This is a genomic window from Streptomyces zhaozhouensis, from assembly GCF_900230195.1.
GTDB lineage: Bacteria > Actinomycetota > Actinomycetes > Streptomycetales > Streptomycetaceae > Streptomyces > Streptomyces zhaozhouensis.
The window spans coordinates 1-57,671 of sequence record NZ_OCNE01000007.1 but is presented as its reverse complement, the minus strand read 5'-3'; the positions used below and the strand labels follow the sequence as shown (position 1 = coordinate 57,671).

General features: G+C 75.3%; 39 protein-coding genes and 2 pseudogenes (1 of these 41 running past the window's edge). 24 read left to right on the top strand and 17 right to left on the bottom strand.

The window, feature by feature from the left end; all coding sequences use genetic code 11:
• The 4 genes in view from CRP51_RS12230 to CRP51_RS12215 are tightly spaced (each overlapping or abutting the next) and all read left to right on the top strand, a layout consistent with a single transcriptional unit that may run on beyond the window.
• Positions 1 to 5,785, top strand: partial view of a non-ribosomal peptide synthetase gene (locus CRP51_RS12230; RefSeq protein ID WP_097231140.1) — the 3' portion only. Its footprint begins 842 nt before the window's first position; 5,785 of the gene's 6,627 nt are visible here — the last part of the coding sequence; the start codon falls outside the window, past its left edge; the stop codon is at positions 5,783 to 5,785.
• Positions 5,782 to 11,277, top strand: a complete 5,496-nt coding sequence (locus CRP51_RS12225; RefSeq protein WP_097231139.1) for a non-ribosomal peptide synthetase — start codon at positions 5,782 to 5,784, stop codon at positions 11,275 to 11,277. The genes CRP51_RS12230 and CRP51_RS12225 overlap by 4 nt, the downstream gene beginning before the upstream one ends.
• Positions 11,274 to 12,416: a saccharopine dehydrogenase NADP-binding domain-containing protein gene (locus tag CRP51_RS12220; protein ID WP_097231138.1), complete on the top strand. Its 1,143-nt coding sequence runs from the start codon at positions 11,274 to 11,276 to the stop codon at positions 12,414 to 12,416. The genes CRP51_RS12225 and CRP51_RS12220 overlap by 4 nt, the downstream gene beginning before the upstream one ends.
• Complete coding sequence (locus tag CRP51_RS12215) at positions 12,413 to 14,326, top strand: Gfo/Idh/MocA family oxidoreductase (RefSeq protein WP_097231137.1); 1,914 nt, start codon at positions 12,413 to 12,415, stop codon at positions 14,324 to 14,326. Before CRP51_RS12220 ends, CRP51_RS12215 begins: the two co-directional genes overlap by 4 nt.
• Here the strand turns inward: CRP51_RS12215 and CRP51_RS12210 are convergent.
• Positions 14,316 to 15,542 carry a cytochrome P450 gene (locus CRP51_RS12210; RefSeq protein WP_097231136.1) on the bottom strand — a complete coding sequence of 409 codons (1,227 nt, stop codon included), beginning with the start codon at positions 15,540 to 15,542 and terminating at the stop codon, positions 14,316 to 14,318. The genes CRP51_RS12215 and CRP51_RS12210 overlap by 11 nt on opposite strands.
• Before the next feature lie 191 nt (positions 15,543 to 15,733).
• On the opposite strand from CRP51_RS12210, the gene CRP51_RS12205 reads away from it, so the two are divergent.
• The gene (locus CRP51_RS12205; RefSeq protein ID WP_097231135.1) at positions 15,734 to 16,525 is read left to right on the top strand and encodes a thioesterase II family protein; all 792 of its coding nucleotides are present in this window, start codon (positions 15,734 to 15,736) and stop codon (positions 16,523 to 16,525) included.
• A 9-nt stretch (positions 16,526 to 16,534) separates the two neighbouring features.
• Positions 16,535 to 17,296 (top strand): class I SAM-dependent methyltransferase, encoded by a 762-nt coding sequence (locus CRP51_RS12200; RefSeq protein WP_245880538.1) that lies wholly within the window; start codon positions 16,535 to 16,537, stop codon positions 17,294 to 17,296.
• 54 nt (positions 17,297 to 17,350) lie between these two features.
• Here CRP51_RS12200 and CRP51_RS12195 read toward each other — a convergent pair whose 3' ends face one another.
• Complete coding sequence (locus tag CRP51_RS12195) at positions 17,351 to 18,196, bottom strand: methyltransferase domain-containing protein (protein WP_097231133.1); 846 nt, start codon at positions 18,194 to 18,196, stop codon at positions 17,351 to 17,353.
• An 890-nt stretch (positions 18,197 to 19,086) separates the two neighbouring features.
• Between CRP51_RS12195 and CRP51_RS29495 the strand changes: the two are divergent.
• Together CRP51_RS29495 and CRP51_RS29490 are read left to right on the top strand one after the other, a co-directional pair.
• Positions 19,087 to 19,374, top strand: a pseudogene (locus tag CRP51_RS29495) (helix-turn-helix transcriptional regulator); the annotation flags it as partial.
• A 34-nt stretch (positions 19,375 to 19,408) separates the two neighbouring features.
• Positions 19,409 to 19,579, top strand: a complete 171-nt coding sequence (locus CRP51_RS29490; protein WP_245880561.1) for a WCX domain-containing protein — start codon at positions 19,409 to 19,411, stop codon at positions 19,577 to 19,579.
• A 43-nt stretch (positions 19,580 to 19,622) separates the two neighbouring features.
• On the opposite strand, the gene CRP51_RS12180 is transcribed toward CRP51_RS29490, so the two are convergent.
• From CRP51_RS12180 to CRP51_RS12170, 3 genes are read right to left on the bottom strand one after another with little or no spacing between them, the layout of a single operon-like run.
• On the bottom strand, positions 19,623 to 20,765 hold the full coding sequence (locus tag CRP51_RS12180) for a caspase family protein (RefSeq protein ID WP_097231131.1): 1,143 nt from the start codon (positions 20,763 to 20,765) through the stop codon (positions 19,623 to 19,625).
• Complete coding sequence (locus CRP51_RS12175; RefSeq protein ID WP_097231130.1) at positions 20,762 to 21,211, bottom strand: effector-associated constant component EACC1; 450 nt, start codon at positions 21,209 to 21,211, stop codon at positions 20,762 to 20,764. Before CRP51_RS12175 ends, CRP51_RS12180 begins: the two co-directional genes overlap by 4 nt.
• On the bottom strand, positions 21,208 to 22,629 hold the full coding sequence (locus CRP51_RS12170) for a serine/threonine-protein kinase (protein ID WP_097231129.1): 1,422 nt from the start codon (positions 22,627 to 22,629) through the stop codon (positions 21,208 to 21,210). The genes CRP51_RS12175 and CRP51_RS12170 overlap by 4 nt, the downstream gene beginning before the upstream one ends.
• A 289-nt stretch (positions 22,630 to 22,918) precedes the next feature.
• Between CRP51_RS12170 and CRP51_RS12165 the strand changes: the two are divergent.
• Together CRP51_RS12165 and CRP51_RS12160 are read left to right on the top strand one after the other, a co-directional pair.
• Positions 22,919 to 23,374, top strand: a pseudogene (locus CRP51_RS12165) (FAD-dependent oxidoreductase); the annotation flags it as partial.
• A 121-nt stretch (positions 23,375 to 23,495) separates the two neighbouring features.
• On the top strand, positions 23,496 to 24,452 hold the full coding sequence (locus CRP51_RS12160) for a sigma-70 family RNA polymerase sigma factor (RefSeq protein WP_439333156.1): 957 nt from the start codon (positions 23,496 to 23,498) through the stop codon (positions 24,450 to 24,452).
• A 72-nt stretch (positions 24,453 to 24,524) separates the two neighbouring features.
• Here the strand turns inward: CRP51_RS12160 and CRP51_RS12155 are convergent, their stop codons facing one another.
• Complete coding sequence (locus CRP51_RS12155) at positions 24,525 to 25,880, bottom strand: NAD(P)-binding domain-containing protein (protein ID WP_097231127.1); 1,356 nt, start codon at positions 25,878 to 25,880, stop codon at positions 24,525 to 24,527.
• 82 nt (positions 25,881 to 25,962) lie between these two features.
• Between CRP51_RS12155 and CRP51_RS12150 the strand changes: the two genes are divergently transcribed.
• The 3 genes from CRP51_RS12150 to CRP51_RS12140 all read left to right on the top strand — a co-directional run bounded on the left by CRP51_RS12150 (position 25,963) and on the right by CRP51_RS12140 (position 28,085).
• The gene (locus tag CRP51_RS12150; RefSeq protein WP_097231126.1) at positions 25,963 to 26,337 is read left to right on the top strand and encodes an ArsR/SmtB family transcription factor; all 375 of its coding nucleotides are present in this window, start codon (positions 25,963 to 25,965) and stop codon (positions 26,335 to 26,337) included.
• Positions 26,338 to 26,467: 130 nt separating this feature from the next.
• Positions 26,468 to 27,670: a flavin-containing monooxygenase gene (locus tag CRP51_RS12145; protein WP_097231125.1), complete on the top strand. Its 1,203-nt coding sequence runs from the start codon at positions 26,468 to 26,470 to the stop codon at positions 27,668 to 27,670.
• Positions 27,609 to 28,085 carry a GNAT family N-acetyltransferase gene (locus CRP51_RS12140; RefSeq protein ID WP_097231124.1) on the top strand — a complete coding sequence of 159 codons (477 nt, stop codon included), beginning with the start codon at positions 27,609 to 27,611 and terminating at the stop codon, positions 28,083 to 28,085. The genes CRP51_RS12145 and CRP51_RS12140 overlap by 62 nt, the downstream gene beginning before the upstream one ends.
• Before the next feature lie 25 nt (positions 28,086 to 28,110).
• Here CRP51_RS12140 and arsB read toward each other — a convergent pair whose 3' ends face one another.
• Both arsB and CRP51_RS12130 read right to left on the bottom strand, forming a co-directional pair.
• The gene (arsB, locus tag CRP51_RS12135; RefSeq protein WP_097231123.1) at positions 28,111 to 29,226 is read right to left on the bottom strand and encodes an ACR3 family arsenite efflux transporter; all 1,116 of its coding nucleotides are present in this window, start codon (positions 29,224 to 29,226) and stop codon (positions 28,111 to 28,113) included.
• The gene (locus tag CRP51_RS12130) at positions 29,223 to 29,537 is read right to left on the bottom strand and encodes an ArsR/SmtB family transcription factor (RefSeq protein WP_097231122.1); all 315 of its coding nucleotides are present in this window, start codon (positions 29,535 to 29,537) and stop codon (positions 29,223 to 29,225) included. Before CRP51_RS12130 ends, arsB begins: the two co-directional genes overlap by 4 nt.
• Positions 29,538 to 29,616: 79 nt before the next feature.
• On the opposite strand from CRP51_RS12130, the gene CRP51_RS12125 reads away from it, so the two are divergent.
• A complete protein-coding gene (locus CRP51_RS12125) occupies positions 29,617 to 30,054 on the top strand; it encodes an arsenate reductase ArsC (protein ID WP_097231121.1) in 438 nt (145 codons plus the stop codon).
• Between the two features lie 197 nt (positions 30,055 to 30,251).
• Positions 30,252 to 31,373, top strand: a complete 1,122-nt coding sequence (locus tag CRP51_RS12120; protein ID WP_097231120.1) for a protein kinase family protein — start codon at positions 30,252 to 30,254, stop codon at positions 31,371 to 31,373.
• Positions 31,374 to 31,410: 37 nt separating this feature from the next.
• Here CRP51_RS12120 and CRP51_RS12115 read toward each other — a convergent pair whose 3' ends face one another.
• On the bottom strand, positions 31,411 to 32,235 hold the full coding sequence (locus CRP51_RS12115; protein ID WP_097231119.1) for a LysR substrate-binding domain-containing protein: 825 nt from the start codon (positions 32,233 to 32,235) through the stop codon (positions 31,411 to 31,413).
• A gap of 59 nt (positions 32,236 to 32,294) precedes the next feature.
• Between CRP51_RS12115 and CRP51_RS12110 the strand changes: the two genes are divergently transcribed.
• Complete coding sequence (locus tag CRP51_RS12110; RefSeq protein ID WP_097231118.1) at positions 32,295 to 32,687, top strand: DUF5997 family protein; 393 nt, start codon at positions 32,295 to 32,297, stop codon at positions 32,685 to 32,687.
• A 51-nt stretch (positions 32,688 to 32,738) separates the two neighbouring features.
• Here CRP51_RS12110 and CRP51_RS12105 read toward each other — a convergent pair whose 3' ends face one another.
• Positions 32,739 to 33,230, bottom strand: coding sequence for a GNAT family N-acetyltransferase (locus tag CRP51_RS12105; RefSeq protein WP_097231117.1), 492 nt, complete (start codon positions 33,228 to 33,230; stop codon positions 32,739 to 32,741).
• Positions 33,231 to 33,644: 414 nt separating this feature from the next.
• Between CRP51_RS12105 and CRP51_RS12100 the strand changes: the two genes are divergently transcribed.
• Positions 33,645 to 34,727, top strand: a complete 1,083-nt coding sequence (locus CRP51_RS12100) for an N-acetylmuramoyl-L-alanine amidase (RefSeq protein WP_097231116.1) — start codon at positions 33,645 to 33,647, stop codon at positions 34,725 to 34,727.
• A gap of 69 nt (positions 34,728 to 34,796) precedes the next feature.
• On the opposite strand, the gene CRP51_RS12095 is transcribed toward CRP51_RS12100, so the two are convergent.
• From CRP51_RS12095 to otnK, 3 genes are all read right to left on the bottom strand, one after another.
• On the bottom strand, positions 34,797 to 36,344 hold the full coding sequence (locus CRP51_RS12095; RefSeq protein ID WP_170970524.1) for a fused MFS/spermidine synthase: 1,548 nt from the start codon (positions 36,342 to 36,344) through the stop codon (positions 34,797 to 34,799).
• A 177-nt stretch (positions 36,345 to 36,521) separates the two neighbouring features.
• Positions 36,522 to 37,196 (bottom strand): class II aldolase/adducin family protein, encoded by a 675-nt coding sequence (locus tag CRP51_RS12090; protein WP_097231115.1) that lies wholly within the window; start codon positions 37,194 to 37,196, stop codon positions 36,522 to 36,524.
• A 43-nt stretch (positions 37,197 to 37,239) separates the two neighbouring features.
• Complete coding sequence (otnK, locus tag CRP51_RS12085) at positions 37,240 to 38,508, bottom strand: 3-oxo-tetronate kinase (RefSeq protein WP_097231114.1); 1,269 nt, start codon at positions 38,506 to 38,508, stop codon at positions 37,240 to 37,242.
• A 233-nt stretch (positions 38,509 to 38,741) separates the two neighbouring features.
• Here otnK and CRP51_RS12080 point away from each other — a divergent pair, with 233 nt between their 5' ends.
• The 4 genes from CRP51_RS12080 to CRP51_RS12065 all read left to right on the top strand — a co-directional run bounded on the left by CRP51_RS12080 (position 38,742) and on the right by CRP51_RS12065 (position 43,221).
• Positions 38,742 to 40,124 carry a homoserine dehydrogenase gene (locus CRP51_RS12080; RefSeq protein ID WP_097231313.1) on the top strand — a complete coding sequence of 461 codons (1,383 nt, stop codon included), beginning with the start codon at positions 38,742 to 38,744 and terminating at the stop codon, positions 40,122 to 40,124.
• A gap of 88 nt (positions 40,125 to 40,212) precedes the next feature.
• Positions 40,213 to 41,583 carry a GntP family permease gene (locus CRP51_RS12075; RefSeq protein ID WP_097231312.1) on the top strand — a complete coding sequence of 457 codons (1,371 nt, stop codon included), beginning with the start codon at positions 40,213 to 40,215 and terminating at the stop codon, positions 41,581 to 41,583.
• Positions 41,584 to 41,668: 85 nt separating this feature from the next.
• The gene (locus CRP51_RS12070; protein ID WP_097231113.1) at positions 41,669 to 42,496 is read left to right on the top strand and encodes a DeoR/GlpR family DNA-binding transcription regulator; all 828 of its coding nucleotides are present in this window, start codon (positions 41,669 to 41,671) and stop codon (positions 42,494 to 42,496) included.
• A 59-nt stretch (positions 42,497 to 42,555) separates the two neighbouring features.
• Positions 42,556 to 43,221: an HXXEE domain-containing protein gene (locus tag CRP51_RS12065; protein ID WP_245880537.1), complete on the top strand. Its 666-nt coding sequence runs from the start codon at positions 42,556 to 42,558 to the stop codon at positions 43,219 to 43,221.
• On the opposite strand, the gene CRP51_RS12060 is transcribed toward CRP51_RS12065, so the two are convergent.
• Positions 43,124 to 44,410: an MFS transporter gene (locus tag CRP51_RS12060; protein WP_170970523.1), complete on the bottom strand. Its 1,287-nt coding sequence runs from the start codon at positions 44,408 to 44,410 to the stop codon at positions 43,124 to 43,126. The two genes, CRP51_RS12065 and CRP51_RS12060, sit on opposite strands and share 98 nt — an antisense overlap.
• 265 nt (positions 44,411 to 44,675) lie before the next feature.
• On the opposite strand from CRP51_RS12060, the gene CRP51_RS12055 reads away from it, so the two are divergent.
• On the top strand, positions 44,676 to 45,101 hold the full coding sequence (locus CRP51_RS12055) for a hypothetical protein (RefSeq protein WP_097231112.1): 426 nt from the start codon (positions 44,676 to 44,678) through the stop codon (positions 45,099 to 45,101).
• Between the two features lie 248 nt (positions 45,102 to 45,349).
• Here CRP51_RS12055 and CRP51_RS12050 read toward each other — a convergent pair whose 3' ends face one another.
• Both CRP51_RS12050 and CRP51_RS12045 read right to left on the bottom strand, forming a co-directional pair.
• A complete protein-coding gene (locus tag CRP51_RS12050) occupies positions 45,350 to 47,614 on the bottom strand; it encodes an APC family permease (RefSeq protein ID WP_097231111.1) in 2,265 nt (754 codons plus the stop codon).
• A 114-nt stretch (positions 47,615 to 47,728) separates the two neighbouring features.
• Positions 47,729 to 48,481 (bottom strand): nucleotidyltransferase domain-containing protein, encoded by a 753-nt coding sequence (locus CRP51_RS12045; RefSeq protein WP_097231110.1) that lies wholly within the window; start codon positions 48,479 to 48,481, stop codon positions 47,729 to 47,731.
• 572 nt (positions 48,482 to 49,053) lie between these two features.
• On the opposite strand from CRP51_RS12045, the gene CRP51_RS12040 reads away from it, so the two are divergent.
• A complete protein-coding gene (locus tag CRP51_RS12040) occupies positions 49,054 to 52,131 on the top strand; it encodes an AfsR/SARP family transcriptional regulator (RefSeq protein ID WP_097231109.1) in 3,078 nt (1,025 codons plus the stop codon).
• A 256-nt stretch (positions 52,132 to 52,387) separates the two neighbouring features.
• Positions 52,388 to 53,563: an acyl-CoA dehydrogenase family protein gene (locus CRP51_RS12035; RefSeq protein WP_097231108.1), complete on the top strand. Its 1,176-nt coding sequence runs from the start codon at positions 52,388 to 52,390 to the stop codon at positions 53,561 to 53,563.
• Positions 53,564 to 53,633: 70 nt separating this feature from the next.
• Here the strand turns inward: CRP51_RS12035 and CRP51_RS12030 are convergent.
• Positions 53,634 to 57,671, bottom strand: a 4,038-nt coding sequence (locus CRP51_RS12030) for a thioester reductase domain-containing protein (RefSeq protein WP_099459301.1), incomplete at its 5' end; no start/stop codon positions are given.

The window sequence follows — 57,671 nt, the reverse complement described above, 5'->3', positions numbered from 1 at the left end:
CTACCTCCGCCGCACCCGTGCGGAGCGGTCCGAGGAGCGGGAGCGGGACCGGGCGTGGTGGAGCGAGCGGCTTCCCGCGTTCAGCGCGCCGCCCGCGCTGCCCACCGTGGTCGACCCGCTGAGTCCGCGGTCCTCGGAGGAACGCTTCCGCCGCACCACGCGCCTGCACCACCGGCTCGACGCGGAGCGCACCGAACGGCTGCGCCTCGCGGCCCGCCGGCACGGCCTGACCCCCACCGCCGTGCTGGCCACGGCCTTCGCCGAGGTGATGGCCGCGTGGAGCGCCGAGCCCCGGTTCTTTCTCAACCTCCCGCTCTTCCACCGTGACGGGGCGGCCCCCGACGCCGAGTCGCTGGTGGGCGACTTCAGCAGCTCGATACTGCTGGAGGTCGACCTGAGCGCCACCCGCCCGTTCGCCGAGCAGGCCGCCGACCTCCAGTCACGGTTGCGCTCCGCCATCGCGCACGGCTCCTACTCCGGCGTCGAGGTGCTGCGGGACCTGACCCGGGCGGGCGGCGGCACGCCGGTTCTCGCCCCGGTCGTCTACACCAGCGCCCTCGGCCTCGGCGAGGTCTACGACAAGGCGGTGCGGGAGACCTTCGGCGAGCCGGCCTGGATCGTCTCCCAGGGGCCCCAGGTCTGGCTCGACGCCCAGGTCACCGAACTCGACGGAGGGATCCTCCTCAACTGGGACGTGCGCGCACACGCCTTCGCCCCCGGCGTGGTCCCCGCGGCCTTCCACGCCTACCGGACGCTTGTCGAGAGTCTCCTCGACGAGGGGTGCGACTGGCGGCTGCCGGTGGCGCTCCCCCTCCCCGACAGCCAGCGCGCGGTGCGCGAGCGGGTCAACGACACGGCCACGCCCCTGGCGGAGAGGCGTCTCCACGAGGGCTTCCACCGGGCCGCCGCCCGGCACCCCGAGCGCGTGGCCCTGGTCGACGAGCGGGGCCGGTCCCGGACGTTCAGCTGCCTGGCCCGCTGGGCGTCGCAGATCTCGGCGCTGCTGGTGGCGCGGGGGGTGGGCGCGGGCGACCGGGTGGTCGTCAGCCTTCCCCGCGGAGCCGCGCAGGTCGCCGCCGTCCTGGGGGTCCTGGGGACGGGCGCCGCCTATGTGCCGCTCGGCGTCGGACAGCCGGGACGGCGGGCGGCGCTGGTCCTGGCCGCCGCCGAGGCGGCGGCCGTGCTGACCGACGAGCGGCACCGGGAGCGGTGGCGCGGCGTGGCGGACGGCTCCGTCGAGGTGCTGCCGATCGAGTCCGCGGACCGCGTGGTCCCCGCGGAACCGGTGCTCGACCAGCCGGTGGACTCCCCCGCCTACGTGCTCTTCACCTCGGGGTCCACCGGGACGCCCAAGGGAGTCGAGGTGTCCCACCGCGCGGCCATGAACACGCTGGAGGCGATCAACTCCCGGTTCGGCGTCGGGCCGGACGATCGCGGTCTGGCGCTGGCCGAGCTGGACTTCGACATGTCGGTCTACGACCTCTTCGGTCCGCTGTCGGCGGGCGGTTCCGTCGTGTTGATCGGCGAGGACGCCGGGCGTGACGCTCCGCACTGGGCGTCGTTGGTGCGCGACCTGGGCGTCACCGTCGTCAACTGCGTCCCCGCCCTGCTGGAGATGCTGCTGACGGCGGCCGAGTCGGGCACCGATCCCGGCACCTCGCTGCGCCTGGTGCTGCTGGGCGGTGACTGGGTGGGGCTCGACCTCCCCGGGCGGCTCCGCGCGCTGGTGCCCGACGCCCGGCTGGTCGCGCTGGGGGGCATGACCGAGGCCGCCGTGCACTCCACGGTCTTCGAGGTGCACGAGGTGGACCCCGCGTGGTCCTCCGTCCCCTGGGGTGTGCCGCTGCCGAACATGAGCGCGCGCGTCGTGGACTCCAGGGGCCGGGACCGCCCGGACTGGGTCCCCGGGGAACTGTGGATCTCCGGAGCCGGCCTCGCCTCCGGATACCGGGCCGACCCCGTGCGCACCGCCGAGCGGTTCGTCGAGCACGCCGGGCGACGCTGGTACCGCACCGGGGACCGGGCACGGTACCGCGACGACGGGGTCCTGGAGTTCCTCGGCCGCACCGACCACCAGATCAAGCTGCGCGGCCACCGCGTCGAACTCGGCGAGGTCGAGGCCGCGGCCACCGCGCACCCGGACGTCCACGCGGCGGTGGCGCTGGTGACCGGCGCGCCCGCCAGGCTGGCGCTCGTCGCCGCCGGGGAGGCCGCGCCGGAAGGGGTGCTGGAGGCGCTGCGCTGTCGCCTGCCCGCCTACATGGTGCCCGGCGGCGTGACCGTCGTGGACGCCCTCCCGCTGACCCGCAACGGCAAGCCGGACCGGGCCGCGGCAGCCGAACTGGCCGCCGGGGAGCGCGTCACGGGGGCCGGCGCGGCGCCCTCGGGGTGGGTGGAGAGCGTCGTCGCCCGCGTGTGGTCCGAGGTGCTGGGCGTGGCGGACATCGGTCGCGCGGACTCGTTCTTCGCGCTGGGCGGCGACTCGCTGCTGGCCACCCGCGTGATCGTCGCCCTGCGCGGGGCCGGGGTCGGCGGGGCCCGGATCGCGCGGCTGTTCGCCCACCCCCGGCTGAAGGACTTCGCCGCCGGCCTGGTGCGCGGCCGCGCCGTGGGCGAGGTGCTGGCCGAGGGCGACCCCGGGCGGCGGCACGAGCCGTTCCCGCCGACAGACGTGCAGCGCGCCTTCTGGATCGGGCGGGACGACCGCCTGCCGCTGGGCGGCGTCGGCACCTACCACTACAGCGAGTTCGACGGCCACGACGTCGACCTGGACCGGATGGAACGGGCCTGGCGGCGACTGGTCGAGCGGCACGAGATGCTGCGCGCCGTCTTCGACGAGGACGGCAGGCAGCGCATCCTCCCCACGGTGCCGCCGGTGCGGATCGCCGTCACCGAGGTCGCCACCGAGGACGCCGCCACCGCGGCGCTCGACCGGCTGCGCGAGGAGTCCTCGCACCGCGTGCTCGACCCCACCCGTTGGCCGCTGTTCGACATCCGAGCGGTGCGCTATCCGCACCGGGGGCGCACCCGCACCCGGCTGGCGGTCGGGCTGGACTACATCGCCCTGGACGGCGCGTCGATCATCCTGCTCTACGGCGAACTCGACACCCTCTACCAGGATCCGGAGGCGCCCCTGCCGCCGATCGACGTGTCCTTCCGGGACTACGTGCTGGAGGTGGTGCCCGACGCGGAGGCGGTCCGGCGCGCACGCGCCTACTGGCTGGAACGGCTGGACGTGCTCCCCCGCGCCCCCCAACTCCCGCTGGCCGCGGACCCCTCGGCCCTGGCCCGTCCGCGCTTCACCCGGCGCGCCCGGCCGCTGTCCGCCGACCGCTGGTCACGGCTGCGCGCGCGGGCGGCCCGGCACCAGCTCACCCCGTCCGTGGTGCTGCTGCTGTGCTACGTCGAGGTGTTGGCGGCCTGGAGCGACCGCGGCGGGGTGACGGTCAACCTCACGCTCTTCAACAGGCTGCCCGTCCACCCCCATATCCACCGCGTCGCGGGGGACTTCACCTCCGTCTCCCTCATCGGCCACCGCCCGGCGCCGGACGAGGACTGGCTGACCGCCGCGCACCGGCTCCAGCGCGTGATGGGCGAGGACCTCGACCACCGCGAGGAGTCCGCGATCTGGCTGATGCAGGAACTCGCGCGGCGCACGGGAACGGTCGAGGCGGCCATGCCCGTGGTCTTCAGCAGCTCCGTCGGGGTCGGGGACCGCGAGGTGAAGGACCTCTCCGACTCCTTCCCCGCCAAGGTCTTCGGCATCTCCCAGACCCCCCAGGTGATGCTGGACAACCAGGTCACCGAGGCGGCCGGCGGCATCGTCGTCAGCTGGGACGCCGTCGAGGAACTGTTCCTGCCCGGCGTGCTCGACGCCATGTTCGACACCTACTGCGGACTCCTCGACCGCCTGGTGGACGAGGAGTGGTCCGGTCCGCTCCCGGTCGCGCCGCCCGCGGAACAGCGCGCCCGGCGTGCGGCCTTCACCGCCCCGCGGGCCGCCGCCCCCGACGAGACGCTGCACGCGGCCGTCTTCCGGCGGGCCGCCGCCGCCCCCGGCCGTACGGCGTTGGTCCTGCCGGACCGCTCCGTGAGCTACGGGGCGCTGGCCGGCCGCGCCCTGCGGTTGGCCGCGGCGCTGGCCTCCCGAGGTGTGCGGGGCGGCGACACCGTCGTGCTGGCCCTGACCACGGCCGAGGACCAGGTGCTCGCCGCGCTCGGCTCGCTGCGGGCCGGCGCGGTGTTCACGGCCCTCGCCCCGGAGGCGGGCGACGGGGAGCGCCGGGCCCACTGCGAGGCCGTCGGCGCCACACTCGTGGTCACCGACCTGCCCTGGCCCGAGGGCCCCTGGAAGGTCGCCACGCTGACCGGGCTTCTGACCACCGGCGACAGTCCTCCGCCCGTCGACACGGAGGACCCCGACGCGCCCGCCCTCCGGGTGCGCGCCGGAGGCGACGGCACACCCCGCCGGTGGGTGACACACAGTCACCGTGCGCTGGTCGACGTGCTCGCCGAGCTGCGTGCGCGCCTCGGCGTCGACCAGGACGACCGAGGGCTGCTGACCCACGGACTCCCCGGCCCGCCGGCCCTGTTCGCCGTCTTCGGCCTGCTGGGCGCGGGCGGCACCCTCGTGGTGCCGGACACCGAGGCGCCCGCCGACCCCGACGTGTGGCGGCGGCTGATCGACCGCCACCGGATCACCGTCTGGAACGGGACCTCCTGGCAGCTCGACGCGCTGCTGGACCGGCTGCCGGACGGGCTCCCGGACGGCCGGGACGGCGCCCCCCTCCGACCGCGCCGGGTGCTGGTCCACGCCGACCGGCCCTCCCTGGCGTTGCCCGCGCGGTTGCGCGAGGAGGCGGGCGCGGACAGCCGCCTCCTCGCCCTCGCCGCCGTCCCCGGCGCCCCGCTCGACGCCGCGCTGCTCGTCACCGAGGACGCCGCCACGCCCGCGTCGGGCCTCCCGCGCGGGGTGCCGCTGGCCGGCCAGCGCCTCCGCGTGGTGGACGCCCTCGGTGGTGACTGTCCCGAATGGGTCACGGGGGAGGTCCACCTCGGCGGCGCGGGGACGCCGTGGGGGGTGCGCGAGGACGCCGACGACCGCCCGCCGGCGCTGGTGACCCACGGCGGGGAACGCTGGTACCGCACGGGGACCCGCGGCCGGTTCCGCCCCGACGGGACGCTGGAGCTGCTGGGCCCCTCCCCGCGCCGCGTCGCCGTGGGCGGACGCCCGGTGGAACTCGACGAGGTCGAGGCCGTGTTGGAGGCACACCCCGCCGTGGCCCACGCGGTCGTGCCGCCCCCCGCGGCGGAGTCCGGGGGACGGCGGCGCGCCCTGGTCGTGCCCCGTGCCCGAGCGGCGGTCGACGCCGCCGCACTGGCCCGGCACGTCGGCGCGACGCTGCCACCCCACGCGGTGCCCACCGACATCGGCGTCACCGACCGCCTCCCGCTGGCCCCGGACGGCCTGCCAGACGCCGCGCGCCTCGTCGCCGCCGCCACCGAGGAGGAGCCGTCGGGCCCGCCCCGCACGGACACCGAGAAGGAGATCGCGGCCCTGTGGGCCGAGGCGCTCGGACACCAGGTCACCGACCGGTACGCCAACTTCTTCGCGGAGGGCGGGGACAGCCTCACCGCGCTGCGCCTGGTCGCCGCCGTCAACGCCGCGCTGGGTGTGGACGTTCCCGTACGCGCCTTCCTCGCCGCCTCCACCCTCGCCGACCTGGCCACCCAGGTCGACAGCCGTCAGCCCACGCCCCTCCAGGAAGAGAGCGGAATCATATGAAGGCCCAGCAGATCGTCTCCGACCTGGAGAAGGACGGCATCCGCCTCTGGGCGGAGGACGGCCAGCTCCGCTTCCGCGCGCCCCGGGGGGTGCTGACCGAGGAACGCCGCGCCCTGCTGCGCGCCCACCGGGACGAGGTGCTGACCCACCTGACCGCGCGGGCGGGCGCGGCCCGCGTCGTCCCCGACCGCGCCGCGGCCCACGCCCCCTTCCCCCTCACCGACATCCAGGCCGCCTATCTCGTGGGGCGTGGCGAGGCGTACGGCTACGGCGGGGTGGCCTGCCACGTCTACCTCGAGATGGCCTACCCGGCGGACACGGACCCCGACCGGCTCAACGACGCGTGGTGGGCCGTCGTCCGCCGCCACGACATGCTGCGTGCCGCCGTGCACCCGGACGGGTCGCAGGAGGTCCTCGCGGAACTCCCCGAACCGCCTCTCGACCGGCGGGACCTGAAGGGCGCCCCGCCCGCCGCGGTGGACGCGCGGCTGGCCGAGGTCCGTGAGGAGCTGGCCACCCGGGTCCCGCCCACCGACCGACCGCCGCTGTTCGCCGTGCGGTTGACCCACTGCGACGACGCCCTGGTGCTCCACCTGTCCATGGACCAGCTCATCGTCGACTACGCCAGCCTGCTGCTGGTGCTCGCGGAGCTGGAGGACGTCTACCACGGCAGGCCGCTGCGGCCGTTGGAGCTCGGCTTCCGGGACTACGTGCTGACGCGCCGCCAGCAGAGCCTGACCTCCGAGTACGACCGCCACCGCGACTACTGGCTGCGCCGGCTTCCCGACCTTCCCGACGCCCCCGAGCTGCCCCTCGCCCCCACCGCCGAACGCCCCGGCCCCTTCACCCGTCTCGAAACGCTCCTTCCCCCCGACCGGGCGCGGGCGTTCACCGACCACGCGGCCGCCCACGGGCTGACCGTCTCGGCCGCTGTCCTCGCCGCCTACGCCGAGGTCGTCGGCCGGTGGAGCGGCAGTCCGCGCTTCACCCTGAACGTGCCCACCTTCACCCGCCTTCCCCTCCACGAACAGGTCGACCAGCTGGTGGGGGACTTCACGGCGGTGGAGCTGCTCGCCGTGGACCTGGGCGAGGAGAGCGGTTTCGCGGAGCGGGCCGGCGCCCTGAGCGCCACGCTGCTGGAGGACCTCTCCCACGGGCTGTTCACCGGCAGCCAGGTGCTCGCCGAGATGAGCCGGGCCGGCCGGTCCGGGCCCCTGCTGATGCCGGTCGTCTTCACCAGCACCCTCGGCTCGGCCACCACCAGGCGGCCGGAGGGCGTGGTGCGCTACGCCAGGACACAGACCCCCCAGGTCTGGCTCGACTGCCAGGTGATGGAGCGCGCCGGCGGGCTCGCGCTCAGCTGGGACGTGCGCCAGGGGGTCCTCGCCGGCACCACGGCCGAGGACATGTTCGAGGCGTTCACCGGGCTGGTGACCACCCTCGCCGACGACCCCGCGGCCTGGCGGTCCCCCGCCCGCGTGGCGCTTCCCGCACGCACCGAGGCGGTCCGCGCGCGGGCCAACGACACGACGGCTCCCGCGCCCCGTGCCCGGCTCCAGGACGGGGTGGTGGACACCGCGCGGCGTCTCCCCGACCGGGTCGCCGTGCGCACGCGCGGGGGGTCCCTGACCTACGGGGAGCTTCTCGCCCGCGCCCAGGGGATCGCCCGCGCCCTCCGCGCGACCGGGGTCGGCCGCGGCGACCTCGTCGCGCTCTCGTTGGAGAAGGGCTGGGAGCAGCCCGCGGCGGCGCTCGGCACCCTGCTGGCCGGCGCCGCCTACCTGCCGCTCGACACCCACCAGCCCAGGCTCCGCCGCGAGGCGATCCTCGCCGACGCCGAGGTCGCCGCGGTGCTCACCCAGTCCTGGCTCGCCGCCGGGCACGAGTGGCCGAAGGACGTGCCGGTGATCCCGGTGGACTCCTGTCCGCCCTCCGCCGAGCCCCTCGACGACGCGGGAACCGACCCCGACGACCTGGCCTACGTGATCTACACCTCCGGCTCCACCGGCGCCCCCAAGGGCGTGATGATCGGCCACGCCGCCGCCCTGAACACCGTCGCCGACATCAACCGCCGCTTCGGGCTCACCCCGGAGGACCGCGTCTTTGCCCTCGCCCAGCTCGGGTTCGACCTGTCCGTCTACGACGTCTTCGGTCCCCTGAGCCTGGGGGCGTCGATGGTCCTGGCCGACCCCGAACGCCGGGGGGACCCCTCCAGTTGGGCCGAGATCGTCCGCGAGGACGGCGTCACCGTCTGGAACTCCGTTCCGGGCCAGCTCCAGATGCTGCACGACTATCTGCGGGCCGACGACCCCCCGCTGCCCTCGCTGCGGCTGGCCCTGCTCTCCGGTGACTGGATCCCGCCCCGGCTGCCCGCCGCCGTGGCCCGTTGGGCCCCCGGGGCCGAGGTCCACAGCCTGGGCGGCGCGACCGAGGCGTCGATCTGGTCCATCCACCACGCGGTGCGTCCCGAGGACGCCGAACGCCCCAGCGTCCCCTACGGCAGACCGCTGACCAACCAGACCTTCCACGTGCTGGACCAGGCGATGCGTCCCCGCCCCGACCTGGTGCCCGGCGAGCTGTACATCGGCGGTGCCGGGCTCGCCCAGGGCTATCTCAAGGACGCCGCGCGGACCGCCGCGCGCTTTCCCACCCACCCGGTCACCGGGGAACGGCTCTACCGCACCGGTGACCTCGGGCGCTACCACCCCGACGGCGTCATCGAGTTCCTCGGGCGCGACGACCAGCAGGTCAAGATCCGCGGGTACCGCGTCGAGCTGGGCGAGATCCAGTCCGTCGTCGAGGGCCTGCCCGCGGTCGGCGCGGCGGCCGTGGTGGTGGCCGGCGGCCGGGGGGACGCCACGACGGGTGGCTCGCGTCCGCTGGCCGCCTTCGTCGAGCCGGCGCGGCACGCGGTGCTCCCGGCCCCGGGGCAGGAGTGGCGCCGGGCCGCCGACCGCGCCATGGACGAGGCGCTCGCCGGGGTGGATGTCGACCGGCTCTCCGCGTTCCGCGCCGCCCTGGCCGACGCCGCGCTCCACTCCACCGCCGAGGCACTCGCGCCCGCCTTCGCCGAGGCGGCGGGCCCGGTCGACGCCGCCGGGGTCTGCACCGCCCTCCAGGTCCCGCCCGCGCGCCGGCGCCTGGTGCGCAGATGGCTGCGCGGGCTCGTCGAGGCGGGGCTGCTCACCCGGACCCCGGACGGCGCGTACCGGGACCTGCGGGCGCCGGGCGAGGACGCCACCGCCGAACGGTGGGAGCGCGCCGAGTCGCTGGAACGCGAGGCGGGGTGGAGCGGCGAGTTGTTCGCCACCGTGCGCGCCAGCGCACGCGCCCTCCCCCGGCTGCTGACGGGCCGTCACGAGTCGTCGGAACTCCCCTTCTCCGGCGCCTCGGACGAGGCGCTGGCCGCCGCCTACCGGGAGAACGCGCCCGCACGCGTGCTGCACCATGTCCTGGCCGCCGGGGTCGCCACGCTCGTCCAGCGCCACACCGGGCCGGAGCCGGCGCGTGTCCTGGAGGTCGGGCTCCGCGGCGGAGGGGCGGTCGGCGCGGTGCTCGCCGCCCTCGGGGAGTCCCCGGCCCCGGTCGACTACCTGGCCACGGACACCTCCGCCCAGCGGCGCGCCGAAGCGGAACGCCGCTTCGCCGACGACCCCCGGGTGCGCACCGCGTCCTTCGACCCCGACGCCGACCCACGCGCCCAGGGGTTCCCGCCCAACTCCGTGGACGTGCTGGTGTGCGTCGGGGTCCTGGACAACCTCGGCGACGTGCCCGCCGCCCTGCGCCGGCTCACCGCCCTGGTGGCGCCGGGGGGCTGGCTCGTCCTGGTGCAGAACACGGACGACGACGACCCGTCGGTGCGCGTCTCCACCGAGTTCCTGCCCGAGCACGCCGGGCCGTTCACCGACCTGCGCGAGGCGGACGAGCGGACGTTCCTCGACTCCGGCCAGTGGGCCGGGCTCCTCACCGCGGACGCGGGCCGGATCGCCGCCGCGTACCCCTCCCCCGGCCCGGTGGCCGAGGCGTTCGGACAGCGGCTGTACTTCGCCCAGCCCAAGCCGGACCGGGCCCCCCTCACCCCGGCGGAGCTGACGCGCCACGCCCAGGAGCGGCTGCCCGAGTACGCGGTGCCCACCCGTTGGCAGATACTCGACGACCTGCCCCGCACCGCCAACGGCAAGGTGGACCGGGCCCTGTTGGAGCACTGGGCCGAGGCCGCCGAGCAGGACCCCGCCGCTCCCGGAGCGCGGCAGCCGCGTGACGACCTGGAACGCGCCCTGGCCGGGCTGTGGTCGGAGCTGCTGGGCCAGGAGGACATCGGCCGCGACGACGACCTCTTCGCGCTCGGCGGCGACTCCCTGCTGGTGGCCCGGATCGTGGGGCGCCTGAGGGAGGGCCTGGCGGGGGTGGAGAACGGCGAGTGGGACCTGGAGTGGGAGGTCGTCCTGCGCCACCTGTTGCGCCGGCCCACCGTCGCCGGGCTCGCGGCCTATCTGCGGGAGGTCGGCGCGGGCGAGGACGGCGACGCGGCGGCGGAGGCCACGCCCGTCGTCTCCCTGCGGGAGGCGCCGGGGCCCGCCACCGTGCTGGTCCACGCCGGTACGGGCACCCTGCTGCCGTACCGCCCGCTGATCACCCGGCTCCGTTCCGCGACCACCGGGGAGAACGCCCTGCTCGGCCTGGAGATACCGGAGCTGGACGCCTTCCTCAACGCGGACGCCACCGGGCTGATCGACCGTCTCGCCGCCCGCTACGCGCGGGCCCTGCTGGACACCGGGCACGACCGGTTCGACATCGTCGGCTACTGCGTCGGCGGCGTCATCGCCACCGAGGTCGCCCGCGTGCTGGGGGACTCGGGCGCCGAGGTGCGCGGCCTCACCGTCATCAGCAGCCACAGCCCGACCTTCCGGATCGACGACGAGCTGCTGTCGGAGTACTCCTTCGGCCTGATGATGGGCATGGACCTGGCGCACGTCGGGTTCCCCGCCGACCAGGACCGGGTGGGCGCGGCCGTGGGAACCGTCCTGGAACGCTCCCCCGACGCCATCTCCGACGGGTCCGTCGCCTCGCTCGACGGCGAGTACGCCGACGTCGGGGAGGCGTTCGCCGCCATGGAGTCGCTGCCCAGGATGGCCCGCGTGAGGCGGATGGTCGAGGCGCTGCCGCCCGAACTCACCGGCACCTACCAGCCCGAGGGCCTGCTGCGCGCCCTGCGCACCTACCAGCAGTCCACGTTCGCACTCAGCCGGCACCGTGCCGAGCCCTACGCGGGGGACATCACCTTCCTGCGGCACAACGGCGCCTACCCGTTCCCCGGCAGCGCCGACACCATCACCGACCACTGGGCGAAGATCTGCCTGGGCGAACTGCGCACCCGGGACATCCCGGGCGAGCACTTCACCTGCATGACCGGCGACAACGTGCCCACGGTCTTCCGCCATCTGACCGAACTGATCGAGGGTTACGAGGGTTTCGAGGGGATGACGTCATGATCGCCGTTCTGGGAGCCTCCGGCGAGGTGGGCCGCCACGCGGTCGCCCTGCTGGCCCGCGCCAGGTCCCGGCCCCTGCGGCTGGGGGCCCGCGACCCCGGGGCCGTCCACGTCGACGCCGCCTGGCGGGACGTCGAGGTCACCGCCGTGGACGCCACCGACCCGGCCTCGCTCGCCGCCTTCTGCCGCGGGCAGCGCGTCGTGCTCAACTGCGCGGGGCCCAGCTATCTCCTCAAGGAGACGGTGGCGCGGGCCGCCCTCGCCGCCGGCGCCGACTACGTCGACGTCCTCGGCGACGACCCCGTGGCCGAGGCCCTCGGCGACGCCGGCGTCCCGACCGAAGGCCGTCGGGTCGTGCTCTCGGCGGGCACCGTCCCCGGGCTCTCGGGCCTGCTGCCGCGTCATCTCCTCGACACGCGCCCGGCCGGGGCGACCGCTCCCACCGCGTTGACCGTCCACGCCGGGGGACTGGAGAGGGCCACCCGCACGGTGGCGGCCGACATCCTGCTCTCCCTGCGGGACGGCGGCCCCGACGGGGAGCCCTACGGGCACGCGCTGGCCATGTGGCGGCAGGGGCGCAGGCAGGACAAGGCGCTGCGCGTCGAGGAGGACGCCGAGGTCCCGTTCTTCCCCGGACGCGTGACGACCCAGCCGCTGCTGACCGCCGAGGTCCAGCGCCTCGCGGCCGACCTGCGGCTGGCCGAGGCCCGGTGGTACAACGTGTTCCCCGGCGGACAGATCCGGTCCCTGTTCGCCGCGCTGCCCACGCTGCCGGTGGACACCGAGACGCGGCGCCAGGAGGCCGTCGACCGGATCATCAGGGCCGGCGCGATCGACCTGGCCGGCCGTGCCCCGTACTACCGGCTGGTCGTGGAGCTGTCGGGGCCCGAGTGGTCCCGCACGGTGGTCGTGCGCGCCGACGACAGCTACCGGCTCACGGGCGCGGTGGCCGCCGTCACCGTCGGGGAGGTGCTGGCGGACCGGGTCGCGCCCGGTCTCCACTTCGCGGCACGGGTGCTGCGCCCCGCCGGGGTGCTGGCCGCCCTGGAGAGGACGGGCGCCGCGGAGTTCGCCCGGTTCACCACCGCCGCCCCTGACGGGGCGCCGGCCGTGGGCGCGTTCGAGGACGGTGCCCTGTGAGCCCGCCCCCCGGCCCCGACCGGCCGCTGCGCACCGTGGTGGCCGGCACCAACTTCGGCCGCTTCTACCTCGACGCGGTGCGCGCCCACCCCGCCTTCACGCTCGTGGGCGTCCTCTCCCGGGGCGGGGCGCGGTCGCGGGAAGCGGCGGACCGACTGGGGGTGCCCTGCCACAGCGCGGTGGACGACCTCCCCGAGGAGGTGGACGCCGCGTGCGTGGTGGTGCCCTCCGCCGTCATGGGCGGCCCGGGCACGGAACTGGGCCAGGCCCTGCTCCGGCGCGGTGTGCACGTGCTCCAGGAACACCCCCTGCACCCGGACGAGTTGGCCGACTCGCTGAGGTTGGCGCGCACGGCGGGCCGGCAGTTCCGCGTCAACACCCACTACCCCCATGTGGCGTCCGTGCGGCGGTTCCTGCGGGCCGCCGCGGGGCTGCGGTCGAGGCAACGGGTCCTCTTCGTGGACGCGGCGTCGCCCGTGCACGTGCTGGCCCCGTTGCTGGACATCCTCGGCCGGGCACTGGGCGGGCTGCGCCCCTGGCGGCTGGGCGACCCCGCGCCGGTCCCCGAGGAGGTCAGGGCCGCCGCGGACGGCGAGGCGCCGGTGCGGCTGCTGCACGGCGCCGTCCGGGGCGTGCCGCTGACGCTCCGCGTGCACCATCAGCTCCATCCGGGCGACCGGGACAACCACGCCCTGTTCTGGCACCGCGTCAGCGTCGGGACGGAGGGCGGGGTGCTCACGTTGGCGGACACCCACGGCCCGGTGCTGTGGCAGCCGCGTCTGCACTCCCCCAGGGACGAGGGGCACCGTCTGGTCTTCCGGGCCGGGCCGGGAGCCGAGGGGCTGGCGCTGCCCGTCAGCGAGACGCTCGACGACGCGCCCCCGCCGCGCTTCGACGAGGTCTTCTCCGCGTGGTGGCCGGAGGCGTTCGGCATCGCGCTCACGGAGTTCGCGGACGCGATCGGGGCGGGGGGCGACCCGCTGCGCGCGGCCGGCCACGATCTGGCGGTCTTCGCCATGTGGCGCGACCTCATGGCGAGGCTGGGGCCGCCGGAGCTGGTGCGTCCGGCGACGCCCACCCCGCTCGCCGCCCGGGACCTCCTCGGCGAGCGGCCCGCCCCGTCCCCCTCCCCCGGCGCGTCCCCCGTCGACGACCCGCCGGGCGCCGGCTACGACCAGCCCGCGGAGTTCTTCGACCTGGGCGCGGGGGAGCACACCTCCCGCACCGGGCCCGCGGTGGTGGCCGCGCTCAGCGGCCTCGACGCCTCGGCCGGCCCCCTGCTGGACGTCGGAGCGGGCACCGGCCTGGTCACACGGCAGATCGCGGACGCCTTCCCCGACTGCGAGATCGTGGCCACCGAGCCGGCCCCCGGGATGCGCGCGATCCTGACCGCCAGGCTCGCCGAGCGCGCCGACCTCGCCGCACGCGTCACGGTGCTGCCCGAGGCGGCACACGAACTGGTGCTGCCCGAACGGCTGTGCGGGGCGGTGCTGTGCGGGGTGCTGGGGCACCTCCCCCCTGGCGCGCGCGGGGACCTGCTCAGGGGGCTGGCCGCGCGCCTGCCCCCCGGCGCGCCGATCGTCGTGGAGGTGATGGGCCTGACCAGTCCCGTGTCGATGCCCCCGACCCGGCTGCGGAGCGCCACGCTGGGGCGGCTGCGGTACGAGTGGTGGATGGCCGGTGAGCCCTCGGGCGAGGACCGGATGCGGCTGGACACCACGTGGCGGGTCTTCGACGGCGAGCGGCTGGTGCGCGAGGTGCGGGACCACTACCACTGGTACACCGTCGGTCTGGAGCGGCTGGCCGAGGAGAGCGGTCTCGCCCTGCACCGTCCCCCGCCGCCGCACCGCACGCTCGTTCCGCACCTCGGCGTGCTGCGAGGTGCGGAACGAACGGGGGTCACCAGGTGACGGGCAGCCGCTCGGGTCCGAACGCGATGCCGTCGTGCCGGAAACGGATCTCCTCCCAGGGCACGGCTGACCTGAGGGTGGGAACGCGGTCCACAAGGGTGCCGACGGCCACGTTGAGTTCCAGGCGCGCGATGTTCTGACCGACGCACTGGTGAACGCCGTAGCTGAATGCGACATGCCTTTTCTCGGCACGGTCGAAATCAATGTTTCCGGGCTCTTCGAAAACCGCGGGGTCATGATTTGCTGCCGCAAGCAAGGGAATGATCCCCTCTCCGGCGGGAATGACCTGTCCGCCGATGTCGAGGTCCTCGGTCGCGGTGCGCAGCGCGATCGAGTCCCCGACGGAGAGGGCCCGGAGCAGCTCCTCGACGGCCCCGGGCAGCAGGGAGAAGTCCGCGCGCAGCCGCTCCCACAGCCCCGGGTGCCGGAGCAGGGCCAGCACGCTGAGCGCGATCTGGTTGGTGGTGGTCTCCCAGCCGGCGACGATCAGGATCGCGAGGGTGGTGACCAGCTCCTCGCGGGTCACGAGCCCCGGGGTCAGCTGCTCGGCGACCAGCCGGCTCATCAGGTCCTCCCCCGGCCGCGCGGCCCGTTCCGCGACGAGGTCGTCGACGACCGAGGACAGCGCCCCTATGCCCTCGCTCGCCCCCTGCGCGGTGCTGGCCCCGCCGCCGAAGACCTGCGAGCCCAGCGTCCCGGTGACGCGCCGGAAGGCCGGGTCGGCCCGCCGCACACCGACCAGCTCACACATCACCGTGCTGGAGACGGCGTGGGCGAAGTCCCTGACCAGGTCGGCCGGCGGGCCGAACGCGAGGAGTTCGTCGACCCGCTCGTCCACCACGCGCTGGATGTCCCGCCGCATCCGGCGCGCCTTGCGCACCGTCATCTCCGCCAGCAGCATCCGGCGGAAGCGCGTGTGCTCCGGCGGGTCCATCCGGATGAACGGCCTGGCCCGCGCACCCACCTCCTGCTCACCCTCGACCAGCGCCGGGAAGTTGGGGTGCCGGACGTCGGCGCTGACCCGGGGGTCCGCCAGCACCGCGCGGACCTCGTGGTAGCCGGTCACCACCCACGCCGCGCGCCCCGTGGGCAGGGTCACCCGGGTCACCGGCCCCTTCTCGCGCCACTCGCGGTAGCTCTCCGGCGCCGCGAACGGGCAGCCCCTCGGGACCGGGAACGCCTGGCGGCCGGGTTCCCGCGCGTCGGACTCCTTCATGTGTCCCCCACCTTTCGTGGTGACGTTCCGGCGAGCCGGACAACCCATCCGACACAATTCGCACTCGCGAATACACGCGCCTCGACTCGCCTCTGCTTGCATGGTGATGACAACCATGTTCATAATACTTCGCGCACCCCTCTGAGGGGTCGGGAGAGACCAGGAACAAGGAAGGGAACAGGAAAGAACTCATGGCGCTGGAACACGCTGGTCTCGGCCCCTGGCTGAGGTGCCCCTCCCGCCGCCCCCGGGCGGGGACGCGCCTGGTCTGCCTGCCGCACGCGGGAGGCGCGGCGTCCTCGCTGCGCCCCTGGCAGAGCCTGCTGCCGCCGGAGGTGGAGGTCCTGACGGTCCAGTACCCGGGGCGGGAGGACCGCTTTCACGACCCCCTGGTGGAGACCATGGACGCGTTGGCCCGCGAGGTGGTCGCCGCCGTGGCCCCCGTCCTGGACCGGCCCTACGCCCTCTTCGGCCACAGCATGGGCAGCGCCGTGGCCTACGAGGTCGCCCTGGAACTCCAGCGGACCGGCCACCCGGCCCCCGTTCGCCTGCTGGCCTCCGGACGGCCCGCGCCGCAGCGCGCGCCCGGCGGGGACGTCCATCTCAGGAGCGACGACGCGCTCGTCGACGACATGGTGCGCCTCGGCGGCACCCCGCGCGAGGTGATGGCCGACCCCGAGCTGCGGGCCACGGTGCTGCGCTACGTGCGCAACGACTACCGGCTGATCGAACGGTACCGACCCATCGCGCCCCGCGTGCTGCCCTGCCCGGTGAGCGTGTTCGTGGGGGAGGACGATCCCGAGTGCGGGCCGGCCGAGGCGATGACCTGGGCCGAGGTCGCGCCCGAGGCCCCCCGGGTGCGCGTGTTCCCCGGCGGCCACTTCTTCCTCGCGCCCCAGCGGGAGCGCGTCGCCGAGGCCGTCTGCCGCGAGCTGGACCTTCCCGCGCTCCGCCCAGCCCGGTCCTGGCCCAGCACGCCCTGAGCCCGAGCCGTGGAACGCCCGAGACGAGAGGACCGCGCCGTGGTCGCCGACTACTACACCGCATCCGCCGAGTTCTACGAGATGGTCGCCTCCCGCCATGTGGCCACCAGCGCGGGGCCGTTGACCACGGCACTGTCCGGAGTGGACACCGGGCACGGCCCCGTGGTGGAGATCGGCGCGGGTACCGGCCGCGTCACCTCCGTCATCGCCGAGACGCTGCCGACGGCCTCCCTGATCGCGGTGGAGCCCTCCACACCGATGCGCGCGATGCTCACCAGCCGCGTCTTCGGCGATCCGGACCTGCGCCGCAGGGTCACCGTCCTCGCCGAGCCCGTCCAACACGTCGCGCTTCCCGCCCGCGTCAGCGCCGTGGTGCTCTTCGGCGTGGTCGGGCATCTCACCCGGGAGGAACGGGGGGAGCTGTGGCGCATGGTGACCGCGCGTCTCCCCCCTGGCGGCCCCATCGTCGTGGAGCTGATGGGCGCGGGCGCCACCCGGCCGATTCCCCCCTTCCGGATGCTGCGCGAGACGATGGGTCAGCAGACCTACGAGTGGTGGACGGAGGCCGAGCCCGTCGCGGACGACGTCATGCGCTGGCGCACCGAGTGGAAGGTGTTCCGCGACGGGCGTCTCGTCCGCAGCACCAGCGACACGTACTCCTGGGAGAATCTCACGCTGGAGGCGCTGGCCGAGGAGGCGGGCCTGAGCAGCCGCATGATCAGTGCCGGCGGGGTCCCGGGCTCCCCGGAGATCGGCGTCCTCCACCGCTGAGGCCCCGGCCGGCCCCGGGGAGGCGAACGGGGCGGCGGGGCTGAGGAGAGGTCACTAGCCCCCGCGCCTCGCCGTCACCAGCAGCATGGGGTGGAGCAGGTGGTATCCGGGCTCGTCGAGGATGTAGTCGTCGTGGCCGGGCGTCATCAGCGCGGCGGCCCTGGCCAGCTCCTCCTCGCTCATCCCGGCCTCCCTGCCCCGCCCCCGGGCGGCGTCGAGCAGTTCGGGCCAGACCACCCGCTCCAGATAGGGGCGCGCGGTCGGGTCCTCCGCCAGGGGGAAGACCACCCGGGGGATGAGCCGCAGCCGGGGCTCGCGCAGCCCGCTCGCCAGCGTCCAGTGCGCCAGCCGCTCGTTGTGCGTGGGCCCGTCTCCGGGGATGCCCCAGTTCAACTGCGAGGCCACGCGCAGCTTCTGCTGCACCCAGGAGTGGCCCGGCAGAAACGTGGCCTGGTAGTAGCCGCTGCTGAAGAGTCCCAGCACCCCTCCGGGGTTGAGCGCTCCCGCCAGCGCGGCCACCGCGGCCTCGGGGTCGGGGAAGTTGCCGGGCCAGATCACGTCGCTCGCCCAGATCGCGTCGAAGCCCGCGCCCGGCCGTGCCGCCTCCTCCAGCGTCTCCAGCAGGTCGGCCTGTCGCAGTTCGACCCGGTCGGCGACCCCCTCCGCCTCGGCGTGGGCGGCGGCCAGCGCGAGGGCGTCGGCGTTCCGGTCCACGCCGGTGACTCGGGCCTCCGGGTCGGCCGCGCGGGCCAGGGCGACGAGCCCGCCGCCCGCGCCGGTGCCCGCGTCGAGCAGCCGCCGTCGGCCACCGAGGCCGAGCGCGCCCACCGCCTCCGCGACGGTCGGGGCGACGAAAGCCCGATTGGTCAGCAGATACGTGGTGACGGTGTCCTTCGTCATGTCCCTCATGGCGGGTTCGCCCCTACTCGCTAGGTACCGCTGGTGCGCGTGAGCGTCACAGCCGGCGCGGCCGCCCCCGCTCCCGGGCGCGGCGCCCCGGGAGAGAGGGCAGGCCGCGGCCCGGGGCGCGCTGGCCGCCTCCAAGGGTCGAGCGCCCCGGGCCGCGGGGTCCGCGTCAGCACACCGGTTCCTCGCGGCGTGCCCGACTGAGCACGCTTAATGATAACGATTTTCAGTTTCCTGGCAAGCCGGGCCCACGGTCGCTCCCCCGCGGCGGGCGCGGCGAGCCGCCGTCCCACCGAGCGGGTGCGCTCCTCCCGGAACGCCCGGCAGCGGTCCCCTGTGGAACAAGTCGTTCACGGCTCCCCTCCGCCACGACGCGCCCCGCGTCCGGCGGGTCCGGCCGCCACGGCTCCGCGCCCCGCGCCAGAGCCAGCCGCGGCACTGCCCTCCCGCACCTCGCCGGCGGGGTGCCCGTTCCGTTCCCCAGCCGGCTTCTCAGCGCTCCGCGACGGCCGCGAGCGGCTGGGCGCACGATGCCGGGAACACCCGCCCCGACCACGCCGCCCGGCTCGCTCGCCGCTGTGCCGAAGAGTGACGTCACGCCTTTCCGGCCGCGCCCAGGAGCGCCAGGTAGCGCGGGCTGTACATGAGACCGAGGATGTTGCCGAAAGGGTCGACCACGGAAGCGGTGACGAACCGTCCACCACGACATCAACCGTCTGCGCACACTCGGCTACCAGATCCCCTCGACCTCCGGAACAGCAGGCGGCTACCGGCTCGGCGCTGGCACGGCCATACCTCCCCTGCTCCTCGACGACGACGAGGCCGTCGCCGTGGCCGTCAGCCTGCACGCCGCCGCGAACGGCACCATTACCGGCATCAACGAGATGGCGCCGCGCGCGCTCGCGAAACTCCAGCGGACGCTGCCGCCGCGACTCCGCCACCGGATCGAGGCACTGCGCACGGCCGCGGTCTCGGTCACCGGACGCGGCCCCACCGTCGCCCCCGGCACCCTCACAGCCGTCGCCGCGGCCATCCGCGACCACGAGCAGCTGCGTTTCGACTACCGCGGCCATGACGGAGCGACCAGCACCCGCGCCGCTGAACCGCACCAGCTCGTCCACACCGGGCACCGCTGGTATCTGCTCGCCTGGGACACCCTCCGCACCGACTGGCGGACCTTCCGCGGGGCTGCTCCACGAGGACGGCGTGCTGGAAACCGGCGGTCCTTCACTGCCCGACCTCGCCGGCTTCCTCCTCAGCCTGGACGTCCCCTTCACCGTCATCGACCCACCCGAACTGCGCGACGTCCTGCTGGCTCTCGCCGACCGCTGCGCGGCCGCAGGCGGGAATCCCCCGCGTCCCCGGGCACCCCGCTGACCGGCCCCTCGCCGCCGGGCGCGGGGGCGCGCCGGGCGCCGGGTCAGCCGCGACCGGAGCGGGCGTCGACCAGGTCGAGGGCGTGCTTGAGCACCTCGCACGCCTGGACGTAGTTGCCGGACTCCTGAAGGAGCTCGGCCAGCCGGCGACAGACCAACACGGCCTCCGGGCCCGTCGTCCGCCGGGTCTGGTGGAAGGCCTGCTCCAACACCTCGATCGCCTCCTTGGCGCGGTCGGCTTCGGCCAGCAGCTCGGACAGTTCCAGCTGGAGGGCGAAGGTCGTGTCACGGTCGCTGCCGTCGCGCTCGTCGAAGGCGAGGCGCAGCACGGTGAGCGCGTCCCGGTTGCGGCCCGCCGCGCGCAGCGTCCGGCCCAGCCGCAGCCCCGCGGCCGTGAGGGCGGTGCGCACATCGGCGTCCACCACGGGGCCCGCCGGCGCGTCCGGCCCCGCCAGGGCCCGGTTGCGGACCAGCGGCAGCCGCCCGACGTCGTTCTCCTGGCTGCGCTGCGGCGCCGGTCTCGACTTCGCCCGCAGCCGACCCGTCAGTTCCCGGTACAGCGTGTCCAGGTCGAGCATCTCGGGCCCGCCGGCGACGCCCTGCCGCAGCAGCCGCAGCAGCTCGCCGGTGAACGCGGTGTGCGGTTCGCCCTCCGGCGCCAGCGCCGTCCGGTCCCCGGGCGAGGCGGTCAGCACATAGGCCCCGTCGATGGTGGTCCGCGCCGCCAGCGCGTCCGTGCCGTCCAGGGTCCTCGCCGCCCGGCCGCTGAAGCAGCAGTCCAGGATCAGCACCCGGCGCCGCGCCCTCGCCTGCCGCACCGCGGCGCGCAGGTGGTCGAAGGCGACGGCGGTGTAGCCGGTGTGCGGGCGGGAGCCGACCAACGACAGATAGAGGTCGGCGGAGTCGGGATCGCGCAGCCCGTGCCCCGCGTAGTAGACGAGCAGCGTGTCGGTGCTCTCCTCGCCGGCCCGGTGCACCGGATCCAGCAGCTCCGACGGTGTACCCGGGTCGCACACCTCGACGCAGTTCCGGTCGGGCAGCCCCCACAGCAGCGGGTCCCGCAGCGCGCCGGCGAGGTCCCGCAGATTGGCGCGGACAGCGGGGAGTTGGGCCAGTTCCTCGTAGCGCGCCCCGCCCAGGAGCACCGCGCGGGAGGCGGCCGGGTCCGGCGGGCCCTGCGCGCTCACCGCCCCTCGCCGGAGCCGTCGGGCTCCCCGCCGTCCCCGGCCCGGTTCCCGTCCACCGCGTCGGCCGCCTCCAGCAGGGCGACCAGCCGGGCGAGGGTCTCCTCGTCAGCCGGCCGCCCCGGGGGGATGCGCACCTCCCACGCCCCGCGTCTCACCACCAGCGGCCGGCTGGAGCGCCGCGCGTCCCGCCACTGGAGCACGGAGACGGCCAACGCGCCCGCCGACAGCCCGGAGCCCAGCACCAGCGCCACCACGTCCAGCGCCGCGCCCATCTCGTCCCCGCCGGCGGGCCGGCGCGCCTCCAGCCGGCTGACCAGCCCGTGCGCCAGACTCTCGTCCGTGCGCAACCAGCGGACCAGCGAACGGAGTTCGTCCTCCACAGCGGTCGGCTCGCCGCCGCTGTCCTCGTCGGGCGCGAGGCACACCTCGACGCGGTTCTCGGTCATCCGGGATCCCCCTTCTCGTTCTTCTCCGGCGCGGGCGCGGCCCGCTCCGGCGCGGGCGGCGGCTCGCCGTCGTCCGGCGGCACCGCCGGCCCGGTGTGCGCGTTGACGGTGGCGAGGAGCGCGAGCGCCTCCTCACTCGACCCGAGCCGTGCCAGGCAGACCGCCTGCCAGAACCGGGCGGTCAGGGTGGTGGGATCACCCGGGCCCAACTGCTCGGCGCCCACCGTCCCGATGGTCGCCAGGAGGTCCAACGCCTCCCGGGACTCGCCGCGTTGCGCCATCCCCACCGCCTCCCGCAGCCGGGAGGCCGCGTTGCGCGGGGTGATCCGGTGCAGGACCAGGGCCTGGGTGACGTCGCCCAGCGAGAGCATCGGCGGGCGGCGGTCGCGGGCCCCGGGGGTGTTCCGCGCGGTCAGGCTTACGGCCTCGGCGCCCGCCACGGCATGGGTGACGAGGTCGGAGCCGCGCAGCGTCACGCCGGTGTCGGCGTTGCTCACCCGTGCCCAGGCGTCCGTGGTTCCCCGTCCCGACTCGCGCCGGGCCGTGGCGTGTGCGATCAGGTCGCGCAACCGGGAGGCCGCCGCGCCGGGCGGCACCGCGGGGAGCAGGCCGTCGATCAGCGCGGCGGAGGTCGGGCGGCGCTCCGGGTCCCGGTCGCACCAGCCGTTGACCAGCTCGATGAGGCCGGTCGGCACGCGGTCCCGATACCGTGCGGGGTCGAGCGCGGTGACCCCCTCGTCCAACACCGAGAGCAGCAGCGCCCCGATGTCCTCCCGGTGGTCGAACGGCCGCCTGCCGACGATGAGTTCGTGCAGGCACAGTCCTATGCCGTAGAAGTCGGACGCCTGGGTGGGGGGCTCGCCCCGGATCAGCTCGGGGGCCATGTAACGCGGTGTGCCCATGACCTGGCCGGCCCTGGTGAGCGAGGTCGCGTCCCTCAGGCGGGCCAGTCCCAGGTCGCACAGGACGGCGCGGCCGGTGGTGGTGACGCGCACGTTCGAGGGTTTGACGTCCCGGTGCAGCACCGAGGCGCGATGGGTCGCCGCCAGGCCGTCCACCAGCTGTCGCGCCAACGCGCCGGCCGCCGAGTGGAACAGCGGACCGGCCAGTTCGCGCAGTGCGACCAGGTCCACGCCGCCGAGCCACTCCATCACCAGGTAGGGCCGCTCGTGGACGAGCCCGGTGTCGCGGAGGCTGACGACGTTGGGGTGGCTGATGCGGCGGAGCGCTCCGATCTCACGCTGAAGACGCCGGAGGGTCCAGGAGTTGGCGGCCTCGCTGCCCTCGTCGTGCAGCACCTTGACCGCGACCCGGCCCTCCGACTCGGTGTCGAACGCCTCGTACACCACCCCCGTGGCGCCCTGGCCGACCCGGTGCTCCAAGCGATACCGGCCGTCGAGCAGTGTCCCCTCCGCCATGGCGCCATCCTGTCGCACACCGTGACGGCCGGCAACCGTGAACGCGGCCAGGTCAGGGCCGCGATCCGTGGCGCCGCGCGCGGGCCGGCGGCGACGCCCGACGCGTTCCGCCCGGTGACCAACTCGTCCGTGGATGCGGCTTGGTGACGGCCCGGCGGGCCGCACCCGGGCGCATGACCCCTCCCGTGACGCACGTCACATGCCGCTTCTGTCAGGAATCGGGGCGCTGTCCCGCTCAGGTCACCGACAGCAGGACCGCCAGCAAGCTCACACACCGACAGGAGCACCCATGAAGCACCGCATCGTCGTTCTCGGCGCCGGCTACGCCGGGGCCTACGCGGCCGGGACCCTGGCCCGTCGGCTCTCCCCCGCGGGCACCGAGATCACCGTGGTCAACGCCGAGCCGGAGTTCGTCCAGCGGATGCGGCTGCACCAGTTCGCGGCCGGTCGGACGATCGAGGCTCCACGGCTCACCGACGTCTTCGCGGGCACGGGGATACGACTGCGCCTGGCCCGGGTCACCGCCGTCGCCCCCGAGCGGCGGGTCGTCACCGTCGCCGACGCCGACGGGGGCGGCGAACTCGGCTACGACACCCTCCTGTACGCGCTCGGCAGCCGCGTCGCCGACCACGGCGTCCCCGGCGTGGCCGAGCACGCCTTCCATGTCACCAGCCGCCCGGCGGCGTCGCGCCTGCGCGAGCGCCTGGACGCTCTGGGCGAGCGGAACGAGTTCGCGGGCATCCTGAGGACGTCGCTGTGGACCACCTCGCACCCGACCTTCGGCCTGCCCCGGCGCAGGCGCCACCCGGTGGTCGCGTCCGACGCCTCCGCGGCGAACGCGGCGTCGCGGCCGTCTCGTTAGGGTGATGCGCGTGGACTCCGCCGCCGACGACCGCTTCGAGGTCAGCCGGTTCGAGGCCAGCCGGGACCGGTTGGCCTCCCTGGCGTACCGGCTGCTCGGCTCCGCCGCCGACGCGGAGGACGCCGTGCAGGACGCGTTCCTGCGCTGGCAGGCCGCCGACCGGCGGCGGATCAGGGTGCCGGAGGCGTGGCTGACCAAGGTGGTCACCCACCTGTGCCTCGACCGGCTCCGTTCGGCGCGGGCCCGCCACGAACGCGCCGTCGGCGCCTGGCTGCCGGAGCCGCTGCTCGACGGCGACCCCCTGCTCGGACCGGCCGACACGTTCGAGCAGCGCGAGTCGGTCTCCCTGGCCGTGCTGACCCTGATGGAACGTCTGTCTCCGCTGGAGCGCGCCGTCTACGTCCTGCGCGAGGCGTTCTCCCACAGCCACGCCGAGATCGCCGGGATCCTCGACATCACCGATTCCGCCAGCCAGCAGCACCTCCACCGCGCCCGGCGCCGTGTCACCGTCGCGCGCCCCGGCGGTGAGGTCGACCCGGCGTCGGCCCGCAGGGTCGTCGAGGAGTTCTTCGACGCCGCCGTGTCGGGCCGCACCGAACGCCTGGTGGCGCTGCTCACCGACGACGCGACCGCCGTCTCCGACGGCGCCGGGCTGTCCGCGAGGCTGCTGCGGTACAGCACCCCGCAGCGCGTCGCGGCCGTCGCGCGGTCCGGCTTCCGGCCCACGCCCGCGAAGCAGCGGCTCGCCGGCGGGGTCTCCGCCGTCCACTACGCCCTCGTCAACGGCGCTCCCGCCCTCCTCTTCGTGCCGGACGGCACGGTCGTCGGCGCGGTGACGTTCGACCTCGTGGCCGGGAGGATCGCGACCGTGCGCGGCATCGCCGCCCCCGCCCGCCTCACCCGCCTCGCCGAGGCGTGGCGCCAGCGCGCACCGGACACCCCGGTCGTCGCCCGGTGGTGAACCGGCGCCGCCCCCGGGCCGGGCACGGCGCCCGCGGTCCGGGGGCGGCGGGCCGGGAAAGCCCGGCCCCGATCACCCCTGGCAGCACGGGTCAGCGGCCTGGGCCGGCCGCCCCGGCCGCGCGGGGGCGCGGCAGCCGTCGCCGGTGGCGGTGGGGGCGGCCTGGTCGAAGAGTCCGGCGCCTCCGCAGACGCCGGTCTCCGGGAGGGTGAGCGCGACGCGCCGTGCGGCCTCCGTGTCGCCGGCGAGGGCGGCCGCGAGGGAGCGGACCTGCTCGTAGCCGGTCAGGGCGAGGAAGGTGGGGGCGCGGCCGTAGGACTTCGTCCCGGCGAGGAAGAAGCCCTCTTCCGGATGGGAGAGCTCGTCGACGCCGTGGGGGTAGACGGTGCCGCAGGAGTGCTGGTTGGGGTCGATCAGCGGCGCCAGCCGCACGGGGGCGGAGAGGCGTTCGTCCAGTCCGAGGCGCACCTCGGAGAGGAAGGTGAGGTCGGGGCGCAGTCCGGTGAGCACGACGACGTGGTCGACGGGTGGGGTGCGGCGGCCGTCGTCGGCGACCAGCACCGTCCCGTCCGCGTGGCGTTCGACGGCGGCGGTGCGGAAGCCGGTGACCGCGTCGGCGTGCCCGTCGTCGACGGCGGCTCTGGCGGCCAGGCCGAGGGCGCCGCGGGCGGGGAGCTGGTCGGCGGTGCCACCGCCGAAGGTGGCGTCGGAGACGCCGCGGCGCGCCACCCACACGGTGTGGGTGCCCGGTTCGGTCCTGGCGAGGTCCGCCAGGCCGGCGAGGGCGGTGAAGGCGGAGGCCCCGGTGCCGACCACGGCGGTGCGCCTGCCGGCGAACGAGGCGCGGACGGTCGGGTCGTGGAGGTCGGGGACGCGGTAGGTGACGAGGCCCCGGGCGGCCAGGGCGCGCTCGCCGGCGGCGGGGTAGCCGTCTGCGCCCAGGGGGTTGGGGGTGGCGTAGGTGCCGGAGGCGTCGATGACGGCGCGGGCGTCGAGTCGTTCCTCTGCCGCGTCGGCGGTGGTCAGGTGCAGGGTGAACGGCTGGGCGTCGCGGCCGGAGTCGACCACGCGGTCGCGTCCGGCGCGGGCCACGCCGGTGACGGTGGTGCCGTAGCGGACGCGTTCGCCGAGGGCGTCGGCCAGCGGCTGGAGGTAGTCCCCCGCCCACTGGGCGCCGGTCGGGTAGGCGCTCGGGTCGGGGCGGACCCAGCCGGTCGGGGCCAGCAGCTTCTCGGCTGCCGGGTCGAGGAGTTCGGCCCAGGTGGAGAACAGGCGCACGTGCCCCCACTCGCGCACCGCGGCGCCCGCGCGCCCGCCGCGTTCCAGGACCAGCGGCGGGATGCCGCGCTCGATCAGGTGGGCGGCGGCGGCGAGGCCGACGGGTCCGGCGCCGATGACGGCGACGGGCGGGCCTGCGGGCTTCGGCATGGTCTGCGCTCCCTCACTGTTTCGACGTTCGTCGATATCCTGGAGCTTGCCATGCGGCATCGGCGGACGTCAATATAGAACCATGTCGAAACAGAGCGCGGTGGAGCCGCCGGTTCTCGGCGGGGACGACGCGGTGGCGCCGTGCTGCCCGCCGTTGACGGCCGGGGAGTTGTCGGCACAGGACGCGGAACGGATGGCCGCCATGTTCAAGGCGCTGTCCGACCCGGTGCGGCTGCGGCTGTTCTCCAAGGTGGCCTCCCACCCCGGAGGCGAGGCGTGCGTGTGCGACATCGCCGACGTCGGCGTCTCCCAGCCCACCGTCAGCCACCATCTGAAAAAGCTGCGGGAGGCCGGACTGCTCACCTCCGAACGCCGTGGCACCTGGGTCTACTACGCCGTCGCCCCCGCGGTGGTGGCCGCGATGTCCGCCATGCTCGACCTGCGCACCACGGACTGACGACCGCCGGCCGCCTTCCGCTCGACCGGCCGCACCCGGCCGCGTTCCCGACCCTCTCGGCCCGGGGGCCCGGGCTCCGCGATCTCGGCCCTTCCTCACCAACGCACTCTTTACGGCGGGAGCCGTCCCCATGGAACACGTTGACCTCCTCGTCATAGGCGCCGGGCAGTCCGGACTGTCCACGGCCGCCGTCGCCGCCCGCACCGGCTGGTCCCGGCCGCTGGTGTTGGAGGCGGGCGGCGACACGGCCGGGGCGTGGCCGTCGTACTACGACAGCCTGACCCTGTTCTCCCCGGCCCGGTACTCCGCGCTGCCCGGCCACCCCTTCCCCGGCGACCCCGACCGCTACCCCACGCGGGACGAGGTCGCCGACTACCTCCGTACCGTCGCCAAGAGCCTGGACGCCGACATCCGCACCCACGCCCCCGTCACCGCGGTACGGCCCACCAGCGGGGACGCGTTCACCGTGGAGACCGGGAACGGCGAACAGTGGTCGGCGCGGGCCGTGGTCGCCGCCTCCGGCGCCTTCACACACCCCCACTCCCCCGATCTGCCAGGCCGCCGAAGCTACGCGGGCAGGCAGCTCCACTCCGCCGACTACCGCTCCCCCGTGGACTTCGAGGGCGCACGGGTGCTCGTGGTGGGGGCGGGAAACTCCGCGATCCAGATCGCCGCCGACCTCGCGCCGCTCGCCCGCGTCACCCTGGCCTCCCGCGCCCCCGTGCGATGGATGGCACAACGCGTACTCGGCCGGGACATCCACTGGTGGACCCGGTACACCGGCCTGGACATCGCCCCCATACGACGGCAACTGGCCAGGCTGCCGGTCTCCGTCCTGGACGACGGCACCTACCGGAACGCCCTGGAGAAGGGCGGCGTGGACCGGCGGGAGATGTTCAACGCCCTCACCGAGGAAGGCGTGATCTGGGCCGACGGCACCCGGGAAACGGTCGACGCGGTCATCTGGGCGACCGGCTACCGCCACCGCTACCCCTATCTCACCGGCACCCCCGCACTCGACGACCGACACCGGCCCCTGCAGCGCCTCGGCGTGTCCACCACCGTCCCCGGACTGGGCTACGTCGGCATCGAGTTCCAGCGCGGCTTCGCCTCCAACTCCCTGCGTGGCGCCGCCCGTGACGCAAAGTATGTGCTCACCCGGCTGCGGCGCGCCGCCCCGCGCGGGCGCCGCCCCCCTTCCGCCACCTCCCCGGCCGACCAGGAGCCTTCGCATGAACCGCCGCAGCGCCCCCGGGGCCGCCATCGCTCCGATGACGTCCCGCCACGCCGACGAGGTACTGACCATCTACCAGGCCGGGATCGACGAGGGTGACGCCACCTTCGAGACCGCCGCGCCCCCCTGGGCGGCCTTCGACGCCGGGAAACTGCCGGACCACCGCTTCGTGGCGCTCGACGACGCCCACGCCCTGGTCCTGGGCTGGATCGCCGCCGGCCCCGTGTCGTCCCGCCCCGCCTACGCCGGCGTGGTGGAGCACTCCGTCTACGTCCGCCCCGACGCCCGCGGCCGGGGCGTGGCGGGCGCGCTGCTCGGGGCGCTGATCGCCTCGACCGAGGCGGCGGGGATCTGGACGATCCAGGCCGGGATCTTCCCGGAGAACACCGCCAGCCTCGCCGTCCACTCCCGGGCCGGGTTCCACGTCGTCGGCCGCCGTGAACGCCTCGGCCGCCACCACGGCGTCTGGCGCGACGTCCTGCTGATCGAGCGCCGCAGCCCGACCCTCGACTGACGCCGCGTGGACCGACGCACGCGCGTCAGTCCCGTACGACGGGGGACCGGCGCCTCAGGGCGAGCGAGACGTACACCAGCGCGACCAGGACGGGTACCTCGATGAGCGGGCCCACGACACCGGCCAGGGCCTGGCCGCTGGTGACGCCGAAGGTGCCGATGGCCACGGCGATGGCAAGCTCGAAGTTGTTGCCGGCGGCGGTGAAGGCGAGCGTGGCGGTGCGCGCGTACGACAGCCCGACGGCTCGCCCCAGGGCGTAGGAGCCGCACCACATGACCACGAAGTAGACCAGCAGCGGCAGCGCGATCCGGGCGACGTCCCAGGGCGCGGAGGTGATGGCGTCACCCTGGAGGGCGAAGAGCAGCACGATGGTGAACAGCAGCCCGTACAGGGCCCAGGGACCGATCCGGGGCAGCACCCTGGTCTCGTAGCGTTCCCGCCCGAGACGCTGCTCGCCGATGCGGCGGGTGGCGAAGCCGGCGATCAGCGGCACGCCGAGGAAGACCACGACGTTCACGGCGATCTCGGCGGCGGAGATGTCGAGGTTCTCGCCCTCGCCGAGGCCCAGCCAGCCGGGCAGCAGGTCGAGGTAGAACCAGCCCAGCAGGCCGAACGCCAGGACCTGGAAGACGGAGTTCAGGGCGACCAGGACGGCGGCGGCCTCCCGGTCCCCGCACGCGAGGTCGTTCCAGATGATCACCATGGCGATGCAGCGGGCCAGGCCGACGATGATCAGCCCGGTGCGGAACTCCGGCAGGTCGGGCAGGAAGATCCACGCGAGGGCGAACATCACCGCCGGCCCCAGCACCCAGTTGATGACCAGGCTCAGGGCCATCAGGCGGCGGTCGCCGGTGACGGTGCGCAGGCTGGTCGCGTCGTAGCGCACCTTGGCCAGCACCGGGTACATCATGACCAGCAGGCCGATCGCGAGGGGCAGGGAGATCCCACCGACCTCCAGGTCGGCCAGGGCGTCGTCCAGCCCGTCCACGGCCCGCCCCAGGAACAGGCCGGCGGCCATGGCGGCGATGATCCACACCGGCAGGAAGCGGTCGAGCGTGGAGAGCCTCGCGACGACCCCGGCCTCGTCGGCGTCCGGGGCCGCGGCCCGCTCAGGGGCCGGCGGGGTCTCGGCGGTGGTCACGGGCAGGCTCGCTTCCGGTTATTCTCCGTGGTGGCGCGGGCGGTCGCGGCCAGGTTCATGAACTGCCCGGCCAGGGCCTCGATGCCCTCGGGCCGCAGCCTGTAGTAGGTGAACCGGCCGCACGGCTCGGTCTCCACCACCCCGGCCTCGCGCAGCACCCGCAGGTGGTTGGACAGGTTCGTCTGCTTCGCGCCGGTCTCCTCCACCAGGTGCGTGGTACACAGCGTCTCGCGCGCCAGCAGCGTCACGATCCGCAGCCGGAGCGGGTCGGCCAGCACCCGCAACAGATCAGTCTCGACTGATGTCAACATGCGCTGATACTCTCACATCAGCTTGGGCTGATGCCAGCACGGGCTGATACGAAACCGAGTCCGCTAAGGAACGAGCGTGATGCCCCCCTCTGTCCCGCGCCCGGCGGCGCCGATCGCCTCCGTGCTGTTCGTCTGCGTCCACAACGCCGGCCGCTCCCAGATGGCCGCCGGGTTCCTCACCCACCTCGCCGGCGACCGCGTCGAGGTCCGCTCCGCCGGCTCGCTGCCCGCCGCACACGTCAACCCCGCCGCCGTGGAGGCGATGCGCGAAGTGGGCGTCGACATCTCAGCCGGGCGGCCGAAGGCGCTCACCCCCGCGTCCGTCCAGGCGTCCGACTACGTCATCACCATGGGCTGCGGCGACGCCTGCCCCGTCTTCCCCGGCAGGCACTACCGCGACTGGCCCCTGGACGACCCCGCCGGCCGGGGGGTGGAGGCCGTCCGCCCGATCCGCGACGAGATCCGCGCCCGCGTCGAGGCCCTGATCGCCGAGATCGACGCCCGGCCGAGGCCCTGAGCCCCGCCCGCCCCTGTCGAAGACGGAACCCAGCCGTTGCCAGAAAGGGAGCGAGGCCCCGCCCAGCGCCCCCACCGGTCGCGGACGACGCCTCGCGGACCTGGACGTGTGCCGGCCAGACGGCCGGCGCGGAGCGGACGGCGCGGAGCGGCGGCAGGCGGGACCGGTGAACCGACCCGCCCTGGCATGATCGACGCATGACGACGGACGTTCCGCGGGGGCCCCTTCAGGGCGAGAGCGCGTCGGAGCTCAGGGCGCGGGTGGCCGCGCACACGGCCGTGGGAACGAGGCTCGCGCTGTGCGGCGACCGGCGCCTCGCGGAGATGGTGGCCGCCGCGCCGGGGCGGGGCTCCGGTATCGGCGGCAGGTCGGCGGAGACGGAGGTCGAGGGGCGGCCCGTGTTCGTCAAACGGGTGCCCCTGACGGACGTCGAGCTGCGGCCGGAGCATCTGCGGTCGACGGCGAACCTCTTCGGGCTTCCGCTCCCCTACCAGTACGGGGCGGGGTCGGCGGGGTTCGGCGCCTGGCGGGAGCTGGCCACCCACGTCATGACCACGGGCTGGGTCCTGGAGGACGCGTACGGGGGGTTCCCCCTTCTCCACCACTGGCGGGTGCTGCCGGACCGTCCTCCCGCCGGTTTCGCCGACGAGTTCGGGGGCGTCGACGGGGCCGTCGCCCACTGGGACGGCTCGCCGGCGGTGCGCGACCGACTGGAGGCCATCGGCCGTTCCACCTCCAGCCTAGTGCTCTTCCTGGAACACGTTCCCCGGACGCTCGCCGGCTGGCTGGACGAGCGGCGCGACGCGGCCCGGCCGGACGCGGCGTCCCCCCGGTGGGTCGAGGAGGAGCTGCTGCGGGGAACGGAGTTCATGAGCGCGCGGGGACTGGTCCACTTCGACGCGCACTTCGCCAATCTGCTCACCGACGGCCGGCGGGTGTACTTCGCCGACTTCGGCCTCGCGTCGAGCCGCGAGTTCGAACTCTCCGCGCGGGAGGCCGACTTCCTCACCGACCACCTCGGGTACGACCGCTCCTACGTGATGGGGCGACTGCTCCGCCACCACCTGCCGGACGCGCTCCGGGGCGATGAGGGACACCGGGACTTCCTGCGCGCGTGGCTGGCGGGGCGGCGTCCCGACGGTGTGCCGGCCGACGTCGGCGCGCTCCTCGACCGGCACGCGGCGCACTCCCTGGTCCTGGACGACTTCCACCACCGACTCCTCACCCGGAGCAAGCGCACGCCGTTCCCCGCCGCCGAGCTCCGCGCGTCCCTCGCCGGCGGGCGTGCGCCCGGCGGCGCTCCGGCGGCTCGCCCGTAGGGCCTGACGGCCGACGCACGGCCGCGTTCCGCCGCGTTCAGCCGCGCCGGGGCCCGCGGCGCTTGCCGGCGGCCGAGCCGCGCCGGGGCCGGCCCCGGCCGCCCGTCCCGCCGGACGAACCGGCCCTGGACCCGCCGGTCTTGGAGCCGCCGGCCTTGGACCCGCCGGCCCGGGTCCGCCGCGCGTCACCGCCGGCTGCGCCCTTGGGCTTCCCCTTCCCCCCGGCCTTCGCCTTCGGCTGGGGCGGGGTGGGCCGACCGCGGGAGCTGTTGACCGTCCGCCCCCGGACGATGCCGATGAACTGCTCCATCAGCTCGGTCGTCCTGTCCTCCCGCCAGCACAGCCCGACGCCCGACACGGGCACCTCGGAGAGCGGGCGGTAGGTGAGATCCCTGCGGTGGTACAGGCGGGCGAGCGACTGGGGAACGACGAGCAGCCCCACCCCGGCCGCCACCAGCTCGATCGCGTCGGCCGTCGTGGCGGGCCGCTCGACCGCCGGGCGGCCCGGCGGCCGCTCCCAGGCGAGGGTGTCGTCGAGGGGGTGGAGGACGACCTCCTCGGCGAGATCCTCGACCGCCACCTCGTCGACCGCCGTCACCACGTGGTCCTTGGGGACCACCACCACCGTCGTCTCGGTGTAGAGCGGGATCACGCTCAGGCCCGTGCGGTCCAAAGGCGAACGGGCGAGGGCGGCGTCGAAGCGGCCCTCCCGCAGCAGGTCGGACGCCTCGGCGTCGGGCACGCCCGTGAGGACCAGCGGAACGTCCGGCATCCGCTCGTTCCAGATCCGCACCCACTTGGTCGGCGTCACGCCCGGAACGTAGGCGAGCCGGAACGAAGGGGACTCCTCGGCGCCTGTCACCTGGCAAGGCTATCCGGTGGCGTGCGGAGGTGTCGCACCCGCTCGTTACCCTGGTCGGCATGACGTCGCAACACAACACCCAGACCATGAAGCCCGCGACCGCGGCGAAGAAGTTGGGTGTGTACCTTCCGGCCACGCCCGTCGAGTTCCAGGAGGGCGTGGTCTCGCGCGACACGTTGCGGACCCTGCGGACCGACCCGCCCGAGTGGCTCAGGGAGCTGCGCCGTGACGGGCCGCACCCCAGGCCGGTGGTCGCCTCGAAGCTGGGGGTCTCCATCGCGGGCCTCGCGCGCGGCGGTGTCACCGAGCCCCTCACCACGGAGCAGATCGACGCGCTGAAGCGGGAAGAGCCGGAGTGGCTGGTCCGGGAGCGCGCCACCCAGGCCGACGTCCGCAAGGAGGCCGCGCGCGTCAAGGAGCGGCAGGCGGCCCGCGCCGAGCCGCGGCGCTGACCGCTCTCCCCCGCCCCCGGCACCGGTCGGGGGCGGGCGCCCCGGCGCGGCTCAGCGCAGCGCCTTGTCCAGCACGCGTTCCCTGGTCACCCCGTCGGCCAGCGGCTCCCCCGGCGCCCCGACGGCGACGAAGCCGTGGCGCAGGTAGAGGGCGAGCGCGGCCTCGTTGCCCGGGACCACGGCGAGCCTCAGCGTCCTGGCGCCCGACCGCAGGGCCCAGGCCGTCACGGAGGCGACCAGCCGGTCCCCCACCCCCGCGCCCCGTGCCTCGGAGTCGACCCACAGCGACCTGAGTTCGCTCCTCGGCCCGTCGCCTGGGACGCCCCTGACCATGCCGACGGGCCGGCCGTCGCGCACCGCGACGACGTGGTGGGCGCCGGGCGTGGCCAGCCGGGCGCGCCACTGCTCCCGGCCGCCGCTCTCCCAGTCGGCGAGCCGGGCCCGGAACGCGTGCGGCGCGTCCGTCAGCGCGGCGACGCGGAGATCCCGCCACAGCGGCCAGTCGTCGGAGGTGACGACGCGCAGACTCACCCTGTCTCCCATGCCGTCAGTCTGCCGCGTGCGTGCCGGGGCGGAACGCCCGCTCCCCTTCCCCGCGGCCCGCGCGCCCGAGGGTTGGCCCGGTTCCGGTGCGGGCAGGTATCCGTCCGACACTCGCGGGGGCGGTATGGGGCGGTATCAGATCACCGGCGCCGGCGGTGCCCGGTCCTCCGTCCGCAGCAGTGACCCGGTGGTGGCGCCCGGAGGCCGCGCGGGGCACCCGCACGGCGAGCGCGCGCGCCGCCGGCACCCGTCCCGCGCCGGCGGGGGACGCGCTCAGGCCGCTCCCCGTGGTCCCGTTCACCGGTGCGCGCCGATCGTCGGCGCGCGCCCCGCACCGCCCTCGCTCACATCGGCCCCGTCCGGAGGAGGTACCCGTGTGCACGCATCCGCCCACCCCGACCGAGGGGGTGTCCCGTGGCGACCCCGCTGTCCGCTGACCGTCTGGTCGCCGCGCTGAAGGCCGAGGGTGTCCGCGTGGTGGAGTACCGCAGCTGGCGCACCCACAACCGCAACCACGTCGGGGCCTGGGGCCCGGTCCACGGGGTGATGGTGCATCACACCGTGACCACCGGCACCGACGCCTCCGTCCGCCTCTGCTACGACGGGCACTCGACGCTGCCGGGACCGCTGTGCCACGGCGTCATCGCCAAGGACGGCACCGTGCACCTCGTGGGGCACGGCCGGGCCAACCACGCCGGTTCCGGCGACGGCGACGTGCTTCAGGCGGTCATCGAGGAGCGCGCGCTGCCGCCGGACAACCAGGCCAACACCGACGGCAACGCCCGCTTCTACGGCTTCGAGTGCGTCAACCTCGGCGACAACAAGGACCCATGGCCGGCCGCCCAGGTGGAGGCGATCGTCCGCGCCTCGGCGGCGATCTGCCGCGCCCACGGCTGGGGCAAGAAGGGCCCCACCTCGGTCATCGGCCACCTGGAGTGGCAGCCGGGGAAGATCGACCCGCGCGGCCCCGGAGTCTCCATCGGCGACATCCGCTCGCGGGTCGCCGAACGACTGAGGCATCCGGCCGACTGGAGCCCGGGAGGCTCGACCCCAGAGGAGACCCCAGTGCACACCTACTTCGAACGGAAGTCCGGCGTCACGCTGACACCGGGCGAGTGGTACACGATCACCTGGGACCGCGTGTGGGCGCCGGGGAAGGGCTGGTCCGACCGCGACCTGGCGCAGACCCTGCTGAAGGGCGAGCACCTGTTCAGCCTCGACTTCGCGGTGCGCGCCGAGGGGTTGAAGCGCGGCCAGGAGATCCAGCTCCGCGTCGCGCGCAACCACAGGAAGCCCGGTCAGGAGTGGGCGCGCGCCAAGTCGTGGCCGATCTCCTCGCCGGTGCACGACGGCGGCCGGCTCCACGCGGCGCACCACTGGCAGGGCCACCTGCCCGGCTCCGACGACAACAGGTTGGTCGCGGAGGTGCTGGTCAACGGGGACTCCCCCGTCCCGATCGACGAGCTGACCGCCAGCCTGCTGGCCTGGCCCGTCTGACCTCCGGTAGCGGCTCGGCCCCTCCCGGCGCCTCGGCTCCACCGGGAGGGGCCCGCGTCGGAGTGCGGCTCAGCGGCGCTGCGGGTACGGCGTGAGCAGTTGGTCGACCGGCGCGAAGTCGTCGGTCAGCACCGTCGCCTCGCCGATCCACCCGGTCAGCTCGGCGCCGTCCACGACCCGCCAGTCGCCGCCGCGCGCGGCGACCCGCTCGCCCCACGCCCGGGTGTCGAAGGGCGCCTCGGAGGCGGTCGCCACGAAGTTCCCGCCGCCCCGGCCCTCGAAGGCGCCGGGCTCCGCCGCCACCGCGACATGCGCGAACTCCTCCCGCAGTGTGGCCACGGCCGCGCGGACGAAGGCGAGTTCGCCGTGGTCGACCATGTTCACGGTGTAGAGGCCGTCCGCGCGCAGCACCCGGCCGATGTCGGCGACCGCCTCCCGGGTGGTGAGGTGCCACGGCACGCTGACGCCGCCGAAGGCGTCGCCGACGACGAGGTCGCGGGAGTCGTCGTCGAGCGCGCGCAGACCCAGCCGCGCGTCCTCCACCCGCACCTGGAGGTGCTCGCCGGTCTCCACGCCGAGCAGCTCGCGGTCGACCTCGACGACTCCGGGGTCGATCTCGGAGACCACGCTGGTGGAGCCGGGACGCACCGCCTCCAGATAGGTCGGCACGGACAGCCCACCGGCCCCCAGGTGGTAGGTGTCCAGCGGTTCCCCGGCGGGGTACGCGGTGTCGACGAGGGAGGCGATGGCCTTGACGTAGGCGAACTCCAGGTGTTCCGGGTCGTCGACGTCGACGTAGGAGTGCCGCAGCCCGTCGAGGACGAGGGTGCGGCCGCCCTCCCGGTCCGGGTCCTCCTCGACCACGGCGCAGTGGTAGCGGGTCTCCACGTCACAGCCGTCGGGCACCGCCACGCCGGCGGCGACGCTGCCGCCGACCGCGACGCCCGCCAGCAGGACGCGCTGCCCGCGCCGCCGCCGTTCCCGCATCGAGGCGTCGACGAGGACGCCGGCCAGCAGCAGCAGCACGCCGAGGGCGATCAGGATGACGCTGACGGGCACGACCGAGACCAGCACGAAACCGGTCAGCACGGTGCCGGCGATGCCCCCGGCGGTGCCGATGCCGGAGAGCCGGCCGACCACGGTGCCGGTGACCTCCAGGTCGACCAGCAACAGCTTGGTGACCATCGGGGTGACCGCCGTCAGCAACGCGGCCGGCAGGAACAGGCACAGGCCGCCGACGAGCAGCGCCAGCGCGCCCTCGGACAGGCCCGCCAGCCGCACCAGGCTCGGGGTCAGCCCCACGACGACGCCCGAGAGCGCCAGCAGGGGGCCCAGCGCCCGGCGCGGCGCCACGACGTCCGCCGCCCGTCCGCCGGCCCACGCGCCGAGCGCGATGGCGGTGAGGGCGATGCCGATCACCGTGGTGTTCATCTCCATCGTCAGCCCGACGTACGGCGCCAGCAGCCGCAGCGCGACCAACTCGACCACCAGCACCGCCGCCGAGGACCCGAAGACCAGAACGGCCCCCGTGCGCGCCCCGATCCCCGCGCCCGGCCTCTCCCCGCCGTCGCCCGTCGCGGGCGCGCGGCCCGCCGTTTCCGCTGCCTGACCACTCATGTCGACCTACGCTCAGCTGTCGTGTGCACCGTCTCCCCGCGCCCCTCATCCTGCCAGCCACCGGGGTGACGAGGGGCGCCGGTCGGGCGCAACGGGCGGGCGGGGGCGCCGAGTCGGGCGGACCGCCGGCCGCCCCCGAGCGCGCGCCCGGCCGGGGGCGGCCGGCGAGGGGGGCGTTCAGGCGCGCGGCGCCGGGGTCCAGTGGCTGCCGTAGCGGGCGGCGAGCGCGGTGGCCTCCGCCGGGGTGAGGACGCGGTGCGGATGCTGGCCGAGAAGCAGCAGCAGGCGGCTGGTCTCCTCCAGTTCCACCGCGGCCGCCACCGCCGCCGCCATGTCGCGGCCCGAGGTGACCGGGCCGTGGTTCTGCAGGAGCGCGGCCCGGAAGGGGAAGTCGAGGTCGGCCAGGCCGCGCGCCTGGTCGGCGTCGCCCGGGGGCGCGTAGGGGATCAGCGGGGTCTGGCCGACCCGCATCACGAAGTACGGCGTGAGCGGCGGCACCGCGCTCCGCTGGGACCAGGCGGGCTGGCAGGAGCGGGCGGCGGCGTGCGCGCTGTGCAGGTGGACGACGGCGGTCACCTCGGGATCGCGTTGGTAGAGCGCCAGGTGCAGCGGGAACTCCTTGGACGGCGGCGGCCCCGCCCGGTGGGCCCGCGCCACCGGGGTGGTGGGGGCCGCGCCGGCGTCCAGGACGGCCAGCTCCCCGGCGTCCAGGGCGTCCAGCGCGGCGCCGGTGGGCGTGATGTACACGCGGTCGCCGATCCGCACGCTGAGGTTGCCCGAGGACCCCGGGCTCAGGCCGGCCTCGGTGAGCCTGCGGCCCGCGGTCACGAGGTCGGTGCGCGGGTCGGTCATGGTTCGGACTCCTCGGTGGGGGCGGTGGAAGGGGGCGGGCACCTCAGGCAAGGGCGTGCCAGCCGTCGGTGAAGATCTCGGGGGCGCCGAAGTTGCCCGACTTCAGGGCGAGGTTGTAGGCGCGTCCGTCGCCGGCGACGCCGTGGGCCCAGCTGACGCCGGGGCCGAGCGACGGGCCGAGCTCCAGGCGGCGGATGCCAAGGGCGCGCACCACGCTGCCCGAGGTCTCGCCGCCGGCCACGATCAGCCGGCGGGCGCCGGCGGCGGCCAGCCGGCGGGCGCAGTCGGCCAGCGCCCGTTCGACCAGTTCGCCGGCGGGCGGACCGTCGGCGGGGTCGTCCCGGCGGATGTCGTCGCGGTTCTCCACGGCGTGGATCAGGAACGGGGCGCGCGGGGCGTCGGCCCAGTGGGCGGTGACCTCGGCGACCAGCGCGTCGACGGCGCCTTCCGGGTCGGCGCGCAGGGCGTCGAGGTCCAGCTTGCGGGCGGGCACGCCGGCGCGGCGGGCGTGGGCGATCTGGCCCTGGGTCGCCGTCGACGCGCTGCCGGCCAGGATCAGCGGGTGGCCGTCCTCGACCGGCATCGCGGCGTGCGCGGGGGCGCCGTCCGCGGGCAGGCCCAGCGCCAGCCCCGAGCCCCCGGTGACCAGCGGGTGGTCGGCGGTGGCGCGGGCGATCACCGCGAGGTCGTCCTCCTCGACGGCGTCGACCACGGCCAGCACCCGGGCGCCCGGCCGGCGCAGGCGGTCGAGCTCGGCGCGGAGCGCCGGCGCCCCCGCCCGCACCACGGGCAGCGGCACCGAGGCGACCCGGTGCGCCGTCTGCGGGCGCAGCAGCCCGGGGACGTCGGAGCTGGTCATCGGCGTGAGCGGGTGGTGGCGCATCGAGCTGTCGGAGAGCAGCCGGTCGCCGACGAAGAGGTGCCCCCGGTAGACGGAGCGCCCGGTGGCGGGGAACGACGGCACGACGACGGCCAGGCCGGTGTCCAACGCCGCGAGCAGCGCGTCGGCGACGGGCCCGATGTTGCCGGCCGGCGTGGAGTCGAAGGTGGAGCAGTACTTTTGGTAGAAGCGGACGCACCCGAGGGCGCGCAGCGCCTCAAGCGCGGCCAGCGAGTCCCGGACGGCCTCCTCGACCGGCGCGGTGCGCGACTTGAGGGCCACCACCACGGCGTCGGCCTCGGCCAGGCGCGCCCGGTCGGCCGCGTCGGGGACGCCGAGCGTCACCACGGTGCGCAGTCCGCGGGCGACCCAGTTGCCGGCCAGATCCGTGGCGCCGGTGAAGTCGTCGGCGATCCCGCCCCATGTGGCCATGCGTCACCCGTTCCCTCGTGGTGGTCGTGTCAGGTCGTCGTTCGCGCCGTGCGGCGTGTGCGGCTCGCCGCCGCCCCACGGCCGCCTCGTGGGCGCCGGGAGACGGCTTGCCGCCCCGGAACCACCAGGCTGTGAATTTATGTTACTACAGTTGACGCAGGTGTTAATCAGAGTTACGTTCCCGCTTCAAGAGCGTGATGGCCCGCTCCGCCGAGTTCGTCGAAAGGCACCCGATGACCCCGTCCCCCACCGGCACCGCGTCGCAGGACCGCACGGTCGGCTACGCGCTCACCGGCGCGTGCGGCGGCTTCGCCCGCACGCTGCTCGCCACCACCCGCCGCACGGACGGGGTGCGCCCCACCGTGCTGTGCGACCGGGACACCGAGGGCGTGCACGCGCTGGCGCGCTCCCTCGGCCACGGCGCGGACGAGCTGGTGACCGCCGGCACCCCCGAGGAGGTGGCCGAGATCACCAGGTCCGGGCGGATCGCGGTGGTCGGGGAGATCGACCTGCTCGCCGGCGCCGACTACGACATCCTGGTCGAAGCCACCGGAAGCCCCGCGGCCGGCCATCGCGCCGCCCGCCGGGCCCTGCTGGACGGCCGCCACGTGGCCATGGTCAGCAAGGAGGTGGACTCCGTCGCCGGCGTCGCCCTCGCCACGCTCGCCGCCGACCGCGGCCTGGTCTACACCCCCGCCGAGGGCGACCAGCCGGCCAACCTGATCCTCTGGTACGAGCGGCTGTCCGGGCTGGGCCTGGAGATCCTGGCGCTCGGCAAGTCCGGGGAGTACGACCTCGTCTACGACCCGGAGGCCGGCACGGTCACCCAGCTCGGCACCACCCTCCCCGCGCCGGGGCTCGGCGCGCTGCTGCGGCTCGGCGACGACGTGCCGGCCACCCTCGCCGCCCGTGCCGAGGCGGTCGCCGGCCTCAAGCGCTCCGCCGCCGCCGACCACTGCGAGATGGCGGTGGTCGCCTCCGCCACCGGCTTCACCGCCGACACCCCCGCCCTGCGCTACCCGGTCGCCCGGGTCTCCGAGCTGGCCGACGTCTACGCCCACCGCGAGCACGGCGGCGTCCGGGACCGCGACGGCGTGCTCGACGTCTTCAGCGTCCTGCGCCTGCCGGAGGAGGCAAGCTTCGCCGGCGGCGTCTTCGCCGTCGTGCGCACCCACGACGACGAGACCTGGGAGACCCTGCGCGCCAAGGGCCACCTGGTCAGCCGCGACGGCCGCTACGGCTGCCTCTACCTGCCGTTCCACGCGATGGGCGTCGAGACCCCCGCCACGCTGCGCCGCGCGGTGCGCGAAGGCGCCGGCGTCTCCTCGCGCCCGCCCCGCCAGCACGCGGTGCTCGCCGGCCGCGCCGCCACCGACCTGCCCGCCGGCACCACGCTCACCCTGCACGGCCACCACCACGAGGTCACCGGCGTCGCCCCCGTGCTCCACGCCGTCGACGAGGTGCCGGCGGATACCGCGCCGTTCTACCTGGCGGCGGGCAGCCGCCTGGCCCGCGACGTCGCCGAGGGCACGCTGCTCACCCTCGACGACCTCGACCGGCCCGACCCCGAACTGCTGGCCGCCTGGCGGGCCGGCCGCTCACTCCCCCGCGCCTGACCCACCGGCGCGCCACCCCCGTCCCCCGTTCGCCCCCACCCCGTCCCCCGGTCCGCACCCCGTGGTCCCGGCCGCCGAGAGGTTCGCCATGTCCGACGTCTACACACTCACCGCGTTCGCGGTGGCGATCGCGGTGCTGGTGCTGCTGATCGCCCGATACAAGGTCCATCCGGTGGCCACGCTCTTCATGATCGTGGTCGTCCTCGGGCTGGCACTCGGCACCGGCGGGGTGCGCACCGTCGACCTGGTCACCGAGGCGTTCGGGAGCACCCTCGCGAAAGTGGGCCTCCTGATCATCTTCGGCTGTGTGCTCGGCAAGATGCTGGAGCTGAGCAGGGCGGCCGAACGCATCACCCTCAGCGCGCTGCGGCTCTTCCCCGGCAAGCGTGTGCCGTGGGCGGTGGCCATCGCCTCGGTGGTGCTGGGCATCCCGCTGATCGCCGACACCGCCGTGGTGATGCTGATCCCGGTGGTCTCCGCGCTGGCGCACCGCACCGGCACCTCGATGATGCGGCTGGGACCGATCCTCTACATCGGCGCCTACGTGATGACCTCGCTGGTGCCGCCCGGCCCCGGCCCGCTCGCGGCCACCAGCCTGCTCGGCGTCGAGTTCGGCGAGGCGATGCTGTGGGGCACCCTCGTCGCGCTGCCCGGCATCATCGTCGCCACGCTGTACCTGCTGACCATCAAGACCCATGTGGAGCCGCTGCCCGAGCTGGTCGCCCACCTCGGCAAGCCGGGCTCCCCCGGCGGCGGCGGGGCCGGCACCGGCGACGGAACCGAGGACGACGGGCTGCCGCCCCTGCTCCCCTCGCTGCTGCCCGTCCTGCTGCCGCTCGTCCTGATCGTCACCAGCTCCTACGCGATCGACCTGTGGGAGCTGGACAACGCCGTCGGCGGCGTCATCGCCTTCCTGGGCAACCCGACCATCGCCCTCTTCCTCGGCTGCCTCTCCGCGCTGCCCCTCTTCCGCGCGAAGTGGCGGCACAAGGAGACCGTCAACGACCTCTTCGAGGCCGGACTGCGGCTGGCCGCCCTGCCCGTGGCGCTCACCGGCGTCGGGGGCGCGCTGGCCGCGATCATCCGCGACACCGAGGTGGCCGAGTCCGTCGCCGACATGATCCGCGACTGGGGCCTCTCCCCGATCCTGGTGCCCTTCCTGGTGGCCGCCGCGATCTGCACGATCACCGGCTCCAACATCCTGGGCGTCATGACGGCGGCGGCCATCATGGAACCGCTGGCCGAGGGGCTCGGCATCTCGATGCTCGCCGTCTACCTGGCGTGCGGCACCGGCGCGCAGATCATGAAGCACGCCAACTCGTCGGGCTTCTGGACCACCGTCACGCTCTCCAACCTGACCGTCGGCCAGGGCATCCGGTCCGTCGGAGTGGCCTCCGCGCTCTCCGGGGTCACCGGATTCGCGATGGTCTACCTGCTGTACGGTTTCGGCCTGATATGACGAAGCCCGGTGTCCGCCGCCCCCGGGGCGGCGGACACCGCGGCGTCGCACTTCCCCCCGCCCGGCGTTCGTGACTGGAGGCACCATGCCGCCCGAGGAGGGCCGCGACACCCCGCTGATCCCCGACCAGCGCCGCGAGTTGCTGATCACCCTGCTGCGGCAGCACGCCGTGCTGAGCGTGCACCAGCTGACGGAGCTGCTGGCCGTCTCGCACATGACGGTCCGTCGGGACATCGCCGCGCTGGAACGCCAGGGACGCGCGGTGTCCGTCCCCGGCGGGGTGCGGATCGCGGGCCAGCTCCACCAGGAGCCGAGCTTCGTCGACAAGAGCACCATGGACACCCCCGCCAAGCTCGCCATCGCCGAGTTGGCCGCGTCCTTCCTGCACGACGACACCACCGTCTACCTCGACGCCGGCACCACCTGCCAGGCGCTCGTCCCGCATCTCGCCAAGCGGCGCGGCATGACCGTGGTGACCAACGACTTCACCTCGGCCAACTCCCTGATGGCGGTCCCCGGCGTCGAGGTCATCCACACCGGCGGCCGGGTCGAGCCCGCCAACCGCTCCGCCGTGGGCCAGCTCGCCGCCGCCACCCTCGGCCAACTCGCCCTGGACATCGCCTTCGTCTCCACCAGTTCCTGGGATCTGCGGCACGGCGTCACCACGCCCTCCGCGGCCAAGGTCGAGGTCAAACGTGCCGCGATGGCCGTCGCCGCCCGCACCGTGCTGGTCGGCGGCAGCGCCAAGTACGGCTCCTTCGGCTCCTACCGGGTGGCCGGCCTGGAGGACTTCGACGCCATCGTCACCGACACCGGGCTGCCGGCCACCGCCCGCGAGGCGCTGGCCGCCCAGGACGTGGACACGTTGATCGCCCCGGTCCCGGACCGGGGCGTGCCCGAGACCCGCCCCTGACGGGCGTACGGTGGTGCCCGGCGCCGCCCGCCGCGCGGCGGGCCGTCGGGAGGCGGGAGTTGACGGAGCGGAGTGGGCGGCCGGGGGAGATCTCACCGGCGGTCGCCTGGGGGCTGTTGGCCGCGTTCGCGGTACACGATCTGGAAGAGCTGGCCACGATGCCCGGCTGGGCGGCGGCCCAGGTGGAGCGGCTGCGCGCGCGGCATCCCGAGGTGCCCGAGCGGGTGTGGTCCGCGCTGCGCGTGACGCCGGCGCACGCGGCCACCGCGATCGGCCTGATGGGCCTGGTGGTCGGCGGCGCGGCGGCCGACGGGGCGAGGACCGGGGGCCGTTCGCCGTTCTTCCAGACCGTGGTCGCCGGTTTCGGGCTGCACGCGGTCTCCCACGTCGCGCAGAGCGCCGCCCTGGGCCGCTACACGCCGGGCGTGGTCACCGCCCCGCTGGTCGTCGCCCCGTACGCGCTCTGGGCCCGGCGCGCGTCGCGCCGGGCCGGGGTGCTCCGCGAGGTCGACGCGCGCGGGGCCCTGACCGGTGCCCTGGCGTTTCCGCTGGCCATCGCGGGCGTGCACGCGGCGGCGTTCGGGATCGGGCGGCTCGCCCGGTCGCGCCGGTCCCGGCGGGTGCGGGTCACGCCACGGGGCGCACGCTCCCCGTCCCGACCGGGGACGGGCGCGGGGACAGGTCCGGGGACGGGTGGAGCCGGGAGCGCGCGGCCAGCAGGGTGACCAACGCCAGCAGCACGCCGATCATCGGCACCAGGAACCCGGCGCCGTCCCACAGCCGGTCCTCGAACTGCCCCGCCACGGTGGCCGCCGCCGCCTGGCCGAGGGCGACCGCGCCCGACAGCCAGGTGAACGCCTCGGTGCGGGCGCCGAGAACCATGTCGCCGACCAGCGTGAAGCCGGTGACGATCACCGGCGCGACGCACACCCCGACCACCAGGCCCAGCGCGGCGAGCAGGAGCACCGAGTCCGCCGCCCACAGCGCGGAGGCCGCCAGGGCGAGCGCCGCGTAGCCGGTCAGCAGGCGGTGCCGCGGGGCGACGCGCCAGGCGATCGCGCCGCAGGCCAGGCCGGAGAGCATGTTGCCGGCGGCGAAGATCCCGTAGAGGACGCCGTTGAGTCCCGGCCGGTCGATCGCCTCGGTGAACGCCGCCAGCGACACCTGCATCCCGCCGAAGACGCACCCGACGCCCAGAAAGGCGACGACCAGCACCCGCACGCCGGGGACGCGCAGCGCGGACGCCCGCCTCCCGCGGCTCCCGGCCGCCCGGTCCACCGGCGGCTGGGTGCGCCTGCTGGCGGCGAACAGCAACCCGCCGACCAGGGTCAGCGTCGCCTCGGCCACCAGCCCGGCGGCCGGTGTCACGGCGGTGCACAGGGCGGTGGCCAGCAGCGGGCCGATGACGAAGGTGAACTCGTCGGTCACGGACTCGAACGCGGCCGCGGTGGAGGCCAGCGGCGAGTCCCGCAGGGCGACGCTCCAGCGGGCGCGCACCATCGGCCCGATCTGCGGGACGGTGGCGCCGGTCGGCACGGCCACCGCGAACAGCGCCCACAGCGGCGCGTGCGAGAGGGCGAGCACCAGCAGCAGCGCCGCCGCCGCGGCGTGCGCGAGCACGGAGGGCACCAGCACGGCGCGTTGCCCGTACCGGTCCGTCAACCGGCCGGCCAGCGGCGCGGCCAGCGCCATCGACGTCCCGGTGACGGCCGCCACCGCGCCGGCGGCGCCGTAGGAGCCGGTGGTGTGCTGGACGAGCAGCACCAGGGAGAGGGTGAGCATCCCGAACGGCTGCCGGGCCGCGAAGCCGGGGAGGAGGAACGTCCAGGCTCCGGGGGTGCGGAGCAGTTGCCCGTAACCGGGCCGACGTGCTTCCGGCCGCCGGGCCGGACGCGGGGTGACCGTGGACGCCACGGCCTCGCCTTTCCGCCGCTTGGTGGCGCGCCGCCGCGGGCGCGCCGAGAGCTGTCCACGTGCGCTGGACTGCGGTAGATACCGGAACTCACGGAGGGGAGTATCCGGCCGCCTTACGGTCGCGCCAGCCCTGCGTCAAGCAGAGAGTGGTTCGATCGGTGGTCGAGAGGGTGGGCGTCGCGCGCCCGAAGCGGCATCATACACAGCTTGTATGACCAGCCGTTCCGCCGCATCATGGGGCCCATGACCGCGATCTTCGAGGGCGATGCCGCGTAGGCCGCCCGGCGCCTCGCGCGCCCGACAGCGGCGCACGCCCCGGGGCGGCGCCCCCCGGCGTTTCAGCGAACTCCCCGGGCTCGGCGGCGCGACCAGGGCCGCCGTGCACCGGCTGGAGGCCGAACGGTTCTGGCCCGGCTGCCTCCAGGACTCCCTCGCCCGGTTCGCCCGGCCGCTGCGGGCGCCCGGCCGGGTGCTCTACCCGCACGTGGTGAACTGCCCCTGCGACGACGCCCTCGACGGCCGCGACACCGTCGAGGCGCTGCTGCGGGCGCTGCCGCCCCGCCCGCGCCGCGAGGTGCGGGCGCTGCTCGCCCGCGTGGACGAGGAGTTCGCCCGCCGCACCCTCCCCGACCCGGGCGCCCCTCTGGAGCCGGGCGCCGGCTGGTGGAACCGGCGGCTGTCCGAGCCGTAGGGCGGGTCCCGCGGTTCCCCCGGGACGGCGGGCGGCGTCCGGCGGGCTATCGCTTCGTGACCGTCGAGATGCCGCCGGTCGCCAGCACGAAGACCGCGGGCGAGGGCGGTGCGGACGTCCGGGTTCCGGTCGAGGCCGGCTCACGAGGAAGTCGGGGTCGGTGGGGCGTACCAGGCTCACGGCGGTCTCCTTCCGCGCCGGGTGCGGGACCGGCGGCGACACCGGTCTGAGGTGCGGGGCGCCGGGCCTCAGACGTGGAAGGGGACCGTCGTGACGACGACCTTCGGGAGGGCGCGCAGGGAGCGGCGCAGCCGGCCGGCGACGCGGCTGTGCAGGAGCCGGTGGCGGCGGCGCCGGGGGACGATCTCGGGGAGGATCACCGTCATCGTCAGGTCGGGGCGCTGGCGGTGGAGTGCCTCGATGTAGTGGATCATCGGCGCGATGATCGCGCGGTACGGGGTGACGACGACCTCCAGGGGCAGATGGTCGCCCCACTGGTGCCAGTTGTCGCGGAAGCGGTCCGCCTCCTCGTCGCTGGGGCTGACGTGCAGGGCGAGGACCGGCTGGCGCAGGGCGGCGGCGTAGGCCAGGGCGCGCATTCCCGCCAGGTCGAGGACGGCGACGGGCACGATGGACAGATGGTGGATCTGCTCGGGCGCCTCCTCCCGTTCCGACTCGTCGGTGTCCCCCCGGTCGTCCTCCTGCCGGCCCCCGCCCTCCGCCTCGGGGGCCGGGCCGGAGGCCGCGGGCACCGAGCAGGCGGTGGCGGGGAGTTCGAGGGCGCCCGGGTGGAGCCGCAGCGCCTCGCCGACGCGGTCGTAGTGGCGCCGGATGCGGGTGGTCAGCAGCAGGAAGCCCCCGATGGCGAGGATCGCCACCCAGGCGCCGGCCGCGAACTTGGTGACCACGGCGGCCACGAAGACGACGCCGGCCAGCGCGCAGCCGGCCGCGTTCAGCAGCAGGCTGCGCCGCCGGTGGCGGTCGCGCGTGCGGTGCCAGTGCACCACCATCCCGGCCTGGGACAGGGTGAAGGCGAGGAAGACACCGACGGCGTACAGCGGGATGAGGGCGGAGGTCCGGCCCCCGAACGCGACGAAGAGCAGCAGCGCCGCCGCGGTGAGCAGGATGATCCCGTGGCTGAAGGCGAGCCGGTCGCCGAGGCGCAGGAAGGACCGGGGCGCGTACCAGTCGCGGGCCAGCAGGAACAGCACCCGGGGGAAGTCGTTGTACGCCGTGTTCGCCGCCAGCAACAGGACGGCGGCGGTCGCCAGTTGCACGAAGACGTACCAGGGCCCCGAGCCGAAGACGTGGTGGGCGAGCTGGGAGAGCAGCGTCTCGTGGTGGTTCGGGGTCACGCCGGTGAGGTGGACCAGCGTCATGATGCCGGTGAACAGGGTGATCAGCATCAGGATCATGCAGGTCAGCGTGGTGCGGGCGTTGCGCCACTCCGTCGGCTGGAAGATCGGCACCGCGTTGGAGATCGCCTCGATGCCGGTCATCGCCGTGGAGCCGGAGGCGAAGGCGCGCATCACCAGGTAGAGGGTGACGGCCTCGGTGGCGTGCGGGGGCGCGGCCGGCTCGGGGGTGAAGCCGTTCCCGGCGGCCTGGTAGAGCCCGGCGCCCACCAGCAGCAGCACGGCGAGCACGAAGGCGTAGGTGGGCACGGCGAAGAGCCGGCCCGCCTGGCGCACGCCCCTGAGGTTGCCGGCGAGCAGCACGAGGATCACGGCGGCGCCGAGCCACACGGGCGAACGCTCCGCCACCGGGAGGACCGGCCCGATCGCGGCGACCCCGGCCGCGACGGAGACGGAGACGGTGAGGACGTAGTCCGTCATCAGCCCGGCGGCGGCCAGCAGTCCCGGCGTGCGGCCGAGATTGGCGCTGGCGACGAGGTAGGAGCCGCCGCCGTGCGGGTAGGCGCGGATGGTCTGCCGGTAGGAGAGCGCGACGAAGACCATCAGCACGACGATGAGGGCCGCGAGCGGCGTCGCGTAGACGAGGCCGGCGGTCCCGGCGAGGACGAGGACCGCGAGCAGCGCCTCGGGTCCGTAGGCGACGGCGGAGAGCGCGTCGGCGGAGAGCACCGGCAGCGCGACGCGCTTGGGCAGCCGTTCCCTGGCGATGGCGCTGCTGCGCAGCGGCATCCCCAGCACGGCGCGGCGCAGCAGGTGGGCGAGGCGGGCGCGGCGCCCGCCCCCGGCGCCCTCGCTCCCCTCCCACTCGATGGCGTCCGGCCGGGGGAGGTCGGGCGCGTCGCCCAGGGGGGAGACGCGGACGTGCCGGCCGAACGCGGCGGGCCGGATCTCGGCCGGGGCGGGGAAGCCGCCGAGGTTCGGCTCCACGGGCAGCGCGCGGCGCCACGCGGCCGGGTCGCCGGCCGCCTCGCCCCACTCCCGGCCCACCCGGCGCAGCACCTCGACCTGTCGCTCGTCGAGGGGCGGCAGCCCGGCCGAGGGGCTGGGCATCCCGCCGGCGGTCGGGTCGTCCGGCGGCTCGCTCTCCCGTGACACCATGCGACCCAGTGTCACCGCGCGAACGCCCAGCGCAACGAAGCGCGGCGCGGGCGCCGTCGACCGGTCGCGCCGCCGGGCCGCCGGGCCGCCGGGCCGCGCGACGGCCGGGGCGCCTCAGCCGGGGGCGAGCCCGCCCAGCCGGCGCAGCGTCTCGTCCAGGCGCGCGGCGAGCGCGGCGTCCACCAGCGCCACCTCGGCCAGCAGCGCCCGCGTGGTCACCGCGAACGCGCGGCCCACCTCGTCGGGGGCGACGGAGCGGGCCAGCGTCTCGGCGAACGGTCCGGTGACCTCCCCGGGCAGGTCGTCCACGCCCCGGCCCTGGACGGCCGGCAGGCCGTGGCGCAGGCAGGCCAGGGCGAGCACCTGTTCCCGCATCCCGCTCAGCATGTGCTCGGCCTGCCAGCCGCGCCCGCGCGCGAGGCTCGACCTGACATGCAGCGCGTGGAGCCAGGCCCGGCCGACGAGGTCGCGTGCCCGGGGCGGGCGGACGTGCGGCAGCTCCTCGTTGGCGGCGCCGAAGAGCAGCCGCCACTTCGGCCCCGTGGCCCCGAACTCGGCGGCCGGCCAGAAGGAGAGGTCCACCTGAAGGGTGTCGCGGAGCAGGAAGACGCGGAAGAGCGTGGCGCCGAGGGGGAGGTCCAGCCGGTCGACCACGTCGTGGGCCGCCATCCGCGCGGTCCAGTCGGCGACCACCCGCCCAAAGTCCGCGTCGGGAGCGACGGCCAGCGCCAGGTCGATGTCCGACCAGCGGTCCTCCCGGCCGACGGCGGCGGAACCGACGAGCGCGGCGGCGGTGACACGCGGGTCCCCCTCCGCCGCGGCCACCAGCGCGTCCCGCAGTCCCGTCCGTCGCGCCTCGGTGAACACGCGCCGGACACTAGCAGACCCCCCGGAGCCGCCCGAACGTGACGAGCGCCGGATAGCCGGGCCCGCCGCCCCGGGCCGCGCCGGCGGTGTTCCGGCCGCCCGTGGGGCTTCGCCACGGAGCGCGACGAACGGCGGGGGCGGCGCGCTCACGTCCGGTTGGCGCCGCCCGCATTGTCACACGCTGTCACCCAACGTCTCTGTGGCGCCGAGTGACATATTGTTGGTTGGTACGGTAGTCGACAAAGCGTCATCTGTTCGCCGAACACGGGCAGGTGTCCTCGATCGGCCCGCCAGGCCGCCCCCTTCCCGGGACGGTCGGCGTCCTCGCGTCGGCGGGACGACGGGCGCGGGGACCCCGGTCGACGGGGGCGGCGGACGAGGGCACTCGTCGGAAGGGCACGCCGAGAAGGGGAGGGACCCGCACGACCGTCTTCCAGGACGCGACATCCCCCACAGGTCAGCCCGACCGACCCGTTGACCGGACACGGGAGTCCCAGGCCAACTCGCCCGCCGCCGTGGGCAGGAGACACCATGCGAGGCGCGCCAGGACACGCGCCCCGTGAAAGGAAGACATGTCCCAGACAGTTCGGTTCGCCACGCTGGGCCCCGTGGGAGCCTCTCGGGGGCAGCAGAGCATCAGCGTCGGCTCACCGCAGCAACAGGCGATGCTCGCGGTGCTGCTGCTGCGTGCCGGGCGGGCCGCCTCGCTCCAGGAACTCATCGACGCGGTGTGGGGCCCCACGTCGCCCAACTCCGCGCCGGCCACGATCAGGACCTACGCCTGGCGGCTGCGGCAGGCCCTCGCGGAGAGCCGGACGAAGCCGAGAACCCTGATCTCCGTGGGCGACGGCTACCGACTGGCGCTGGCCCGCAGGGACGTGGACGCGCTCTGGGCGGAGCAGTTGGCGTCCCAGGCGGTGGAGCACCGGTCGGCGGGACGCCTGGCGAAGGCCGGCGAGCAGATCGGGCAGGCCCTCGCGCTGTGGCGCGGCGAACCGTTAGCCGGGGTGCCGGGTCCCCACGCCGAGCAGCAGCGCCAGCGCCTCGGGGAGCTGCGACTGACGCTGCTGGAGGAGCACTTCGAGGTGCTGCTCCGCCAGGGCGCTCCGGCGCTCGCGGTGCCGGAGCTGGGCGCGCTGGCGAGCGCCCACCCGCTGCGGGAGCGCTTTCACGCGCTCCACATGCGGGCCCTGCACTCCACGGGTCGGCTCGCCGACGCGCTGGCCGCCTACCACCGGCTGCGGGAGCGCCTGGTCGAGGAGTTGGGCGTGGAGCCCAGCCTGGAGCTGCGCGACCTCTACCAGCGGCTGCTCCTCGACGACCCCGCCACACCGCAGTCGGAGGCGCGCGGGCGCGAACAGGTCGCCCTCGCCCCGGCGGAGTCCGGTGCCGCGTTCCCCGTCGAGGAGGCCGCCGAGCCGTGGCGGGCGATCGCCCCCGAGCCGGTCGCGTCCGAGGCCGGGGAGCGGGCCGCCCACGCCGCGGAAGGCGACGAGGCGCCCGCGTTCACCGTCGGCGCCCCGGTCCCCGCCCAACTGCCCAACGGTGCCGTCGACTTCACCGGTCGGGTCACCGCGCTCGGCACGTTGACCCGGGCGCTGGTCACCCACCGCTACGACGCGCCGCCGGTGGTGCTGATCACCGGGATGGGCGGCGTCGGCAAGACCGCGCTGGCCGTGCGCGCGGCGCACGAGGTGCGGCAGCGCTTCCCGGACGGCCAGCTCTACGCGGACATGCGCGGCACCCAGCACGACGCGACGGCGCCCGGACTGGTGCTGAGCAGCTTCCTCACCGCGCTGGGCGTGGCCGCGCGCGCCGTGCCGGAGAACGTGGACGACCGCGCCGGGCTGCTGCGTTCCCTGCTCAACGGCAAGCGGGTGCTGATCGTCCTGGACAACGTGCGGGACACGGCCCAGATCAACCAGATACTGCCCGGCACGGCCAGTTGCGCGGTGCTGATGACCAGCAGGGCCCGGCTGTGGGGCCTGCCGACCTCGGCCCGGGTCGACCTGACGGGCTTCCGCACGGACGAGGCGGTGGCGCTGGTGGAGCGGGTCGCGGGACCCGCCAGCGTCAACCGGGACCTGTCGGCCGTGGTGGAGCTGGTCCACCGGTGCGGGCTGCTGCCGCTGGCGGTGCGGATAGCGGCCTCCCGGCTGGCGTCCCGGCCGCACTGGGGCGCGGCGGCGCTGAGCGCCCGGCTGGCCGACGAACGCCGCCGGCTCTCCGAGCTGCGCGCCGGCGACCTGGCCGTCGAGGCGGTCTTCGAGATCGGCTACCAGCAGCTGAGCGCGGAGCAGGCCAGGGCGTTCCGGCTGATCGCCACCGTCTGCGACCCGGAGATCGGGCTGCCGGCCGCCTCCGCCGTGCTGGGGCTCGACGAGAACGAGACGGAGGCGCAGCTGGAGTCGCTGGTCGACGCCTCGCTGCTGGAGACCTCGCAGCCGGGGCGCTACCGGTGCCACGGGCTGCTGCGCGCGTTCGGCCAGCAGCAGACGTCGGCCGCCGAACGGCTGTGCGCGCTGGACCGGTTGATCGACTTCCTGGTGGCGACGACGGCGCACGCGTTCCGGCACGTGGTGCCGGGCGACCGGATCAGCCACGCGATCGGCCCGAGCCGCAGCAGCGGGATGCGTTTCGACGACGCGTGCGCGGCGCGCGAGTGGGTGGCGACCGAGGCGAGGGGCGCGTTCACGGCCGTGCTGGAGGTGGCCCGCGAGGCGCGCGCCGCGCTGGCCGCCGCGTCCGAGCCGGTGGGCGCCGACACGGTGCGCAAGGCGGTCGGCCTGCTGATCGCGCTCACCGCCTTCGGCCCCCACGTGCAGCGGGAACGGCTGGCGCAGGCCGCCTCCGCGCTCGCGGAGGCCGCGGAGGCGCTGGACGACAAGCACACCGTGGGCCGGGCGCACTTCCTGTGCGGGAACATCGCGGTGCAGCGCACGCTGCTGACGGAGGCCAGGGAACACCTGCGGATCGCGGAGATCAACTGCCGGGCGACGGAGGATCTGCTGATCCTCTGCCAGGTGTTGAACGACCTCGGTCTCATCGCGCTCTTCGCGCACGACTACGAGGAGGCCGCCGAGCATCTGGAGGAGGCGGCGCCGCTGGCCCGCCGGCTGGGGCAGCGCTCCGGGGAGCTGGTGGCGACGTTGAACGCGGCGCTGGCCAGGCTGCGGGGCGGCCGGGCGGAGGAGGCCAGGGCGGTGTGCGAGGAGGCGGTCGCGACGCTGCGGGCCTCGTCCGACTCGCAGGGGCTGGCGTACGCGCTGGTCGTGCTGGGGCTCTCGCTGCACGAGCTGGGGCGCTACGAGGAGGCCGTCGGGCGGTACATGGAGTGCCTGCGGCTGAGCCGCACCCTCGGGCTGCGGGAACGGGAGGCCCAGGCGCACCATCTGCTCGCGGACACGCTGCGGGCCCTGGGGCGCCCGACGGAGGCGGCGGACGCGGCGGCGCGGGGCGTCGCGCGCGCGTCGGACGGCTGCTCGGAGCGGGTGCGCGGGCACGCGTTGGTCGCCCTCGGCCGGGCGTTGGCCGATCTGGGGCAGGGCGGGGAGGCGGCGGTCCATCTGACGGAGGCGGAGGAGATCTTCACCCGCCTCGGCCTCCCGGAGGCGGGCGAGGCGCGGGCGCTGCGCGACGCGGCGGACTGACGCGCGCGCCCTGCCGGCGCGCCCGGGCCGCCCACCGGCGCCCGAAGGGCGCGGGGAACCGCGCGAGCGACCCGCCACCGGGCCGGGGACGACCACCCGCCTGACCGGTACCGCGCCGCTGTCGCCGTCCCCGCCGCCGGGCGGCCGCTCGCGTGACCGGGCAGTGACCGGGCGATGGCCGGCCGGTGCGCGGAACTGGCTAGTTTCCGAGGGGAAAGCCCGGATATCCACGGGCTCAACCGGTTCGGAGGGACGCATGACTGATCGTCAGGAGACGGCAGAGGTTCTGGACCTGGTCCGCGCCGCTGTTCCCGTGATCGCGGCGCACGGCGCGGAGGCCGAGGAACGTGGCCAGGTGCCACGGGAGACGGTCAGGCTTCTCGACCAGGCCGGGGTGTTCCGCATGGCGGTGCCCGAACGTTTCGGCGGCCTCGGCCGTCCGCTGGCCGAGCACGCCGAGGTGGTGAGCGAGGTGGCCAGTGCCTGCCCGTCGTCCGGCTGGAACATGACCATCTGGCTCACCGGCGCCGTCATGGCCGGCCTGTACCCGGACGAGACGCAGAAGGAGGTCTTCGACGGCGGGTCGGTCCGGGTGTCGCTGGGGTTCGCTCCGACCGGCCGGCTGAGGCCCGTCGACGGCGGCTATGTGCTCGACGGCCGCTGGAGCTACAACTCGGGCTGCCACCACGCCGACTGGAACTGTCTGGCCTCCGTCGTCGAGCACGAGGACGGCGGCGAGGAGGAGGTCTTCGCGCTGGTCCCGATGCGGGAGCTGTCCATCGTCGACGACTGGGACGTCTCGGCCGGGCGCGGCACGGGCAGCGCCACCACCGTCGCCGAGAAGGTCTTCGTCCCGCTCCGGCGCACCGTCTCCTACGGCGGGGCCACCGTCGGCGAGACCGGTGAGCGGTGGAACGCGGGGATCCCGGGGCGCGAGTACGGACTGGTCTCGTTCATCATGGCGCTGTACGCCTCGATGGCCACGGGCATCGCGCGCGGCGCCTACCAGCACTTCCTGGAGCGGATACCGGGGCGCGGCATCACCTACACCTCGTGGGAGGACCAGCGGCAGCACCCGTTGACGCAGCAGCAGGTGGCGGCGGCGGCCAACCGCATCGAGGCGGGGGCCGCGCTCAACGGGCGGGTCATCGCGCTGCTCCAGGAGCGCACCGACGCCGGGGGCGCGCCGACCAACGCGGAGAAGGCGCGGGTCCGCGGACAGACCGCGTTCGCCGCCGAGATGGCGAAGGAGGCCGTGGAGCTGCTGTACGCGCTCAGCGGCGCCTCGGTGATCAAGCGCAGCGTCCCGTTCCAGCGGTACCACCGCGACATCCTCGGCTTCACGCTGCACGCGCTGGCCCAGGTGCACACCAATCTGGAGGTGCAGGGCCGGGTGCTGCTGGGCCTCGACCCGGGCACCGAGATCCTCTGACCCAGCCCCGTGCGAAACGGGCCGCCGGCCGTCCCCCGAGGGGGCGGCCGGCGGCCCGTTCGCCGTGCCGTCAGCCCCGCGCCGGGGGCGGCGGGAAGTGTCCCTCCCGCACGAAGAACTCCACGTACCTGGCGAAGAGTTCACCGGTCAGCGGCGGGCAGACGATGCCGGTGCCCTCCAGGGCGGCCTCCGTTTCGCCGGTGTCGAGCACGGGGTAGAACGCGTCGGTGTCCGTGGTCATCAGCTCGAACGCGTGCAGCAGCGGCAGCAGCGCGTTGTCCCGGTCGGCGCGCACCGCCTCCCGCCAGCGTTCCGGCTCGGCCTCGGTGAGCGGGTAGCCGAGCCGCCGCAGGTGGCCCACGCAGTCGGCGAGGCTCAACGAGCTGTCGTTGAACAGGTGGTAGGTGCCGCCGGCGCCGGCCGGGCGGGTGGAGACGCCCAGGATCGCGGCGCTGACGTAGTCCACGGGCAGCAGGTGGAACCGGCCGCCGGAGGACGCGGGCACCGACCCGGCCTGGATCAGGCCCTTGAGGCTGAGCCAGACGAAGTCACGGGTCTGGCAGGCGCCGTTCTTCTGATCGCCGGAGATGACGTCGACGCGGTAGACGGAGACGGGCAGGCCGCGCTCCCTGGCCAGGTCGACCACCTGCTCGGCGACCCACTTGCTGCGCAGATAGCCGCTGGGCAGCGCCTCGGCCGGGCCGGTCGGGTCGGTCACCCGCAGCGGCACACCCGGGGTGACGGGCCCGTCGAAGACGCCGACGGTGGAGACGTGGTGGACGGGGACGGTGCGGTGCCGGGCGGCGAGCCGCAGGATCTCGCGGGTGCCGCGCACGTTGGCGTCGCGCAGCGCCCGGTACGGCTTGAGCCAGTGGACGGAGGCGCCGGCGTGGTAGACCGCGTCGACGGTGCGGGCCAGGGTGTCGAACCGCTCCTCGGACAGCCCGAGTCGCTCCGCGGCGAGGTCGCCGACCACGACGGTGAGCCGTTCCTCGTCGATGTCGTCCAGGACCCGGTACCACTCCAGGCTGTCGCGGAGCCGGGCGCGGGCGGCTGTCTCGTCCGCGCCGCGCACCAGGCAGTGGACGCGGGCGCGCGTGGTGCGCATCAGGTCGCGGAGCAGGAAGGCGCCGAGGAAGCCGCTGGCCCCGGTGAGCAGGATCTCCCGCGGGTCGTCGACGGTGCGGACCACCTCGGCTGCCGGCCTGATGTCGTCGTCGAGGCGGATGTCGGCCGCGTGGTCGACGGTGTCGGCGGCCGGATCCGTCGCGTCGTCGGGGGCCAGCACGGTGAGCAGGTGGGCGGCGAGGTCGCCCGGGGTCGGGTGGTCGAAGACCAGGGTGGCCGGGAGGGTGAGGCCGGTGAGGGCCGAGACCCGGTCGTGGAGTTCGACCGAGGTGAGCGAGTCGAGGCCCAGCTCGGGGAAGAGCCGGTCGGGCGCGATGCCCTCGGGTCCCGAGCGGCCCAGCACCCGGGCGGTCTCCTCCAGCAGGGCGGCCAGCACCGCGTCGTGGCGCTCCCCGGCGTCGTCCAGGGCGGTCAACCGCTCGGCGAGCGAGGGGCCCTGGGCGGCCGAGCCGTGGGCGGCGCCCCGGCGCGGGGCGGGGACGAGGGCGCCGAGCAGCGCGGGAACGCGGGGCTGTGCGCGGAGCGCGGCCAGGTCCAGCGGGGTGGCGACCGTGTCGGGCCGGCCGCCGCGCAGGGCGAGGTCGAAGAGGGCCAGGCCCTGCGCGGTGGCCACCGGGGGGAAGCCGCCGCGGGCCATCCGCGCGAGGTCGGTCTCGGTGAGGTTTCCGGTGAGCTCGGACGCCTGCGCCCACAGGCCCCAGGCGAGGGAGGTGGCGGCCGAGGAACGGGCGGCCCGGTGGCGGGCCAGCGCGTCGAGGAAGCCGTTGGCGGCGGCGTAGGTCGACTGGCCGGGGCCGCCGACGGCCGCGGCGACCGAGGAGAAGACCACGAACGCCGTCAGCTCCGTCTCCCGGGTCAGGTCGTGCAGGTGCCAGGCCGCGTCGGCCTTGGGCCGCAGCACCCGGGCCAGCCGCTCGGGGGTCTGCGCGCCGATCACGCCGTCGTCGAGGGTGCCCGCGGTGTGCACGATGCCGCGCAGCGGGTGCGCCGCGGGGATCGAGGCGAGCGCGCCGGCGAGGGCGCCCCGGTCGGAGACGTCGCAGGCGGCGACGGTCACCGAGGCGCCCAGCGCGGCCAGTTCGGCGCGCAGCTCGGCGGCGCCCGGCGCCTGGGGGCCGCGCCGGCTGAGCAGCAGCAGATGCCGGACGCCGTGTGCCCGCACCAGGTGCCGGGCGAACAGCCCGCCGAGGGTGCCGGTGCCGCCGGTGACCAGCACGGTGCCCTCGGGGTCCCAGTCGGGTGCCGCCGTGGCGGCCGGCCGCTCCTGGCGCACCAGCCGGGGCAGCAGCACCCGCGCCGACTCCCGCACGGCGCCCTGGGGTTCGCCGGAGGCGACCAGGGCGGACAGGGCGGCCTCCACGCCGGGCGCCGCCGGGTCGGGGGCGTCGGCGAGGACGATCCGGCCCGGGGCCTCGGACTGCGCGGAGCGCAGCAGGCCCCAGGCCGCGGCGGCGCCGAGGTCGGTGAGGTCCTCGCCGTCGGCGGTGGACACGGCGCCGCTGGTGAGCACGGTCAACGGGACGCCGTGCAGCGCGTCCTCGGCCAGCCAGAGCCGCGCCAGCTCCAGGGCCCGCCCGACGGTGGCGTGCGTCGACTCGGGGGGCGCGGCGCCGGCGGGGGAGGCGAGGCGTACCCGCACGGCGTCGATCTCGGCGCCGGCCGCGACGGCGGCGGCGAGGGCCGCCAGCTCGGACGCGCCGGCGTCCGGCGCGAGTTCGGCCCAGCGCAGGGTCGCGGGCGCGAGCGGCCTGGACGTCCAGGCGACGTGGAAGAGCGCGTCGTGGTCGCGGGTCCTGGCGGCGGTGAGCGCCTCGGGGGCGAGCGTGCCGAGGGTCAGGCGGGCGACGTCGGCGACCGGCTGGCCGGCCGGGTCGGTCAGCCGCAGCGCGTAACTGCCGGGCTCGGGCCGCGGGGTGAGCGTCGCGCGCACCTCCCGCGCGCCGGTGGCGTGCAGCCGCACGCCGGTCCAGCGGGTGGTGGCGGGCAGCGGGCCGAGCGCGGGGCGCAGGGCGGCGTCGAGCAGCGCGGGGTGGATGCCGAACGCGTCGGCGCTCTGTGCCGCCTCGTCCGTCAGCCGCGCCTCGGCCAGGAGTCCGCCGGCGTGGCGCCAGGCCCCGGTCAGGACGGCCGTGCCCTGGTCGTGGGCGGTGCCCTCGGCGGCGAGGCGTGCGCGCGACGCTTCGAGGTCGACGGGCTCGGCGCCGGCGGGCGGCCAGTCGCGGGCGGCGTTCGGCCCGGTGGCGGGCGGGCCCGCGGTGAGCGGGCCGGCGCCGAGGCGGCCGTGGGCGTGGCGCAGCCACGAGGCGCCGGCGTCGCCGAGCCGGGAGTGCACGGTCAGCGCGCGCCGGCCGTCGGCGTCGGCGGCGCCCACCCTCAACTGGAGCGTCAGCGAGCCCCCGGCGGGGAGCACCAGCGGCTCGTCCAGGGTCAGTTCCTCCACGACGGGGCAGCCCGTCTCGTCGCCGGCGCGGATCGCCAGCTCGGCGAGGACGGCGCCGGGGACGACGGGCTCGCCGCCCACCGTGTGCGCGGCGAGCCAGGCGTGGGTGTGGGCGGAGAGGGTGCCGGTGAGGAGCGTCTCGCCGCTGTCGCCCAGCGGCAGCGCCGTGCCGAGCAGCGGGTGCGCGACGCGGTCGAGGCCGAGCCCGGTGGGGTCGGCGGTCGCCGCCGGCGCCTCCACCCAGTACCGGCGGTGCTGGAAGGCGTAGGAGGGCAGCGGGACCCGGCGGGCGCCGGTGCCGGCGAAGAACGCCTCCCAGTCGACGTCCGCGCCGCTGAGCCGGAGCGCGGCCAGGCCCTCGACGAGGGCACGCTCCTCGGGGCGGTCGCCTCGTTGCAGGGTGACGGTGTGGGTGCCGGGCCGGTCGGCGAGGATCCGCCGGTTGAGCGCGGTGAGGACGGCGTCGGGGCCGATCTCCACGAACGTCCGCACCCCCTGCTCCTCCATCACCGACACCGCGTCCGCGTAACGCACCGACTC

Coding starts and splice junctions, on each gene's coding strand:
- CRP51_RS12225 (WP_097231139.1), top strand. CDS start 5,782: ATGAAGGCCCAGCAGATCGTCTCCGACCTGGAGAAGGACGGCATCCGC.
- CRP51_RS12220 (WP_097231138.1), top strand. CDS start 11,274: ATGATCGCCGTTCTGGGAGCCTCCGGCGAGGTGGGCCGCCACGCGGTC.
- CRP51_RS12210 (WP_097231136.1), bottom strand. CDS start 15,542: ATGAAGGAGTCCGACGCGCGGGAACCCGGCCGCCAGGCGTTCCCGGTC.
- CRP51_RS12205 (WP_097231135.1), top strand. CDS start 15,734: ATGGCGCTGGAACACGCTGGTCTCGGCCCCTGGCTGAGGTGCCCCTCC.
- CRP51_RS12195 (WP_097231133.1), bottom strand. CDS start 18,196: ATGACGAAGGACACCGTCACCACGTATCTGCTGACCAATCGGGCTTTC.
- CRP51_RS12175 (WP_097231130.1), bottom strand. CDS start 21,211: ATGACCGAGAACCGCGTCGAGGTGTGCCTCGCGCCCGACGAGGACAGC.
- CRP51_RS12170 (WP_097231129.1), bottom strand. CDS start 22,629: ATGGCGGAGGGGACACTGCTCGACGGCCGGTATCGCTTGGAGCACCGG.
- CRP51_RS12160 (WP_439333156.1), top strand. CDS start 23,496: ATGCGCGTGGACTCCGCCGCCGACGACCGCTTCGAGGTCAGCCGGTTC.
- CRP51_RS12155 (WP_097231127.1), bottom strand. CDS start 25,880: ATGCCGAAGCCCGCAGGCCCGCCCGTCGCCGTCATCGGCGCCGGACCC.
- CRP51_RS12150 (WP_097231126.1), top strand. CDS start 25,963: ATGTCGAAACAGAGCGCGGTGGAGCCGCCGGTTCTCGGCGGGGACGAC.
- CRP51_RS12145 (WP_097231125.1), top strand. CDS start 26,468: ATGGAACACGTTGACCTCCTCGTCATAGGCGCCGGGCAGTCCGGACTG.
- CRP51_RS12140 (WP_097231124.1), top strand. CDS start 27,609: ATGACGTCCCGCCACGCCGACGAGGTACTGACCATCTACCAGGCCGGG.
- CRP51_RS12130 (WP_097231122.1), bottom strand. CDS start 29,537: ATGTTGACATCAGTCGAGACTGATCTGTTGCGGGTGCTGGCCGACCCG.
- CRP51_RS12125 (WP_097231121.1), top strand. CDS start 29,617: ATGCCCCCCTCTGTCCCGCGCCCGGCGGCGCCGATCGCCTCCGTGCTG.
- CRP51_RS12120 (WP_097231120.1), top strand. CDS start 30,252: ATGACGACGGACGTTCCGCGGGGGCCCCTTCAGGGCGAGAGCGCGTCG.
- CRP51_RS12110 (WP_097231118.1), top strand. CDS start 32,295: ATGACGTCGCAACACAACACCCAGACCATGAAGCCCGCGACCGCGGCG.
- CRP51_RS12105 (WP_097231117.1), bottom strand. CDS start 33,230: ATGGGAGACAGGGTGAGTCTGCGCGTCGTCACCTCCGACGACTGGCCG.
- CRP51_RS12095 (WP_170970524.1), bottom strand. CDS start 36,344: ATGAGTGGTCAGGCAGCGGAAACGGCGGGCCGCGCGCCCGCGACGGGC.
- CRP51_RS12090 (WP_097231115.1), bottom strand. CDS start 37,196: ATGACCGACCCGCGCACCGACCTCGTGACCGCGGGCCGCAGGCTCACC.
- otnK (WP_097231114.1), bottom strand. CDS start 38,508: ATGGCCACATGGGGCGGGATCGCCGACGACTTCACCGGCGCCACGGAT.
- CRP51_RS12080 (WP_097231313.1), top strand. CDS start 38,742: ATGACCCCGTCCCCCACCGGCACCGCGTCGCAGGACCGCACGGTCGGC.
- CRP51_RS12075 (WP_097231312.1), top strand. CDS start 40,213: ATGTCCGACGTCTACACACTCACCGCGTTCGCGGTGGCGATCGCGGTG.
- CRP51_RS12070 (WP_097231113.1), top strand. CDS start 41,669: ATGCCGCCCGAGGAGGGCCGCGACACCCCGCTGATCCCCGACCAGCGC.
- CRP51_RS12055 (WP_097231112.1), top strand. CDS start 44,676: ATGCCGCGTAGGCCGCCCGGCGCCTCGCGCGCCCGACAGCGGCGCACG.
- CRP51_RS12050 (WP_097231111.1), bottom strand. CDS start 47,614: ATGGTGTCACGGGAGAGCGAGCCGCCGGACGACCCGACCGCCGGCGGG.
- CRP51_RS12040 (WP_097231109.1), top strand. CDS start 49,054: ATGTCCCAGACAGTTCGGTTCGCCACGCTGGGCCCCGTGGGAGCCTCT.
- CRP51_RS12035 (WP_097231108.1), top strand. CDS start 52,388: ATGACTGATCGTCAGGAGACGGCAGAGGTTCTGGACCTGGTCCGCGCC.